The 49,146-nt window shown below is 67.9% G+C and carries 50 protein-coding genes and 1 pseudogene; 44 read left to right on the top strand and 7 right to left on the bottom strand.

The features are described from left to right. The 9 genes and pseudogenes from G341_RS0101585 to pdxS all read left to right on the top strand — a co-directional run. Positions 1-343 (top strand): IS5/IS1182 family transposase (locus G341_RS0101585; protein ID WP_026303119.1); only part of this gene is annotated, 343 nt, incomplete at its 5' end. Between the two features lie 54 nt (positions 344-397). Continuing rightward, complete coding sequence (locus G341_RS0101590) at positions 398-874, top strand: TIGR02611 family protein (protein WP_018177351.1); 477 nt, start codon at positions 398-400, stop codon at positions 872-874. A gap of 139 nt (positions 875-1,013) precedes the next feature. After that, positions 1,014-3,065, top strand: coding sequence for a threonine--tRNA ligase (gene thrS, locus G341_RS0101595; RefSeq protein WP_026303121.1), 2,052 nt, complete (start codon positions 1,014-1,016; stop codon positions 3,063-3,065). Beyond that, positions 3,062-3,655: an ATP adenylyltransferase gene (locus tag G341_RS0101600; RefSeq protein ID WP_018177353.1), complete on the top strand. Its 594-nt coding sequence runs from the start codon at positions 3,062-3,064 to the stop codon at positions 3,653-3,655. Before thrS ends, G341_RS0101600 begins: the two co-directional genes overlap by 4 nt. A 25-nt stretch (positions 3,656-3,680) precedes the next feature. Continuing rightward, a complete protein-coding gene (gene pgsA, locus G341_RS0101605) occupies positions 3,681-4,385 on the top strand; it encodes a phosphatidylinositol phosphate synthase (RefSeq protein WP_018177354.1) in 705 nt (234 codons plus the stop codon). Continuing rightward, positions 4,385-5,344 (top strand): phosphatidylinositol mannoside acyltransferase, encoded by a 960-nt coding sequence (locus G341_RS20675; protein WP_018177355.1) that lies wholly within the window; start codon positions 4,385-4,387, stop codon positions 5,342-5,344. The genes pgsA and G341_RS20675 overlap by 1 nt, the downstream gene beginning before the upstream one ends. Further along, positions 5,341-6,465, top strand: a complete 1,125-nt coding sequence (locus G341_RS0101615; RefSeq protein ID WP_026303122.1) for a glycosyltransferase family 4 protein — start codon at positions 5,341-5,343, stop codon at positions 6,463-6,465. The genes G341_RS20675 and G341_RS0101615 overlap by 4 nt, the downstream gene beginning before the upstream one ends. A 14-nt stretch (positions 6,466-6,479) precedes the next feature. Continuing rightward, positions 6,480-6,980, top strand: a pseudogene (locus G341_RS0101620) (LemA family protein); the annotation flags it as partial. A 135-nt stretch (positions 6,981-7,115) separates the two neighbouring features. Next, positions 7,116-8,048 carry a pyridoxal 5'-phosphate synthase lyase subunit PdxS gene (pdxS, locus tag G341_RS0101625; protein ID WP_018177358.1) on the top strand — a complete coding sequence of 311 codons (933 nt, stop codon included), beginning with the start codon at positions 7,116-7,118 and terminating at the stop codon, positions 8,046-8,048. A 25-nt stretch (positions 8,049-8,073) separates the two neighbouring features. Here pdxS and G341_RS0101630 read toward each other — a convergent pair whose 3' ends face one another. Both G341_RS0101630 and poxB read right to left on the bottom strand, forming a co-directional pair. Beyond that, positions 8,074-8,931: an SDR family NAD(P)-dependent oxidoreductase gene (locus tag G341_RS0101630; protein WP_018177359.1), complete on the bottom strand. Its 858-nt coding sequence runs from the start codon at positions 8,929-8,931 to the stop codon at positions 8,074-8,076. Between the two features lie 9 nt (positions 8,932-8,940). Further along, on the bottom strand, positions 8,941-10,419 hold the full coding sequence (poxB, locus tag G341_RS0101635; protein ID WP_018177360.1) for a ubiquinone-dependent pyruvate dehydrogenase: 1,479 nt from the start codon (positions 10,417-10,419) through the stop codon (positions 8,941-8,943). Positions 10,420-10,528: 109 nt separating this feature from the next. Here poxB and G341_RS22845 point away from each other — a divergent pair, with 109 nt between their 5' ends. The 17 genes from G341_RS22845 to G341_RS0101725 all read left to right on the top strand — a co-directional run bounded on the left by G341_RS22845 (position 10,529) and on the right by G341_RS0101725 (position 25,639). After that, a complete protein-coding gene (locus G341_RS22845; RefSeq protein WP_018177361.1) occupies positions 10,529-11,140 on the top strand; it encodes a TetR/AcrR family transcriptional regulator in 612 nt (203 codons plus the stop codon). A 282-nt stretch (positions 11,141-11,422) separates the two neighbouring features. Then, positions 11,423-11,551 carry a hypothetical protein gene (locus G341_RS24260; protein WP_281171087.1) on the top strand — a complete coding sequence of 43 codons (129 nt, stop codon included), beginning with the start codon at positions 11,423-11,425 and terminating at the stop codon, positions 11,549-11,551. A gap of 212 nt (positions 11,552-11,763) precedes the next feature. Continuing rightward, complete coding sequence (locus tag G341_RS20685) at positions 11,764-12,615, top strand: PP2C family protein-serine/threonine phosphatase (RefSeq protein ID WP_018177364.1); 852 nt, start codon at positions 11,764-11,766, stop codon at positions 12,613-12,615. Beyond that, positions 12,615-13,346 carry an FHA domain-containing protein gene (locus tag G341_RS0101660; RefSeq protein WP_018177365.1) on the top strand — a complete coding sequence of 244 codons (732 nt, stop codon included), beginning with the start codon at positions 12,615-12,617 and terminating at the stop codon, positions 13,344-13,346. Before G341_RS20685 ends, G341_RS0101660 begins: the two co-directional genes overlap by 1 nt. Before the next feature lie 158 nt (positions 13,347-13,504). Then, positions 13,505-13,999, top strand: a complete 495-nt coding sequence (locus tag G341_RS0101665; protein WP_018177366.1) for a helix-turn-helix transcriptional regulator — start codon at positions 13,505-13,507, stop codon at positions 13,997-13,999. Positions 14,000-14,067: 68 nt separating this feature from the next. Beyond that, positions 14,068-14,898 carry an acyl-CoA thioesterase gene (locus G341_RS0101670; protein ID WP_018177367.1) on the top strand — a complete coding sequence of 277 codons (831 nt, stop codon included), beginning with the start codon at positions 14,068-14,070 and terminating at the stop codon, positions 14,896-14,898. Continuing rightward, entirely contained in the window at positions 14,895-15,545 is a 651-nt protein-coding gene (gene pdxT / locus G341_RS20690) for a pyridoxal 5'-phosphate synthase glutaminase subunit PdxT (protein ID WP_018177368.1), read from the top strand. Before G341_RS0101670 ends, pdxT begins: the two co-directional genes overlap by 4 nt. Positions 15,546-15,586: 41 nt before the next feature. Then, positions 15,587-16,342 (top strand): YebC/PmpR family DNA-binding transcriptional regulator, encoded by a 756-nt coding sequence (locus tag G341_RS0101680; protein ID WP_018177369.1) that lies wholly within the window; start codon positions 15,587-15,589, stop codon positions 16,340-16,342. Positions 16,343-16,611: 269 nt separating this feature from the next. Continuing rightward, entirely contained in the window at positions 16,612-16,872 is a 261-nt protein-coding gene (locus G341_RS0101685) for a hypothetical protein (RefSeq protein ID WP_018177370.1), read from the top strand. A 77-nt stretch (positions 16,873-16,949) separates the two neighbouring features. After that, on the top strand, positions 16,950-17,552 hold the full coding sequence (gene ruvC, locus G341_RS0101690) for a crossover junction endodeoxyribonuclease RuvC (protein ID WP_026303125.1): 603 nt from the start codon (positions 16,950-16,952) through the stop codon (positions 17,550-17,552). Then, positions 17,549-18,142, top strand: a complete 594-nt coding sequence (gene ruvA / locus G341_RS0101695; RefSeq protein WP_018177372.1) for a Holliday junction branch migration protein RuvA — start codon at positions 17,549-17,551, stop codon at positions 18,140-18,142. The genes ruvC and ruvA overlap by 4 nt, the downstream gene beginning before the upstream one ends. Further along, positions 18,139-19,239 (top strand): Holliday junction branch migration DNA helicase RuvB, encoded by a 1,101-nt coding sequence (gene ruvB / locus G341_RS0101700; RefSeq protein ID WP_018177373.1) that lies wholly within the window; start codon positions 18,139-18,141, stop codon positions 19,237-19,239. Before ruvA ends, ruvB begins: the two co-directional genes overlap by 4 nt. Positions 19,240-19,327: 88 nt before the next feature. Then, complete coding sequence (gene yajC / locus G341_RS0101705; protein ID WP_018177374.1) at positions 19,328-19,744, top strand: preprotein translocase subunit YajC; 417 nt, start codon at positions 19,328-19,330, stop codon at positions 19,742-19,744. 5 nt (positions 19,745-19,749) lie between these two features. Continuing rightward, complete coding sequence (gene secD / locus G341_RS0101710; protein ID WP_018177375.1) at positions 19,750-21,426, top strand: protein translocase subunit SecD; 1,677 nt, start codon at positions 19,750-19,752, stop codon at positions 21,424-21,426. Next, the gene (secF, locus tag G341_RS0101715) at positions 21,426-22,586 is read left to right on the top strand and encodes a protein translocase subunit SecF (RefSeq protein WP_043450228.1); all 1,161 of its coding nucleotides are present in this window, start codon (positions 21,426-21,428) and stop codon (positions 22,584-22,586) included. The genes secD and secF overlap by 1 nt, the downstream gene beginning before the upstream one ends. After that, positions 22,583-23,143: an adenine phosphoribosyltransferase gene (locus tag G341_RS20695; protein ID WP_018177377.1), complete on the top strand. Its 561-nt coding sequence runs from the start codon at positions 22,583-22,585 to the stop codon at positions 23,141-23,143. The genes secF and G341_RS20695 overlap by 4 nt, the downstream gene beginning before the upstream one ends. A gap of 114 nt (positions 23,144-23,257) precedes the next feature. Then, positions 23,258-25,639 carry a RelA/SpoT family protein gene (locus tag G341_RS0101725; RefSeq protein WP_018177378.1) on the top strand — a complete coding sequence of 794 codons (2,382 nt, stop codon included), beginning with the start codon at positions 23,258-23,260 and terminating at the stop codon, positions 25,637-25,639. Positions 25,640-25,748: 109 nt separating this feature from the next. Here the strand turns inward: G341_RS0101725 and G341_RS0101730 are convergent, their stop codons facing one another. After that, entirely contained in the window at positions 25,749-26,765 is a 1,017-nt protein-coding gene (locus G341_RS0101730; RefSeq protein WP_018177379.1) for a peptidylprolyl isomerase, read from the bottom strand. Between the two features lie 147 nt (positions 26,766-26,912). Here G341_RS0101730 and G341_RS0101735 point away from each other — a divergent pair, with 147 nt between their 5' ends. From G341_RS0101735 to G341_RS0101750, 4 genes are read left to right on the top strand one after another with little or no spacing between them, the layout of a single operon-like run. Beyond that, positions 26,913-27,671 carry an MBL fold metallo-hydrolase gene (locus G341_RS0101735; RefSeq protein WP_018177380.1) on the top strand — a complete coding sequence of 253 codons (759 nt, stop codon included), beginning with the start codon at positions 26,913-26,915 and terminating at the stop codon, positions 27,669-27,671. Beyond that, positions 27,668-28,936, top strand: coding sequence for a histidine--tRNA ligase (gene hisS / locus G341_RS0101740; protein WP_018177381.1), 1,269 nt, complete (start codon positions 27,668-27,670; stop codon positions 28,934-28,936). The genes G341_RS0101735 and hisS overlap by 4 nt, the downstream gene beginning before the upstream one ends. A 3-nt stretch (positions 28,937-28,939) precedes the next feature. After that, positions 28,940-29,125, top strand: a complete 186-nt coding sequence (locus G341_RS0101745) for a hypothetical protein (protein WP_018177382.1) — start codon at positions 28,940-28,942, stop codon at positions 29,123-29,125. Continuing rightward, positions 29,125-29,595: a DinB family protein gene (locus G341_RS0101750; RefSeq protein ID WP_018177383.1), complete on the top strand. Its 471-nt coding sequence runs from the start codon at positions 29,125-29,127 to the stop codon at positions 29,593-29,595. Before G341_RS0101745 ends, G341_RS0101750 begins: the two co-directional genes overlap by 1 nt. Positions 29,596-29,640: 45 nt before the next feature. Here the strand turns inward: G341_RS0101750 and G341_RS0101755 are convergent, their stop codons facing one another. Next, positions 29,641-30,888, bottom strand: coding sequence for a sulfotransferase family protein (locus G341_RS0101755; RefSeq protein WP_018177384.1), 1,248 nt, complete (start codon positions 30,886-30,888; stop codon positions 29,641-29,643). A 27-nt stretch (positions 30,889-30,915) separates the two neighbouring features. Between G341_RS0101755 and G341_RS0101760 the strand changes: the two genes are divergently transcribed. Beyond that, on the top strand, positions 30,916-31,509 hold the full coding sequence (locus G341_RS0101760) for a TetR/AcrR family transcriptional regulator (protein ID WP_026303128.1): 594 nt from the start codon (positions 30,916-30,918) through the stop codon (positions 31,507-31,509). Continuing rightward, on the top strand, positions 31,506-32,621 hold the full coding sequence (locus G341_RS0101765; RefSeq protein WP_018177386.1) for a DUF1214 domain-containing protein: 1,116 nt from the start codon (positions 31,506-31,508) through the stop codon (positions 32,619-32,621). The genes G341_RS0101760 and G341_RS0101765 overlap by 4 nt, the downstream gene beginning before the upstream one ends. 3 nt (positions 32,622-32,624) lie before the next feature. On the opposite strand, the gene ypfJ is transcribed toward G341_RS0101765, so the two are convergent. After that, positions 32,625-33,509, bottom strand: a complete 885-nt coding sequence (gene ypfJ, locus G341_RS0101770; protein ID WP_018177387.1) for a KPN_02809 family neutral zinc metallopeptidase — start codon at positions 33,507-33,509, stop codon at positions 32,625-32,627. Between the two features lie 94 nt (positions 33,510-33,603). On the opposite strand from ypfJ, the gene aspS reads away from it, so the two are divergent. The 12 genes from aspS (at position 33,604) to aroB (ending at position 48,376) form a co-directional block, all read left to right on the top strand. Further along, the gene (gene aspS, locus G341_RS0101775; RefSeq protein ID WP_026303129.1) at positions 33,604-35,409 is read left to right on the top strand and encodes an aspartate--tRNA ligase; all 1,806 of its coding nucleotides are present in this window, start codon (positions 33,604-33,606) and stop codon (positions 35,407-35,409) included. 2 nt (positions 35,410-35,411) lie between these two features. Next, positions 35,412-36,422 (top strand): DUF389 domain-containing protein, encoded by a 1,011-nt coding sequence (locus G341_RS20700; RefSeq protein ID WP_018177389.1) that lies wholly within the window; start codon positions 35,412-35,414, stop codon positions 36,420-36,422. 2 nt (positions 36,423-36,424) lie between these two features. After that, complete coding sequence (locus G341_RS0101790) at positions 36,425-37,594, top strand: hypothetical protein (RefSeq protein WP_026303131.1); 1,170 nt, start codon at positions 36,425-36,427, stop codon at positions 37,592-37,594. 27 nt (positions 37,595-37,621) lie between these two features. Next, entirely contained in the window at positions 37,622-38,989 is a 1,368-nt protein-coding gene (locus G341_RS0101795; RefSeq protein WP_018177391.1) for a replication-associated recombination protein A, read from the top strand. Positions 38,990-39,056: 67 nt separating this feature from the next. Beyond that, positions 39,057-41,729, top strand: a complete 2,673-nt coding sequence (gene alaS / locus G341_RS0101800) for an alanine--tRNA ligase (RefSeq protein ID WP_026303132.1) — start codon at positions 39,057-39,059, stop codon at positions 41,727-41,729. After that, positions 41,726-42,163, top strand: coding sequence for a Holliday junction resolvase RuvX (ruvX, locus tag G341_RS0101805; protein WP_018177393.1), 438 nt, complete (start codon positions 41,726-41,728; stop codon positions 42,161-42,163). Before alaS ends, ruvX begins: the two co-directional genes overlap by 4 nt. Further along, complete coding sequence (locus G341_RS22850) at positions 42,160-44,112, top strand: endolytic transglycosylase MltG (RefSeq protein ID WP_018177394.1); 1,953 nt, start codon at positions 42,160-42,162, stop codon at positions 44,110-44,112. The genes ruvX and G341_RS22850 overlap by 4 nt, the downstream gene beginning before the upstream one ends. Beyond that, positions 44,109-44,930, top strand: a complete 822-nt coding sequence (locus tag G341_RS0101815) for a shikimate dehydrogenase (protein WP_018177395.1) — start codon at positions 44,109-44,111, stop codon at positions 44,928-44,930. The genes G341_RS22850 and G341_RS0101815 overlap by 4 nt, the downstream gene beginning before the upstream one ends. 120 nt (positions 44,931-45,050) lie before the next feature. Further along, positions 45,051-45,440 carry a prepilin peptidase gene (locus G341_RS0101820; protein ID WP_155826705.1) on the top strand — a complete coding sequence of 130 codons (390 nt, stop codon included), beginning with the start codon at positions 45,051-45,053 and terminating at the stop codon, positions 45,438-45,440. A 44-nt stretch (positions 45,441-45,484) separates the two neighbouring features. Continuing rightward, entirely contained in the window at positions 45,485-46,693 is a 1,209-nt protein-coding gene (gene aroC / locus G341_RS0101825) for a chorismate synthase (RefSeq protein WP_018177397.1), read from the top strand. Then, positions 46,690-47,226 (top strand): shikimate kinase, encoded by a 537-nt coding sequence (locus tag G341_RS0101830; RefSeq protein ID WP_018177398.1) that lies wholly within the window; start codon positions 46,690-46,692, stop codon positions 47,224-47,226. Before aroC ends, G341_RS0101830 begins: the two co-directional genes overlap by 4 nt. Before the next feature lie 43 nt (positions 47,227-47,269). After that, positions 47,270-48,376, top strand: coding sequence for a 3-dehydroquinate synthase (aroB, locus tag G341_RS0101835; RefSeq protein WP_018177399.1), 1,107 nt, complete (start codon positions 47,270-47,272; stop codon positions 48,374-48,376). A 46-nt stretch (positions 48,377-48,422) separates the two neighbouring features. On the opposite strand, the gene G341_RS22855 is transcribed toward aroB, so the two are convergent. Then, positions 48,423-48,917 (bottom strand): HNH endonuclease, encoded by a 495-nt coding sequence (locus tag G341_RS22855; protein WP_018177400.1) that lies wholly within the window; start codon positions 48,915-48,917, stop codon positions 48,423-48,425. 41 nt (positions 48,918-48,958) lie between these two features. Continuing rightward, on the bottom strand, positions 48,959-49,146 hold a 188-nt coding region (locus G341_RS23365; RefSeq protein WP_018177082.1), incomplete at its 5' end, for a transposase.

Here is a 49,146-nt window from a genome sequence, read left to right on the forward strand (position 1 = left end):
CCCTGGCCGTCCGCGTACCCGCCCGGACGCGGTGATCGCCGATCGGGCCTACACCAACGGGGTGAACCGGCGGATGCTCGCTGGCCGCGGCATCAAGACCGTTATCCCGCAGAAGAGCACCGAGACCGACGCCCGCAAACGCAAAGGCTCCACCGGTGGGCGGCCTCCTGCTTTCGATGCAGTCCTTTACAAGGGCCGCAACGTTATTGAGCGTTCCTTCAACGACACCAAGCAGTGGCGCGCCCTGGCCACCCGCTACGACAAACTCGCCATCACCTACCGAGCCGCCGTGGTCCTACAGGCATGCCTCCGCTGGACACGCCTATTAGGAGACACGCCCTAGCTGCAGGAAGGGCCGACACGAGCCGGATTGTCCGATTTTCTCTAGGCTGGTGGAGTGCCCGTCACCAAGTCCGTCACTGGCGCCTCGTCGAAACAATTGACGCGGCGCGGGCCGATCGCACGCCTGAAGGACCGGGTGGTCGGCGCCGCCGCGCACCGGCGCGAGCGGATTCGCGAACGACCGGTGCTCAACACCGCGTACCGGGTCTCGGTAGGTGTCGTGGGCACCGTCGTGCTCGCCGGCGGAATCGTCGCGATCCCGTATCCGGGTCCGGGCTGGTTGATCGTGTTCACCGGGCTGGCGATTCTCGCCAGTGAATTCGCATGGGCGCATCACGTGCTGCAGTTCGTCAAGAGCAAGTACGACCGGTTCATGGCGTGGATGTCCCGCGCCGGCCTGGTCATCCAGATCCTCTTCGGCCTGTTCACCTGCGCGGTCGTGCTGGCGACACTATGGCTGCTGGACGCGTTGAACCTGGTCGCCGGGTGGGTCGGCATCCATTGGGAATGGCTGGCGAGCCCACTGTTCTGACCGCGTCGCCGGCTCGATGCTGCATCGTCGGCAGATCGGGACGAAACTGGGTTCAGCCCGGTCGAGCAGGACCGATACCATCAGCGGTGGTCTGTCCACCCGCAGCCAGTCACACCGCAACCAGTCGAGGAGTTCCACTGTGCCTGACAATCCCGCCCCGCAACGCGCCGGTTCGATCCGGGTGCCGGCCGGGACGACCGCGGGTGCGGCGCTGCGCGAGCTGGACTACCCGAACAAGGGCGCCGAGGCCATCGTGGTCGTCCGTGACGCCAACGGCGACCTGAAAGATCTGTCGTGGGCGCCGGAGGTCGACGCGGACGTCGAGCCGGTGGCCGCGAATACCGAGGACGGACGGAGCGTGATCCGGCATTCGGCGGCGCACGTCCTCGCCCAGGCGGTGCAGGAGCTGAATCCGAAGGCTCGCTTGGGCATCGGCCCGCCGATCGCCGACGGCTTCTACTACGACTTCGACGTCGAGGATCCGTTCACCCCGGACGATCTCGCCGCGCTCGAGAAGCAGATGAAGAAGATCATCAAGTCAGGGCAGCGGTTTTCGCGTCGCGTGTACGAGTCCAAGGACGAGGCACGCGCCGAGCTGGCATCCGAGCCCTTCAAGCTCGAGCTGATCGACGACAAGGGCGCGGCCGACGACAGTGAGGTGATGGAGGTCGGCGGCGCCGAGCTCACTGCCTACGACAACCTGAATCCCCGGACCGGCGAACGGATCTGGGGCGATCTGTGCCGCGGCCCGCATGTGCCGACCACCAAGTACATCGCGGCCTTCAAGCTCACCCGCAGTTCCGCCGCCTATTGGCGCGGCAACCAGGACAATGCCGATCTGCAGCGCGTGTACGGCACGGCCTGGGAGACCCCGGAGGCGCAGGAGGAATACCTGACGCTGCTGGCCGAGGCCGAACGACGCGACCACCGCAAGCTGGGCGCGGAGCTGGATCTGTTCAGCTTCCCCGACGAATTGGGTTCGGGCCTACCGGTTTTCCATCCCAAGGGCGGCATCATCCGGACCGAGATGGAGCAGTACTCGCGGCAGCGGCACGTCGAGGCCGGCTACGAGTTCGTCAACACCCCGCACATCACCAAGGGCACGCTCTACGAGGTCTCCGGCCACCTGGACTGGTACCGGGACGGCATGTTCCCGGCGATGCATCTCGACGCGGAGTACGACGAGGACGGCACCCTGCGCAAGCCGGGGCAGGACTACTACGTCAAGCCGATGAACTGTCCGATGCACAACCTGATCTTCGGGGCGCGGGGCCGCAGCTATCGCGAACTCCCGTTGCGGCTCTTCGAGTTCGGCTCGGTGTATCGCTATGAGAAGTCCGGCGTGATCCACGGCCTGACCCGGGTCCGCGGCATGACGCAGGACGATGCGCACATCTACTGCACCAAGGAGCAGATGCGCGACGAGCTCACCAGCACTTTGGAATTCGTGCTGTCGCTGCTCAAGGACTACGGCCTCGACGACTTCTACCTCGAATTGTCGACCAAGGATCCGAAGAAGTACGTCGGGTCCGACGAGGTCTGGGAGGAGGCGACCGAGACGCTCCGCGAGGTGGCGCAGGCATCCGGGCTCGAGCTGGTCCCGGATCCGGGCGGCGCCGCGTTCTACGGGCCGAAGATCTCGGTGCAGGCCAAGGATGCGCTGGGCCGCACCTGGCAGATGTCGACGATCCAGCTCGACTTCAATCTGCCCGAGCGCTTCCAGCTCGAATACACCTCGTCGGACGGCACCAAGCAGCGCCCGGTGATGATCCACCGCGCCCTCTTCGGCTCCATCGAGCGGTTCTTCGGCGTGCTCACCGAGCACTACGCGGGCGCCTTCCCGGCCTGGCTGTCGCCGGTTCAGGTGGTGGGCATCCCGGTGGCCGACACCTTCGCCGATCATCTGGCGGGCGTTGTGGCGCAGCTGAAGTCGCGGGGTGTGCGTGCCGAGGTCGACTACTCCGACGACCGCATGCAGAAGAAGATCCGCAACCACACCACCGGCAAGGTGCCGTTCATGCTGCTGGCCGGTGAGCGCGACGTCGAGGCGGGCGCGGTCAGCTTCCGGTTCCGCGACGGCACCCAGGTCAACGGTGTTCCGGTGGATCGGGCGGTCGAGCTGACCGCGCAGTGGGTCGCGTCGCGCCGCAACGAGTCGCCGACCGCCGAGCTGATCGGGGTCGACGAATGAGCGACTCGGACGATGTGATCAACGACAGCGGCGTCGGAATCCCGGATCGCCTGCAGCGCATCTGGAATCCGCACCGCATGTCATACATCGCGTCGGAGATCACGGAGACAGCGGAGGTCACCGCGCAGGGTGCCGCGCCGGCGAAGGGCTCGTCGCATCCGTTCCTCGATATCCCCAAGATGTCCGATGAGGAAGGGCTGATCGTCGCCCGTGGCGAGCATGTCTACGCGGTCCTGAATCTGTACCCGTACAACCCCGGTCACGCGATGGTCGTGCCGTATCGGCAGGTCTCGGAGCTGGAGGAGCTGACCCCGGCCGAGAGCGCCGAACTGATGGCGTTCACCCAGCGCCTGATCCGCGCGATCAAGTCGGTGTCGAACCCGGATGCGTTCAACGTCGGGATCAATCTCGGTGCGGCCGCCGGCGGTTCGCTGGCCGACCACCTGCATCAGCACATCGTTCCGCGGTGGACCGGCGACGCCAACTACATCACCGTCATCGCCGGCACCAAGGTCGTCCCGCAACTGCTGCGGGATACTCGGCGGCTGCTGGCCGAGGCCTGGGACAAGGTCGGGGGAGCGCCGGCATGACGACCATCATGATTGGGGCAGGGCCATGCTGAGTGTGCTGGGCCGCGCATCGGTGTCCAAGGTGACGCTGCCGATGGGACGCGCGTTGCTCAAGACGGGGCTGACGCCGGACGGCATGACGCTGATCGGCACCGTCGCCTCGATCGCCGCGGCCGTCACGCTGTTCCCGATGGGCGAACTGTTCTGGGGAACCATGGTCATCTGGTTCTTCGTGATGTTCGACATGCTCGACGGCGCGATGGCCCGGGCACGCGGTGGCGGAACGAGATTCGGCGCCGTGCTCGACGCCACCTGCGACCGGATCGCCGACGGCGCGATCTTCGCCGGACTCGGCTGGTGGGCCATCGTCCACAAGCCGCACGAGATCCTGTTCGTCCTGCTGATGGTGTGTCTGGTGACCTCGCAGGTGATTTCGTACGCCAAGGCGCGCGCGGAGGCCAGCGGGCTCAACGGCGACGGCGGTCTGATCGAGCGGCCCGATCGGCTGATCATCATCCTGGTCGGCGCCGGCTTCACCGGACTCGGCCTGTGGTGGGCCATCCACGTCGCGGCGTGGATCCTCGCGGTCGGCAGCGTCATCACCGTCTTCCAGCGGATGTGGTCGATCTACCACAGCCCCGGCGCCACCGAACTGCTGCCGATCAAGGGAGCGGTGACTTCGGACGACGACGTGGCGACGGACGCCGCAGTGACGGACGAGGCCGACGACAAGCCGGCGGATCCCGCCTGATGTCGCTCGGCGAGCAGCTGACCGACTGGGGCTACGGCGCCGGTTGGGCCGCCGTTCGACATCTGCCGGACCCGGTGGCCCGCAAGGCATTCGACCTGGGCGGTACCGCGGCGGCCCGCGGCGGTGGTCCCGAGCAGCTGCGCAAGAACCTGGCTCGAGTGCTCGCGACGACGCCGGACGGCGTCCCGGACCAGCTCATCGGCGACGCGATGCGGTCGTACGCGCGCTACTGGTACGAGGCGTTCCGGTTGCCGTCGATGGACTTCGCCGAAGCGGCCGCGAATGTGCACATCACCGACGCTGAGATCGCGATGTTCGAAGCCGAGGTCCGCAAGGGCAAGGGGCTGATCTTCGCGTTGCCGCACAGCGGAAACTACGACATGGCCGGCGTGTGGCTGGTGCAGCACTGCGGCACCTTCGCGACCGTCGCCGAACGGCTGAAGCCGGAGTCACTGTTCCGCAAGTTCGTCGCCTACCGCGAGAGCCTCGGCTTCGAGATCTTCCCGCTGTCCGGCGGCGAGCAGCCGCCGTTCGCGGCGCTGGCCGAACGCCTGCGCGCCGGAAAGATCATCTGCCTCATGGGCGAACGCGATCTCAACGCTCGCGGCGTGCCGGTGACCATGTTCGGCGAACGCACTCGGATGCCGGCGGGCGCCGCCAAACTCGCGCTGGAGACCGGCGCATCGCTGATGCCCGTCCATCATTCGTTCGGCGACGGCGCCCGGTCGCGTCTGGAATGCTTTGAGCCCCTTGACCTCAGCGGCGGAATCGGGCCGACCACCCAGCGGTTGGCCGATGCGTTCGCGGCGAATATCGCCAAGCATCCTGCCGATTGGCACATGCTGCAGCCGTTCTGGGAGTCCGACTGGTCGCCCGAGCGGCGTGCCCGTCTCGCCGACGTGGATCGCCAGCCGGATTCCAGCAGCCACACGGATTCCAATAGGGAGCCGATGCGGTGAGGATCGGAATGATCTGCCCGTACTCCTTCGACGTGCCGGGCGGCGTACAGGCCCATGTCGTCGAGCTGGCGCAGGTGTTCATCGAACGCGGCCACGAGGTGAGCGTGCTCGCGCCGTCCGGGGACACGCTGGTGCTGCCGGACTATGTAGTGTCGGTCGGGCCGGCGCTGGCGATCCCGTACAACGGGTCGGTGTCCCGGGTGAACTTCGGGCCCCAGGCCTACCACCGGTTGCGGAAATGGTTGCGCGAGGGCGAGTTCGACGTACTGCATGTGCACGAGCCGAACGCGCCGAGCATCTCCATGCTCTCCCTGATGGTGGCCGACGGCCCGATCGTCACCACCTTCCACACCTCGACGACGAAGTCGATGTGGCTCAGTATCTTTCAGGGAGTTCTGCGGCCCTATCACGAGCGCATCGTCGGCAAGATCGCCGTGTCGGAGCTGGCTCGCCGATGGCAGATGGAGGCACTCGGCTCGGACGCGCTGGAGATTCCGAACGGTGTCAACGTCGGGGCATTCGAGAATGCGGAGCCGCTCGACGGATTCCCGTGGCCCGGGCGGTCGATCCTGTTCCTCGGGCGCTACGACGAGCCGCGCAAGGGTGTCGACGTGCTGCTGCGGGCGCTGCCGGAGGTCGTCGCGAAGTTCCCCGATCTCAAGGTGCTGATCGTCGGTGGCGGGCACGAAAAGGCGTTGCGGCGCAAGGCGGGTGACCTCGCGCAGCATCTGGTGTTCCTCGGCCAGGTCGACGACGCCACCAAGGCCCGGGCGCTGGCATCGGTCGATGTCTACTGCGCGCCGAACCTCGGCGGCGAGAGCTTCGGCATCGTTCTGGTGGAGGCGCTGGCCGCCGGCGCCGCAGTGGTGGCCAGCGAGCTCGACGCGTTCCGCCGGGTGCTCGATGACGGCCGGGCCGGCGTGCTCTGCGAGATCGGCAGCGGCCCCGCGTTGGCACGCGGCATCCTGTCGGTCCTCGAAGACGACGACCGGCGCGCCGAACTGGTCGCGGCCGGCCACATTCGGGCGGGCCGCTACGACTGGTCGGTCGTCGCGGATCAGATTCTGCGGGTGTATGAGACGGTGACGATCGGTGCCGACAAAGTGGGAGTGAGTAACTGAATGGGTTGGGTTCGATGACTGTTTCCGCGCTGACGGTCCTGGTGACCGCCATCGTCGTGCTGGTGGTCGTGGCGGCGCTCGGCTGGGCGTACAAGACGGCGAACCGGCTCGACCGGCTGCACGTGCGAGTCGACCTGGCCTGGCAGTCCCTCGACGCGGCGTTGGCCCGCCGGGCCGTGGTCACCCGCACCATCGCGTCGGGGCTGGGGCCGGAGGGCAAGACGCTGGCCGCCGCCGCCGACCGCGCCGAACGCGCCGAACGGATCGACCGGGAGGTCGCCGAGAACGCGCTGTCGGCCGCGCTGGCGCCGATCGATCCGCAGACCCTGCGACCGCAGCTGGTCGCCGAGCTCGCCGACGCCGACACCCGCGTATCCATCGCGCGGCGGTTCTACAACGACGCCGTCCGCGACACGCTGGCCCTGCGCACCCGGCGGCCGGTGCGGCTGCTGCGATTGGGCGGTACCGCACCGCGGCCGGCCTACTTCGAGATCGTCGAGCGCGCCCCGGCGGCCTGACCAGCGGTATTGATGCCGATAAAACCGGGATGATCGCCGTTTTCGTCAGATCGACCCGGACACCTAAAATGGGTGGTATTAGCCCCGGATGCGGGAAACCGCAACCATCAGCAACAAGGAGATCCACGTCCCGTGAGCAGTGAGCAGACTTCGCCCGAGACCACCACTGATCCGCAGGCGGGTGCTGTCACCGGCACCGGCCGGGTGAAGCGCGGAATGGCCGAGATGCTCAAGGGCGGCGTGATCATGGACGTCGTCACCCCCGATCAGGCAAAGATCGCCGAGGACGCCGGTGCCGTGGCCGTGATGGCGTTGGAGCGGGTTCCGGCCGACATCCGCGCCGAGGGCGGCGTCTCGCGCATGAGTGACCCGGACATGATCGACGGCATCATCAACGCCGTCTCGATCCCGGTGATGGCCAAGGCGCGCATCGGCCACTTCGTCGAGGCGCAGATCCTGCAGAGCCTCGGCGTCGATTACATCGACGAGTCCGAGGTGCTCACCCCGGCCGACTACACCAACCACATCGACAAGTGGAACTTCACCGTTCCGTTCGTCTGCGGCGCCACCAACCTCGGCGAGGCACTGCGCCGAATCACCGAGGGCGCGGCCATGATTCGCTCGAAGGGCGAGGCCGGCACCGGTGACGTGTCCAACGCCACCACCCACATGCGCAAGATCCGCCAGGAGATCGCCGCACTGGCCGCACTGCCCGCTGACGAGCTGTACGTCGCCGCCAAGGAACTGCAGGCGCCGTACGAGCTGGTCCGCGAGGTCGCCGAGGCCGGCAAGCTGCCGGTCGTGCTGTTCACCGCCGGCGGCATCGCCACCCCGGCCGACGCCGCGATGATGATGCAGCTCGGCGCCGAGGGCGTGTTCGTCGGCTCCGGCATCTTCAAGTCGGGCAACCCCGAGCAGCGTGCCGCCGCCATCGTGCAGGCCACCACTTTCCACGATGACCCGGACGTGCTGGCCAAGGTGTCGCGCGGGCTGGGCGAGGCGATGGTCGGCATCAACGTCGAGGAGATCCCGCAGCCGCACCGGCTCGCCGAGCGCGGCTGGTAACTGCTACTCCGTCACGGTCGTCCTCTCACGCCGTGATGTTGGCGCTGTCGCCGCCAGTGGCCGCGAAGCTGGTGCCGGTCACCATGCGTGCCCCCTCGGAAGCGAGGAACACGACCAACGGCGCGACGTCCTCCGGCTCGACCCAGGGCACGCCCAGGGGGAGCTTGGCGCGCTGGGCGTCGGCCGCGGTCTGCTCATCCTTCTCGACGTCGCCGGTGGGCTCGTGGCCGCCGGTGCGGATGATCTGGGCGTACCGATCCTCGTGCCGTGTCAGGGCGGTGTTGATGAGCCCGGGGATGACGGCGTTGACGGTGATGCCGTGTTCGCCGAGGTCCAGGGCAGCGGATTTCATCAGCCCGATCAGTCCCCACTTGGAGGCCGAGTAGCCGGCACCTTCGAGGGTGCCGTGCTGGCCCTGGGTGGAGGAGGTGACGATGATCCGTCCGCCGCCTCGCTCGATCAGCAGCGGGGCGGCGGTCCGCAGCACGTTCGCGGTGCCGGTGAGGTTGATGTCTATCTGGTCGTCCCAGAGCTCGTCACTCATCTGCGTCAAGGACGCGAAGCCCTGGACACCGGCATTGGCAAAGACGACGTCGATGCCCCCGAAGTGGTTCACGACCTCGTCGAATCCCGTTTTCACGGCCGCCCGGTCGCGCTGGTCGAAGACGACCGACAGCCAGGCTCCGCCGGCCCGTTCGACGAGCCGCCCGGTCTCGGCGAGGTCTGCCTCGGTGGCCGGCGCGTAGTCCATCGCCGCACTGGCCTGCGCCGCGATGTCGGCTCCTGCCACGTCGTAGCCGGCCTCGGCGAACGCGACCGCCGTGGCCCGTCCGATCCCGCGCGCGGCGCCGGTGATGACCACGACCTTGTTGTTCTCGTCCATCGTTTTCCTTCAGTCGAAGAGTCGGCGGAGCAGGTTCGTCTCGGCGAGGTCGACGATCTCGTCGCCGCGGCCGGATAGCACGGTGCGCAGGGCGTACAGGGTGAAACCCTTGGCCTGGGCCGCGGTGATGGTCGGGGGGATGGACAGCTCCTGTCGGGCGGTGACCACGTCGACCAGAGCCGGGCCGTCGTGGGCGAACGCGGTCCGCAGCGCGTCCTCGAGGTCGTCCGGCTGCTCGACGCGCTGGCCGTGGATGCCGATCGAGTTGGCCAGTGCGGCGAAGTCCGGATTGTCCAGCTCGGTGCCGTAGTTGACGAACCCGGCGGCCTTCATTTCCAGTTCGACGAAGTTGAGCGAGGAGTTGTTGAACACCACAAGCTTCACCGGGAGCTTCAGCTGCCGCACGGTGAGCAGCTCGCCGAGCAGCATCGCCAGCCCGCCGTCCCCGGCCAGGGCGACGACCTGACGGTCCGGGAACGCGCACTGCGCGCCGACCGCGTGGGGGAGCGCGTTGGCCATGGTGCCGTGGTTGAACGAACCGATCAGTCTCCGCTTGCCGTTCATCGTCAGGTATCGGGCTGCCCACACGGTGGGGGAACCGACATCGGGGATGAACACCGCGTCGTCGGTCGCGAGGTCACTGATGAGCCTGGCGACGTACTGGGGGTGGATGGGTGTGCGGTTCTTGTCGTTGGTGGCGAGCTCGTCCAGCTCTTTCCGGGCCCGTGCGTAGTGCTTGGTCGACGAGTCGAGGTGCTTGCTGTTGGTCTGTTCCTCCAGCAGCGGCAGGAGCGCGTCGATGGTGTCTGTCACGCTGCCGACCAGGCCCAGGTCGATAGGGGTGCGGCGGCCGAGGTTCTCGCCGCGGATATCGACCTGAATGATCGTCGCCTTCGACGGGTAGAACTGCCGGTAAGGGAAGTCGCTGCCAAGGATCAGCAGCACGTCGCAGCTCTCCATCGCTTTGTAGCCGGAGGAGAAGCCGAGCAGGCCGGTCATGCCGACGTCGTAGGGGTTGTCGTACTCGAGAAACTCCTTGCCGCGCAGGGCATGCACGATCGGTGCCCTCAGCTTCCGGGCGAGTTCGATCACTTGGCCGTGCGCGCCCTCGGTGCCCGCTCCGCCGAGGATGGTCACGCTCTTGGCGTCGTTGAGCAGGTCGGCGGCCTTGCTCAGCTCAGCGTGCGCCGGGCGGATCACCCGCGGCGAGTACGTGATCGGCGCGGACCCGCGCCCGGCCGGTGCCTCCTTGAGGAAGATCTCGCCGGGGATGACGATCACGGCGACGCCACGCTTCTCGACCGCCGTGCGCATCGCGGCCTGGAGCACATGCGGCAGCTGCTCCGAGTAGCTGACCAGTTCCGTGTATACGGAGGCCTCCCGGAACAGGTCCTGCGGATGAGTCTCCTGGAAGTAGGTGCTGCCGATCTCGACTCCCGGGATCTGGGCGGCGATCGCCAGGACCGGAACCCGGCTGCGGTTGCGCATGGGATTCCTTCCGATTGTGGCGATGGCCTCCCGCGACTCGGTGCACGCGCGTAAGCCCCTGCAGACCAATAATGGCAGTAACCAGCGCTAAAGATCTAGAGTTGGTCCCATGGCACGTCCCCGCCTGTCCTCGGAGAGTCTGCTGGAGATCTCCCTGCGCTGTGCGCAGGCGTTCCACGAGCACGACGGCGACGCGCCGACCCAGGTACTGGTTGCCGCGTCCGGACTCTCCGAGCGCACCTTTTTCCGGTATTTCCCGACGAAGGCTGAGAGCCTGCGGCCCCTGCTGGACGCCGGCAACCGCCGCTTCGCCGATGCCCTGTCGCGTCGCCTCGCCGGCGGCGCACCGGATCACATCGAGGCCGTCGTCGATGCGTTCGGCGAATCCTTCTGGGCTGGGAGCGTCGCCTGGGAGGACCACCTCATGCAGATCGTGCTCGCAGTTCCTGCGCTGCGCCGGGTGTGGCTGGAAGCGAACGAGGACCTGCCCGCCCTGCTCTGGCCCGCGTTCGCGCAGTCCCTGGGCCTGCCGCAGGACCACGACGACGTCCTCCTGGCCGGCGACGAGGCTGTGCTCCTGGCGGTGTGCGCCATCCGGGGCAGGGCGCGCGTGGGCGGTAGTCCCCACGAGGCGGCCGAGCGGGTCGCCGCCGCCTTCCGGCGCGACCCGTTGTCGCGCCGGGCACCAACCGCGGAGCAGGTTCGGTGGGGAGTCGACTAGGCATCCATGCCGTTGTGGCGGTACCCGTCATCGGCCTCTCGCAATCGCGGCACCGTCGTTTCATCGCGTCGACATCGAGCAGGCCCCGCAGCCGTACCGGCCCGCCGAATGTGTTTGGTAAACCCGGGATTCGGCGCAGCGCTTGTTCACGAGGTTTGTCCGCGAGCGATCTTTATTCGTGAGCGGTCCGAAATTTCGACCACGAGCGAGTCGGCGACTGGGTAACGTCTGCCCGAATAAGGTGATTAACCCGGTTCGAGCCGCACGGAGAGGTTGGGCGTCTTGTCAGTCGACATGATGGAGTGGATTCGCGACGGATACCTGAACGGCAATCCCATTGCCACGATGGCATTCATCGGTATGTACGCAGTCGGCGGGGTGTGGACGCTGATCACCGGCGGATCGTGGTGAAAGCCGGCTGAGCGGCCGGCTTTCGGTTCCGTCCCACGGTGCTACTCGTTCGCGCGCTGATCCGGCGCATGCCCTGGCCGGCCGTCCGACATCCGGACAGTCGACAATCCGATGTCATTGGCTGTGATCCAATTATTGTTTGTGGACGCGGTCATGTTGATGGTCGGCAGAACCTGGGTGAATTCGATAGGCGGGAATGTGAGCGAGAGTCGATGAACTCCTTGGTGCGCGATGAGGCGCGCGCGGGGACGATCGAGGTCGGCGAGTTGACACTGCGCTGGGCTGCAGTGAGCGACGTGGGACTGGTCCGCGAGACCAACGAGGACGCGGCGTTCGTGGGGGCCGGGTCGTTGTTGTTGGCTGACGGCATGGGCGGGCACGACTGCGGTGAGATCGCCAGTGCGGCAGCGCTGAATTCGCTCGCCGATGTCGACATCGACGACCTGGAGAAGACCCGTGCCAGCGTGGTCGAGCGGCTGCAGGCCGCGCAGAGCGACATCGAGGGCATCGACACCGACTCGGGCCGGCATGCCGGCACCACCGTCACCGGCGCGATCTTGGTCATCGAGAATGGCGAGCCCCAATGGCTGGTGCTGAACATTGGTGACTCGCGGACCTACCGGCTGCTCGGCGGGGTGCTGGAACAGGTCACGCAGGATCATTCGCAGGTGCAGGAGCTCGTCGACGCCGGATTCATCACGGCCGAACAGGCTCGAGTCGATCCGCGCCGCAACGTGATCACCCGGGCGCTGGGCGCGGGAATGGAACCGGATGCGGACTTCTTCGCGGTACCGGTGACGCCCGGCGAACGCCTGCTGATCTGCTCGGACGGATTGACCGGCGAGGTCGAGGACGAGCAGATCGGCGAGCTGCTGTCGGCGAACGAGGACCCGGCCGATGCGGCCGCGGCCCTGGTCGCCGCCGCGCTGGCCGGCGGCGGTCGTGACAACATCACGATCATCGTGGCGGACGTGCTCGGCGCAGAGGAGGAGACGGCGGCGACCGAGGCTGCCGATGACGACGAAGCCGCGGCCGCAACGGAATCGGCCGCCGAGGCCGAGTAGTGGCAGCCGAGGCCGCGGAGACGTTCGTCGAATACTGCGGTGAGCGTTTCGACGTCGATCCGCAGATGCCGTTCCACATCGGTCGCGAGGCCGATCTGGATGTCGACGACAACCCGTATCTGCATCGTCGATTCCTCAAGGTGCACAACGACGACGGGCTCTGGTGGTTGTCGAACGTGGGCTCGCGGCTGTCGGCCAGCGTGTCCGCCGGCGACGCCGGCTTCTCCGCGACATTGGCGCCCGGGGCCCGGATGCCGCTCGTGTTCGGTGTGACGATCGTCGTGTTCACCGCCGGACCGACCACCTACGAGGTCGAAATCCATTCCGGCTCTTCGGAGTTCGCGACGACGCAGCCGACGGCGGTCAGCACTGGGCAGGCCACGATCGGCGTGCCGACCCTGACCGACAGTCAGAAGGTCCTGATCGTCGTGCTCGCCGAGGAGATCCTGCGACGCGATGGCACCGGCGCCAGCGCGATCCCGTCGTCGTCCGCGGCGGCGAAGCGGCTCGGATGGTCGATCACCAAGTTCAACCGCAAGCTCGACAACGTCTGCGACAAGTTCGATCAGATGGGGGTGTCGGGCATGCGGGCCGGCGGCGGCCGTCTGGCCACCAATCGGCGCGCCAAGCTGGTCGAATACGCGGTGTCCTCGCGTCTGGTGACCCGTGCGGACCTGCCGATGATCGACGCCGAGGCGCAGCGCAACGCCGCCGATCCCGACGCCGGGTAGTCGGCGCGCAGTCCGCCGCAAAAGTGCCCTCTGAGCTGCGCAAACAGCATGGGTAGTTCTGCCCATCGACACTCCTGCGCGGCACTCATAATCTCATTCTCAGTTCAGCCGGAGACGGTGGCCACAGACCACCGCGACAGCATTTGAGGAGCGAGACGATGACGGTTCTGCACAGCGATTTCAGCTACAACACCACCCCGTCGCGGCGCCGGATGACCCGGGACGAGGCGCTGGCGGCGCTGCGTCAGCGCAGCATGCCGCTGCCCGGCATGGCGCCGCGTGGCGCGGCCGTCGCCGGCCGGCCGCTGCCGGGCCAGATGACTGTCGGCACCCAGCGCTCGCATCTGCGGTCAGTATCGGTGGCCGGCACCTGCATGCCCGCCCTGTCGGTCGCCGACTCGGCCGATGCCGACACCGTCGAGCGGCCGAAGCCACGGTTGTCGGATCGGGAGATCGAGGTGCTGCGCACCTGGCTCGATCTCGACTCGAAGTCGGAAGTGGCCAAGGCGCTGTACATTTCGCTCGGTACGGTCAACACCCACCTCGCGCGGATCCGGGTCAAGTACACCGACGTCGGGCGCCCGGCATCGACCAAAGCGGCCCTGGTGGCGCGGGCGATCCAGGACGGTCTGGTCTCCCTCGACGACCTGTGAATTGGCCACGATCCGGCGCAGATCGCCCAGTCGCCTGCGCCGTCGCCTGAGTCGGCAATAATGACCGCATGGCAGCTCCGATCGAAGAGATCCTCCAGCTAGAACAGGTCGAACGCGATATCTATCGCGGTCACCCGATCCCGAGCAAGCTGGTGCGGACGTTCGGCGGGCAGGTGGCCGGCCAGTCGCTGGTATCGGCAACGCGCACAGTCGATCCCGCGTACCAGGTGCACTCACTGCATGGATACTTCCTGCGCCCCGGAAAGTCCGACCAGCCGACGGTGTACCTGGTCGACCGGCTGCGCGACGGCCGGTCGTTCATCACCCGCCGAGTGAACGCGATCCAGAACGGAGAGACCATCTTCTCCATGTCGGCGTCGTTCCAGGTGCCGCAGGAGGGCCTGGAGCACCAGGACAAGATGCCGCCGGTGCCGATGCCCGATGAGTTACGGCTGCCCGATCCCGCGTCGGAGGATGGGCTGTGGGAAGCGGAGTTCGAGCATTTCGACGTGCGCATCGTGCCCAAGGACCAGGTTGTCACCAATCCGTACGCCGCCTCACAGCAACGGGTTTGGTTCAAATCCAAGATCGCGCTGCCCGATGATCCGGTGTTCCACGTCTGCACGCTCGCCTACATGAGCGACATGACGTTGCTCGGCTCGGCGCGTCCGGCGCATCCTGACGCAGAGGTGCAGACCGCGTCACTCGATCACGCGATGTGGTTCCTTCGCCCGTTCCGGGCCGACGAGTGGCTGCTGTATGACCAGACGTCGCCGTCGGGCGGCGGCGCGCGTGCGCTGACCCAGGGCCGGATCTTCACCGCGGACGGCCAGCTGATCGCAGCCGTGGTGCAGGAGGGCCTCTACCGTCCGCTCGACCCGCGGCTGGGCAAGGCATGACCCCAACGATCGGCGTGCTCGCCCTGCAGGGCGACGTACGCGAACATATCGCGGCCCTGAACAGTTGTGGCGCCGAGGCGATCCCGGTGCGCCGGGTAGCCGAACTGGACATCATCGACGGACTGGTGATCCCGGGCGGTGAGTCGACCACGATGAGCCGGCTGCTCACGGTCCTCGATCTGCTGCAGCCGCTGCGGGCCAAGCTGGCCGCCGGGCTGCCCGCCTATGGATCGTGCGCCGGGATGATCATGCTGGCCAGCGAAGTCCTCGATACCCGTCCCGACGCACAGCATCTGGACGCGCTCGACATCACCGTGCGCCGCAACGCGTTCGGGCGTCAGGTCGAATCCTTCGAGACCGACCTCGATATCGAGGGGATCGACGGGGGGCCGGTGCGAGCGGTGTTCATCCGGGCACCGTGGGTCGAGCGGGCCGGGGCGGACGTGAAGATCCTCGCGTCGGTGCCGACCGGCCCGGCGGCCGGACACATCGTCGCCGTGCGCAGCGGATCGGTGCTGGCGACGTCGTTCCATCCAGAGGTGACCGGCGATCACCGCATCCACCAGTACTTTGTCGATATGGTTCGCGCCGCGGCGGCCGAAAACCCGATTCGGCGCGCTGACCAGTCCGATCCGGCACGCGAGTAATATCGACCCTCGCACGTCACACGAAAGGGGTCTCGCGACTCATGAGCGGCCACTCCAAATGGGCTACCACCAAGCACAAGAAGGCGGTCATCGACGCCAAGCGCGGCAAGATGTTCGCGAAGCTGATCAAGAACATCGAGGTGGCGGCCCGGACCGGCGGTGGCGACCCTTCGGGCAACCCGACGCTCTACGACGCGATCCAGAAGGCCAAGAAGTCGTCGGTTCCCAACGACAACATCGAGCGCGCCCGCAAGCGCGGCGGCGGCGAAGAGGCCGGCGGCGCCGACTGGCAGACCATCATGTACGAGGGCTACGGCCCGAATGGTGTGGCCGTGCTCATCGAGTGCCTCACCGACAACCGCAACCGTGCCGCCAGCGAGGTCCGTACCGCGATGACCCGCAACGGCGGCAACATGGCCGACCCGGGTTCGGTTGCCTACCTGTTCACCCGTAAGGGCGTGGTGACCCTGGAGAAGGCCGGCCAGAGCGAAGACGACGTGCTGATGGCCGTGCTGGACGCCGGCGCCGAAGAAGTCACCGATCTCGGTGAGAGCTTCGAAATCGTCAGCGAGCCAACCGATCTGGTCGCCGTTCGCACCGCGCTGCAGGATGCCGGCATCGACTACGACTCGGCGGAGGCGAGCTTCCGGGCCTCGGTCGAGGTCGCGGTCGACGCCGATGGTGCCCGCAAGGTCTTCAAGCTGATCGACGCACTCGAGGATTCGGACGACGTGCAGAACGTCTACTCGAACGTCGACATCAGCGACGAGGTTCTCGCAGAACTCGAGAACGACTGACTGCACGCTGTGCACGACGTACGTGTGACCGGTCCGAGGGTCTGTCATCTCGGTGAATGATGTTGTCGCCATGTGCTTTCCGAACGGATAGCCTTCCTGGCGAACCGATTTCGGCGAGGAGGGCTCGATGGCGTCTGGGTACATGGCGGACGGTACCCGTTGGTCGGTCCGGCGCCGTTGGCTGCCGTGGCGCCGCCGGACCACCGCGAGGAACTGGCTTGACGGGGTCGGTGTGCCGGACATCGGGGGCGGTGCCGACGATTTGAATCGTGCTGCTGATTCTGGTGTGCATCGTCGTGATTCCGGCGCTGGTCCTGATGCTCGTCTTCGGGGCCGAGTTTCTCCTGCTCCTGTTGCTGCTCCCGTTCGTTCTGCTCGGCCGGATGCTGTTCGGGCTGCCGTGGATTGTCGTCGTGCGGGTCGGGGGCAAGGTGGTCGGCGAACATCCGGCAGTCGGCTGGGCGGGGTCGGCAGAACTGATCAGCCGAATCGCGGGACAGTTCGACTCCCGCGGCGTCTACCCCCGCTGACTGCCGTGTTGGTGCCGAGACTTGCCGCTATCGCGCGGTAGCATCTCGAACAGTTGTTCGTCTAGCGCGAGGTGATCATGCGGGTGATGGGAGTGGATCCCGGGCTGACCAGGTGCGGCATCGCGCTGGTCGAGTCGGGGTCGGGCCGGGCGGTGACCGCCCTGGACGTGGACGTGGTCCGCACTCCGTCCGACATGGATCTCGCGGAGCGCCTGCTCGCGGTGCACAAGGCCGCGGAGCACTGGCTGGACACGCATCGTCCCGACGTCGTCGCCATCGAGCGGGTGTTCGCGCAGAACCAGGTCAGCACGGCGATGGGCACCGCACAAGCCGGAGGCGTGATCGCTCTGGCCGCCGCCCAACGCGGCGTGCCGGTGCGGTTCCACACCCCATCCGAGGTCAAGGCCGCGGTCACGGGAAGTGGTCGAGCCGACAAGCAGCAGGTCACTTCGATGGTGACGCGCATCCTGGGCATGCAGACCAAGCCGAAACCCGCCGATGCCGCCGACGCGCTGGCGTTGGCGATCTGTCATTGCTGGCGCGGACCGATGCAGGAGCGGATGGCCGAGGTCGAGGCGCGGGCCAAGGAGCAGCGCGCGAAGTACGAGGAACGGGTCGCGAAGGCGCGGGCGGCCCAAACACGGCCGGCGCCGAATCAGGGCGGGGTGGTGAGTCGATGATCGCGTCGGTACGCGGTGAAGTTATCGATGTGGCCTTGGATCACGTCGTGATCGATTGCGCCGGTGTCGGTTACAAGGTGCTGGCGTCGCCGAGCACGATCGCCGGCGTCCGCCGTGGCGCGTCGGCGACCCTGCTGACGGCGATGATCGTCCGCGAAGACTCGATGACGCTGTACGGCTTCACGGAGCCGGATGCGCGCGACCTGTTCGGCCTGCTGCAGACCGTCACCGGGATCGGGCCGCGGCTCGCGATGGCGACCCTGGCTGTGCTGGAACCGGATTCGCTGCGTCGGGCACTGGCCGACGGTGACACCAAGACGCTCACCGCGGTCCCCGGAGTGGGCAAGCGGGTCGCCGACCGGCTGGTCGTCGAGCTGCGCGACAAGGTGACCCGACCGGAGCTCGCCGGGGCCGCCGCGCAGGTCGGTGGCCTGGCGCTGCGTGATCAGGTGGTGGAAGCGCTTGTGGGCCTCGGCTTCTCGGAGGCGCCCGCGGAGAAGACGGTGATCGCCGTGCTCGCCGACAATCCCGACGCCGACTCGTCGACCGCGCTGCGCGCGAGTCTGGCGATCCTGGGGAAGACGAAATGAGCGACCCGGAGACGCCCTCGGAGATGACGGCGAACAAACTCGCGTCCGACGGCGACCTGGACGCCAGCCTGCGGCCGAAGACGCTGGCTGACTTCATCGGACAGCCCCGCGTCTGCGAACAGCTCGAGCTGGTGCTGCACGGTGCGCGGGGTCGCGGCGGCACCCCCGACCACATCCTGCTGTCCGGACCGCCCGGCCTGGGCAAGACCAGCCTCGCGATGATCATCGCCGCCGAGATGGGGTCGGCGATCCGGGTGACGTCCGGCCCGGCGCTGGAGCGGGCGGGCGACCTGGCCGCCATGCTGTCGAATCTGGTCGAGGGCGACGTGCTGTTCATTGACGAGATCCACCGGATCGCCCGGCCGGCCGAGGAGATGCTGTACCTCGCCATGGAGGACTTCCGGGTGGATGTCGTCGTGGGCAAGGGGCCCGGCGCCACCTCGATCCCGCTCGACGTCGCGCCGTTCACGCTGGTCGGCGCGACGACCCGGTCGGGCTCGCTGACCGGTCCGCTTCGCGACCGGTTCGGCTTCACCGCGCACATGGAGTTCTACGAGACCGGCGAACTGCTGCGGGTGCTGCAGCGGTCGGCCGGGATCCTGGGCGTCTCGATGACCACCGACGCCGGCACCGAGATCGCCGGCCGGTCGCGCGGCACGCCACGGATCGCCAACCGGCTGCTGCGCCGGGTGCGGGACTACGCCGAGGTGCGCGCCGACGGGCACGTCACCGTCGAGGTCGCCCAGGCGGCCCTCGCGGTCTACGACGTGGACGAACTGGGCTTCGACCGTCTCGACCGCGCGGTGCTCGGCGCCCTGGTCCGCGGCTTCGGCGGCGGTCCGGTCGGCGTCTCGACGTTGGCGGTCGCGGTGGGCGAGGAGCCCACGACCGTCGAGGAAGTCTGCGAACCATTCTTGGTACGGGCGGGGATGATGGCCCGCACCCCGCGGGGTCGCGTCGCCACCGCCGCGGCCTGGCATCACCTGGGGCTGACCCCACCGGCCGGCGCCCTGTCCGCCGGTTTCGGCGTCCGCAATCGGGAGGACGGTGCGGCCGCTCCAGCCCTGTTTGACGAGCCGGCCGGATTCGACCAGTAGACTCGTACATCGACCGCGGGGACGCCGCGCGATGACGCGCGAGTCCACCCAAGTTTGTTGACGATGATCATTAAGGACTGAACCTCAGATGGAACTGATCTTCCCGATCGTGCTCGTGCTGCTCGTGGCATTCATGATCTTCTCGGTACGCCGGCAGAAGAAGGCCGTATCGGCAGTTCAGGACATGCAGGACAACCTGCAGCCGGGCGCTCGCGTGCAGACCACCTCGGGCCTCTTCGCGACCGTGGTGTTCGTCGCCGACGGCGTCGTCGATCTGGAGATCGCACCGGGTGTCGTGACCCGCTGGAACAAGCTCGCCGTCCGAGAGATCGTGCACCCCGAGGATGTCGACGGCAGCTACGTGGGCGCCGAGCCGGCGAAGGCGATCCCGGACACCCCGGCCTCGCTGATCGACGGTGACGACGACGTCGATCGGTCCGACGCCGACGACACGGACTCGTCCGATGGCCAGTCGGGCTCCAACGGCAACACGGACAAGAGCTAGCTCCGGTGGCCGACACACGGCGCCGCTCGACCACTCGAAGCAAGGCGACGACCGCCAACAAGGAATACGCCGGCCAGCTGCTGCTGGCCTTCGGCGTGATCGTGGTGGTGGTCTACCTGCTGATGTTCTTCACCGGTGGCGGCGGACTCAAGCCGAAGCTGGGCATCGACCTGCAGGGCGGCACCCGAGTGACGCTGACGCCGCAGACCCTGGACGGCAAGTCGCCGCCCAAGAGCGACCTCAACACCGCCAAGGACATCATCAACAACCGTGTCAACGGTCTGGGCGTGGCCGGCTCCGAGGTCCTGGTCAGCGGGAATGACATCGTCATCACCGTGCCCGGCAAGAACGGCTCGCAGGCCCGGTCGGTCGGCCAGACCGCGAAGCTCTACGTGCGTCCGGTCGTCACGGCCGTCGCCGCGAACCCGAAGGCGCCGCTGCCGCCAACGATCGCGCACGGCGACCAGACCGACGCGGCCACCATCAATGCGGCGCGCGACGCGCGGCAGGCGGCCAAGGACCCGGCGACGAGCAAGGGTGACGACGCGCAGCTGACGGCCGCCGACAACAAGCGGCTGACCGATGCGATGTCGCAGGTCAACTGCAACCCCGGCGTGAGCGATCCGCTGCAGGGCAATGACGATCCGGATCAGTTCCTGGTCGCCTGCGGACCTGCGCCGTCGAAGGATCAGCCGCAACAGATGGTCTATCTGCTGGCACCGAAGATCATCTCGGGCACCGACGTCTCCAAGGCGAACGCCACGCTGAACACCCAGCAGGGCGGCCAGTGGGTCGTCGAGGTCGACTACAAGGGCGACGGCGCCAAGACCTGGGAGCGCTACACGGCGAGCCACAACGAGCAGCGCGGGGCCGAGCGCACGCAGACCGCGGTCGTCCTGGATACCCGCGTGGTGTCGGCCGCCAGCATTCGTGAGGCCATCGCCGGAACCACCGAGATCAGCGGCAACTTCAACCAGTCGGATGCCAAGAACCTGGCCAACGATCTGAAGTACGGCTCGTTGCCGATCTCGTTCAAGCAGTCGAACGCCGAAACCGTGTCGGCCACGCTGGGCCTATCCGCGCTCCGGGCGGCGTTGCTCGCCGGTGCCATCGGCCTGGCGCTGGTGCTGGTCTACGCGCTGGCCTACTACCGCATGCTCGGCGTGCTGGTGCTGTGGTCGCTCGTCATGTCGGGTGTGCTGGTCTACGGCCTGATGGTGCTGCTGGGCCGCTACATCGGCTTCACGCTCGACCTCGCCGGCATGGCCGGTCTGATCATCGGTATCGGTATGACGGCCGACTCGTTCGTCGTCTACTTCGAACGCATCAAGGACGAGATGCGTGAGGGACGATCGTTCCGGTCGGCGGTGCCGCGCGGCTGGGCCCGTGCCCGGCGGACGATCTGGACCGGTAACGCGGTGACCCTGATCGCGTCGGCGGTGCTCTACTTCCTATCCATCGCGGACGTGAAGGGCTTCGCGTTCACGTTGGGCCTCACCACGGTGCTCGACCTCGTCGTCGTGTTCCTGGTGACGCATCCGCTCGTGTACTTCGCCTCGAAGAATGACTTCCTGTCGCGCCCGTCGGTGAACGGCCTGGGCGGGGTGTCGCAGATCGCGCAGGAACGGCGCCGTCGCGGCGACGCTCGACGCGCCGGTTCGACCGCTGGAACGGGGGAGTGATGGCTCGCACTGAAGCACCCATGTCCGATGCGGACTTCGTTGCGTCCGAAGGACACTCGCTGCTGTCGCGGCTCTACACCGGCACCGGCGCCTTCGCGATCGTGGCGAACCGTCGGCGGTGGTACGCGATCACGGCGGCGATCCTGGTCGTCTGTGCGCTCGGGATGGGCATCCGTGGCTTCAATCTCGGCATCGAGTTCGAGGGCGGCAGCCAGATCTCGTTGCCGGCCAACAGCGTCGGCAGCACGACGGACGTCAAGAACGCGTTCTCGGACGTGATGGGCGAGTCGGCCGAGTCGGTGCAGACCGTCGGTTCCGGCGACGCGAAGACCGTGCAGATCCGCACGTCCACGCTGTCGGCGGACGAGACCGTCAAGCTGAAGAACGGTCTCGTGCAGCACTTCTCGTCCGACGGTCTGACCTTGGAAAAGGTGAGCTCGTCGGATATCAGCTCCAGCTGGGGCGGTGAAGTCACCAAGAAGATGCTGATCGCCCTCGCCGTGTTCCTGGCGATCGTGCTGGTGTACATCACGATTCGCTTCGACCGCGAGATGGCGTTTGCCTCGCTGGCGTCGCTGATCTTCGACGTGGGCTGCACGGCGGGCGTCTATGCGCTGCTGGGGCTCGAGGTGACGCCGGCGACGGTGGTCGGCCTGCTGACGATTCTCGGCTTCTCGATCTACGACACCGTCGTGGTGTTCGACAAGGTCGAGGAGAACACCCGCGGCGTCCTGAACACCACCCGGCGCACCTACGCCGAACAGGCGAACCTGGGTATCAACCAGACCCTGATGCGCTCGATCAACACGACGGTCATCTCGGTGCTGCCCATCCTGTCGCTGATGGTCGTCGCGGTGTGGCTGCTGGGCATCGGCACGCTGAAGGACCTGGGCGTCATCCAGCTCGTCGGCGTCGTGGTCGGCGCGTACTCGTCGATCTTCTTGGCGGCCCCGCTGCTGGTGACGCTCAAGGAGCGGCGTCCGGAGATCAAGGCGCATACCGCGAAGGTGTTGGCGCGCCGGGCCCGGACAGCGGGCACCGATGACACCGATAGTGCCGGCGATACGGCCGTCGACACCGACTCGCTCACCGCCCTGCGGTCGACTGCGGCTCCCAAGCCGGGCGCTCGACCGGCGGGCAAGCGTCGGCGACGGCGGTGACCGACCAGGCGGCGACAGAGGCGGCGCGGGCCGCGCTGACCCGGCTGACCCGGGTCGTCGCGGACTTTCCGTCGCCAGGTGTGCAGTTCCAGGACATCACGCCGGTGCTGGCCGATCCCGCGGGTTTCGCGGCGGTCATCGACGGGCTGGCGGCGCCGCATCTGGACGCGGATATCGACCTGGTCGCCGGCATCGACGCGCGCGGGTTTCTGCTCGGCGGCGCGGTCGCGATGCGCCTCGGTATCGGAGTCCTCGCGATTCGCAAGGCCGGCAAGCTGCCGCCGCCGGTGCTGACCACCGAATACGAGCTCGAATACGGCCGAGCCGCGGTCGAGATCCCCGCATCCGGGCTCGACCTCCACGGCAAACGCGTCCTGGTCATCGATGATGTGCTCGCGACCGGCGGAACGGCCGGGGCGGCGATCGACCTGCTGATCGAGGCGGGTGCGACCGTGGTCTCGGTCGGGGTGGTGCTCGAACTCACCATGCTCGGTGGCCGGGACCGTATCGCCGCACGCCGACCTGCCGTGGCGGTGTCCACGCTGTCGGCGGAATAGCCGACATCACCGCCGCGTTGTCCGGCCGGTGATACTCGCCGTGTTGGCCGAACGTCAACCAGGTCGGATGACTAAACTCGGCTGATACGGATGAGGTCGGCAAGGAGGTGACGGATGTCGGACGACGCTGGAACGACTGGCAACGAGAGCACGTCGGTCGCCGCGCCGCCGGAACCGGGAGATTCCCCTGCGGTGAAGGGCGATCCGACGGTCGCGAACCCGTCCGCCTCGCGACGGGTGCGGGCGCGCCTGGCCCGGCGGATGACCGCAAACCGCAGCGGCGTTCGGCCCGTGCTCGAACCGCTGGTCGCGCTACATCGGGAGGGCTACCCCAAGGCCGACGTCTCGATCCTGCAGCGGGCGTACGACGTCGCCGACGAGCGGCACCGCGGACAGTTCCGCAAATCGGGCGATCCGTACATCACCCATCCGCTGGCCGTCGCCACGATCCTCGCAGAGCTCGGCATGGACACCACGACGCTGGTCGCCGCGCTGCTGCATGACACTGTCGAGGACACCGGCTACAGCCTGGAGCAGCTGTCGAGCGAATTCGGCCCGGAGGTGGCGCATCTCGTCGACGGCGTGACCAAGCTGGACAAGGTCGCGCTGGGTCACGCCGCGGAGGCCGAGACCATCCGCAAGATGATCATCGCGATGGCCCGCGATCCCCGCGTCCTGGTGATCAAGGTCGCCGACCGGCTGCACAACATGCGGACGATGCGGTTCCTGCCGCCGGAGAAGCAGGCGCGCAAGTCTCGCGAGACGCTGGAAGTGATTGCGCCACTGGCACATCGCCTCGGCATGGCGACCGTCAAGTGGGAGCTGGAGGACCTGGCCTTCGCCATCCTGCACCCCAAGCGCTACGAGGAGATCGTGCGACTGGTCGCCGATCGGGCGCCGTCGCGCGACACCTATCTGGCGATGGTGCGCGCAGAAATCATTCGGGCACTGGGTGGTTCACGCATCACCGCGGACGTCGAGGGCCGGCCGAAGCATTACTGGTCCATCTACCAGAAGATGATCGTCAAAGGCCGCGAGTTCGACGACATCCACGACCTGGTCGGCGTCCGCATCCTGTGCGACGACATCCGCGACTGCTATGCCGCAGTGGGCGTGGTGCATTCGCTGTGGCAGCCGATGGCCGGCCGCTTCAAGGACTACATCGCGCAGCCGCGATTCGGCGTCTACCAGTCGCTGCACACCACCGTGATCGGGCCGGAGGGCAAGCCGCTGGAGGTGCAGATCCGCACTCGCGACATGCACCGTACCGCGGAGTTCGGCATCGCCGCGCACTGGCGCTACAAGGAGCTGAAAGGCAAGAACGGCAAGGACGCTCGGCAGGGATCGGGGTCGTCCGACGTCGGCGAGGTCGACGAGATGGCCTGGATGCGACAGCTGCTGGACTGGCAGCGGGAGGCGGCGGACCCGGGCGAATTCCTGGAGTCGCTGCGCTACGACCTCGCGGTCAAGGAGATCTTCGTCTTCACCCCGAAGGGCGACGTGATCACTCTGCCGACCGGATCGACGCCGGTCGACTTCGCCTATGCGGTGCACACCGAGGTCGGGCACCGATGTATCGGCGCCCGGGTGAACGGCCGCCTGGTCGCCCTGGAGCGCAAGCTCGAGAACGGCGAAGTGGTGGAGGTCTTCACCTCCAAGGCGGACAACGCCGGCCCGTCCGCCGACTGGGCGCAATTCGTCGTGTCACCGCGCGCGAAGGCGAAGATCCGACAGTGGTTCGCCAAGGAGCGTCGCGAGGAGGCGCTGGAGGCCGGCAAGGACGCGCTCACCAAGGAGGTCCGCCGCGGCGGGCTCCCGTTGCAGCGCTTGATGACTGCCGAGAACGTCGGCGCCGTCGCGGCCGAGCTGCGCTACACGGACGTCTCGGCGCTGTATGCGGCGATCGGCGAAGGCCATGTGTCGGCGCATCACGTCGTCGGCCGGTTGGTCACGCAGCTGGGCGGTGTCGAGGAGGCCGAGGAGGAGCTGGCCGAGCGTTCGACGCCGTCGACCATCCCGCGGCAGCGCAGTCGCGCCAATTCCGACGCGGGCGTGGTGATTCCGGGCATCGACAACGTGCTCGCCAAGCTGGCCAAGTGCTGCACCCCGGTGCCCGGTGACGAGATCATGGGCTTCGTCACGCGCGGCGGTGGGGTCAGCGTGCACCGCACCGACTGCACCAACGCCACCTCTCTACGGGAGCAGTCCGAACGCCTCATCGACGTAGAGTGGGCGCCGTCGTCCTCGTCGGTGTTCCTGGTCGCTATTCAGGTCGAGGCGCTCGACCGCTCGCGACTGCTGTCCGACGTGACCAGGGTGCTGGCGGACGAGCGGGTCAACATTCTGTCGGCGTCGGTGACGACCGGACGCGATCGGGTGGCCATCTCGAAGTTCACCTTCGAAATGGGCGATCCGAAGCATCTGGGCCACGTGCTCAACGTCGTCCGCAACGTCGAGGGCGTCTACGACGTCTACCGCGTGACATCGGCCGCCTGACCCTCGCGACGGACCTACGCGGCCTGACGGCTCCGGTCGTGCAGCGATCCGGTCATCGTGCAGTCGATCGATCAACTGCACGATGACCAGTTCGCTGCATTAAGCGGGTCTACTTGGCGATCGTCGCCGTCTTGATGGTGACCGGGAGCTTCGGCTGACCGTCGGTGATCGGACCGGGTTGCGGCGCGGGGTTGGGCATGATGGGCGGATTGATTCCGCCGGCCTTGATCTTGTCCAGCACCGCGAGACTCGCAGGATCGACGCTGCCGATCACCGTGTAGTTCGCAGGGAGTTGGGTGTCGTCGATGACAAGGAAGAACTGCGACGAACCGGTGTGTTGCCCGGATGCGGGTTCACCGCTCATCGGGTTGGCGGCCTGGTAGCTGTTGGCGATCGCGATGGAGCCGCGCGGGTAGACAACCGCACCGTTGGCGCCGCCGTCGCCGGGGGCCGGCTTCAGGCTCGTCGGGAACTCATCGGGGCTGGTCCACCCAGGTGTGCCAGATCCCGTCCCGGTGGGGTCTCCGCACTGCAACGCGGTGAGCGCCTGCGACGCGACGAGCCGCTGGCAGCCCGATCCGTTGTAGAAGTTGTTCTCGACCAGGGATTTGACCGCATTGACGTTGCACGGGGCGTCCTTGGCCTTCAAGTTCAACGTGATGTCGCCCTGAGTGGTGTTCAGCACCACCGCAGGGCCGCCCTTCTTGCTGGGCCGTAGGTTGGTCGGCTGCGGTGCGGTCTTCACCATGTTGGCATGCTGCTTGAGGACGTTGATCTGGTCCACCTGAGCGTCCTTGTACTGCTGCGCCTGCTCTTGCGTCGCCTGTCCGGACTTGACGGCCTCGTCGGCCTGCTGGTTGTACTGCGGCAGTGCCGACTCCATCTTGGCGATGTCCGGGTAGCTCGGCGCAGCGTCGTAGGTGCAGCGGGCGTGATTCTTGTTGTACTGGCTGTCGTTGTAGGAGATGATTCCCCAGGTCCCGAACCCGATGATCGCGATGAGAACCACCGCGCCGAGCGACCCCCCGATGATCAGCTTGCGCTTGCGGGCCGCCTGTTCCTGGTCTGAGAGTCGCTGCTCCAGCTTGCGCTTGGCCTCAAGGCGGCGTTCCTCGTTGGTCGACACAGGCGTCGTCCTCCATACATTCGGGGCAGATGTCGGCGACAAGTCTGCCAGGGCAGCCTGTGAGCCGGGTCGCCAGGGCTCTGCCCTCGCTGCCGACGGACGGCCTCTGAACGCCGCACGGCACTCGCCACCTGTCAAGATGGACGGATGAAGATCAGAGGGTTTCCCGCCGGCGCCTTCCAGACCAACTGCTATGTGGTCGGAGACGCCGCCGGTGGTGATGTCGTGATCATCGATCCAGGACAGGACGCGGCGCCTGTGGTGCGCCGGATCCTCGCCGACGAAGGTCTGACTCCGGTCGCGGTGCTGCTCACCCACGGCCACCTCGATCACACCTGGAACGCGGCGCAGCTGTGCGACGAGTTCGGCATTCCCGCCTACATTCATCCGGATGACCGACCGATGCTGGCCGATCCCGCGGTCGGAATCGGGCCGGCCCTCGGCGCGATGATCGGCGACGAGAAGTTCGCCGAGCCCGACAAGGTGATCGACCTGGTCGACGGTGACGACATCGAGCTCGCCGGGCTGCGGTTCTCCTGCGATCTGGCGCCCGGCCATACCCGGGGCTCGATCGTGTTCGGGCTCGAGGCGGAGACGGACGACGGCCCGGTGCGGGTCAGCTTTGCCGGCGACGTACTGTTCGCCGGGTCGATCGGGCGTACCGATCTGCCGGGCGGCAGCCATCAGCAACTGCTCGACAGCATCGACAAGAAGTTGCTGCCGCTGCCCGACGACACGGTTGTGCTGCCCGGTCACGGCCCGCAGACCACCATCGGACGCGAGCGCGCCTCGAACCCGTTCCTCGCGGATCTTCCTGGTGCCGGTCCGGGGAGCTCGGGACCCGGCGGAACAGAGCATGACCCGTCGGCCGAACCATCGAACTCGAAAGGACGTCACGGACTGTGAGCTCCGGATTTCAGGCACCGCGCGGCATCCCGGATTACATCCCACCGCGATCGGCGCAGTTCCAGGCCGTGCGCGACACTCTGACCAGGGCCGCCCAGCTCGCGGGCTACCAGCACATCGAGCTGCCGATCTTCGAGGACACCGGGCTGTTCGCGCGCGGCGTGGGGGAGTCCACGGATGTCGTGTCGAAGGAGATGTACACCTTCGCCGACCGCGGCGAACGGTCGGTGACGCTGCGGCCCGAGGGCACCGCCGGCGTGATGCGCGCGATCATCCAGCACGGGCTCGATCGCGGCGCGCTGCCCGTCAAACTGACCTACGCCGGCCCGTTCTTCCGGTACGAGAAGCCGCAGGAGGGTCGGTACCGGCAGCTGCAGCAGGTCGGCGTCGAGGCGGTCGGCGTCGACGACCCCGCGCTGGACGCCGAGGTGATCGCCATCGCCGACGAGGCGTATCGCCGACTCGGGCTGACCGACTACCGACTGGAGCTCACCTCGCTCGGTGATGACACCTGCCGCCCGCAGTATCGAGAACTGTTGCAGGAGTTCCTTTTCGGGCTGGACTTGGACGAGGAGACGCGTCAGCGGGCGGAGATCAATCCGCTGCGGGTGCTCGATGACAAGCGGCCGCATATCAAGGACGCGACGGCGGACGCCCCGTTGATGCTCGATCACCTATCCGACTCGGCGCGTGGACATTTCGAGCAGGTGCGGGCACACCTGGATCGGCTCGGGGTGAAGTACGAGGTGAATCCGCGGATGGTGCGCGGTCTCGACTACTACACGAAGACGACGTTCGAATTCGTGCACGACGGCCTCGGCGCGCAGTCGGGGATCGGCGGCGGCGGCCGTTACGACGGGCTGCTGCAGCAGCTCGGCGGCAAGCAGGCGTTGTCCGGCATCGGATTCGGGCTCGGCGTCGACCGCACGCTGCTGGCTCTCGAAGCGGAAAACATTGCGGCCGCGCCGGATTCGCGGGTCGACGTCTTCGGCGTCCCGCTGGGCGAGCCGGCGATGGACAAGCTGGTGGAGGTCGCGGCCCAGCTGCGCGGCGAGGGCGTGCGCGTCGACCTGGCCTATGGCGGCAAGGGACTCAAGGGGGCGATGAAGTCGGCCGACCGGTCGGGTGCCGCGTTCGCGCTGGTACTCGGTGAGCGGGAGCTGGCCGAGGGGCGCATCGAGCTCAAGGATCTCAATACCGGCGATCAGCAATCGATCCCGCTGGACTCCGCCGCGGTGGTCGTGCGCGAACGGCTCGGACGCTAGCGCATGCGTCGGCCGGTGTCGGTGGCGGCGATGACGATCATGATCGTCGTCGCGGTCGCGCTCGCCGGTTGCGATCGGTCGGGCGGCGACCAGCATCATGGACCGACCTGGGGCGATCGGGCGGCCACGCCGACCGTCCAGACCCCCGACCATCCCGGAGTGGGTGGCGGACCGGACGGAGGTCAGTAGTGTCGGTCGAGCGGGAATCCCTGGAGCGATTCCTTGATATCCAACGGGATGCGCTCGTCGACGCGGTCAGTGGCCTGACCGACGAGCAGGCGCGCGCGAAGCTCGTCTCCTCGCTGACGACGCCGATCGCGCTCGTGAAGCATGCCGCGGCCGCCGAACGCAGCTGGTTCCAACGCACCATCAGCGGCTGGGGCCCGGAGCAGTTCACCGGCTACGCGCGCGGCGACGACGCGAGTTTCGAGGTGCCGACCGATCAGACACTCGCGCAGGTGATCGACGAATTCCGTCAGGCGAGCACCGTCAGCCGAGAACTCGCGGCGACCCACGACCTGGACGAGACATTCCCGCATTGGCGCCTCGGCGATGTCAGCATGCGGTTCATCTATCTGCACATGATCCGTGAGTTGGCGCGGCATGCGGGTCACGCCGACATCCTGGTCGAGCAGCTCACCCGACCGATCGAGCCGTAATCCGTTGCTTCACTGCCGGATCCGGACCGCCCCGGCGGGCAAGGCTCAGCGCAGGAAGCGCTCGGTGTAAGGCGCGAACCGTCGGCGGAGGTCGTCGGGGTCGAGTCCGAGCATCGCGCAGTCGGTCGCGACGCGGCCGAGCCGGCCGCGCTGATGCGCGTCCAGGTAGTCGACCATCGCGGCCCGTTCGGTCGTCGACATCGGCTCGCCCGCAACGTCGAATACCGCGTCGCAGACGCCCAGACCGTCGTTGATGATGGCGTCGAACGGGACATCGATGGAGCGGGCGTGCTCGATGATGTCCCGGTCCCGGACGACCGCGTTGAGCATGGTCTCGAGACGCTCGACCCAATAGTTCGCCAGGTACTCGACGGGCACCGGGCTCCGATGCATCCGGGCGGAGTAGGTGATCATCGCGATCATCGACAGCGCCACCGGCACCGGGTCACGGTGGGTGAACACGCACACCACCCCGGGCAGTGCGGCGTCGAGCACTGGCAACTGCTCCAGATGCTGCGGCGATTTCAGCAGCCAGCGCCGTCCGCCGCGCAAGAACTGCAATGCCTTGAGTTGGGTCACCATGTACGCGTAGTGCGGGGACTGGTCATGGGCCCGGTAGTAGTCGCGCCAGCCGGGGACGTCGGCGATGGTCTCGAAGTACATCGTCGAAAAGTCGTTGGCCAGCAACGCGATCTCTTCGTGCGCGTGCTCCGTGGTCATCTCGTGCATCAGCGGGAAGTGCGGCATCGTGGTGTTCATGACGTTGACCGCGACGTCCATCCGCTGCATGCGGGGATCGCGACCGGTGGCGCCCGCCTCGCTCGGCAACGGAAACGGTTCGATCGCTTCCCAATACGGCAGCGTCCGGAACGATCCGGAGGCCGACAGCAGATTGTGCAGATGCGTTGTGCCGCTGCGGGGCAGGCCGACGATCGATACCGGCGGCAGCAGTTCGATGTCGTTGATCTCGGGATGCCGGTCGAGCAGATCGGTGAGCAGCAGCCGATTCTTCAACAGCTGCAGCAGCTGACCGTAGAAGTTGATGATGCCGGCGCCGTCGAGTCCGTCGATGTCGCGTAGCGCCGCGAGGTAGACGTCGAGGCGCTCCCGATAGTCGGTCGGCCCGAAATCGGTCAGCCCGGTGTCGGCGCTGGCCTGGGCGTGCAGGGCGGCCGAGTCCAGGGGGCAGTCGGCCGCCATCGTCGCCATCATGTCGCGGAGTTGCTGTGCTTCGGGGCTGAAGCGCGGGATCGCGAGATCGTCGAGCTCCACCACATCTGTGATTCCAGTCACGAGATTTATGTTACTGTGAGTTTCGTAATGACGAAAGACCTTGGCCGGCCCAGAAATCTGAGTATCGACGGCGCGGTGCTGTCCGCGACGGTCGATCTGCTCAACGAGCGCGGATATGCGGAGCTGTCGGTCGACGCCATCGCCCGGGCGGCCGGTACCAGCAAGCCGGCCATCTATCGGCGGTGGCCGAGCAAGGCGCATCTGGTGCATGCCGCGGTGTTTCCGATCGGCGCGGCGACGACACTGCCGGACACCGGTTCACTCGCCACCGACGTGCGCGACATGCTGCGGCGGACGGTGCGCTTCCTGAGTACGCCGGCGGCGCGGGCCGCGCTGCCGGGCCTCGTCGGCGAGATGGCCTCGGATCCCACGCTGCACTCCGCATTGCTCGAGCGGTTCGGCGACGTGCTCACCTCCGGTCTTTCCGGCCTGCTCGCCGCCGCCGCCGAACGCGGCGAGGTTCGCCCCGACGTGACCGCCGGCGACCTGGCCGAGGTGGTTGCGGGCATGGCGCTGATGGGGGTGCTCGCCCGGGGCGGCGAACTCGATGCGACCTGGATCGACCGCAATACGACCCTGATCCTGAAGGGGATCGGGACTGGGAAAGGTAGTGGCACATGACCGGATCCGACGCCGCCGCGGCGTGGCGCGAACTGCTCGACACACTGGGCGGCCTGGACGCGTCGTTCACCTGCGGCGACCGCAAGGTCACCGACGACCGGCAGATCGCCGACGGCTATCGGATGCTGGCCATGGCGCTCGGCGTGGCACTGGACACCTACCTCTTCCCGGAACCCACGCGCCCGCAGTTCGTCGCGGTCAACAGCCCGTTCCGGCGTGATCGCCGGTGGGGCGGCGACAACACCGACGCGTACTACTTCGTCTGCCCGATCAGCGAGCAGCATCGCTACCGGATCACCGGCAACCGGGGCGACAGCGTCTATCTGTCGCTGACCGCTTACAACGAACCGGCGCCGGGTGCCTGGTCGGACCGGGTGATCGACATCGTCCGCGACGACGACATCGAGTTCGACGCCAACGGCGACTTCGCCTTCGAGATCGGTCCGCTGCCGGGAGCCGCGGTCCTGATGACTCGCGACTATCAGGGCGATCCGCTGACCGGACGCCCGGTCACGTGGAATATCGAGGCGCTCGATGACCTGGGGTCGATCCAGCACAGCACCGACGCGACGGCGGCGGCGCTGCGTGCCAGCTCGACCTGGATCCGAACGCTGTTCGCGATCTTGCCGATGCCGGTCGGCATCCGTGCCGAGGCCGATGCCGACGAGACAACGCTCGGACACCAAACGGCGCACGCCGCAAACGAATTCGCCGCGCCGTATCAGGTGCCGGACGCCAACTTCGGCTGGTCGGCCCGGGACGCCTGCTACTCGTACGGCAGCTTCGTGCTCAAGGAGGACGAGGCGCTGGTCATCAACCACCGACCGCCGGACTGCCGGTTCTGGAATCTGGTGGTGTGGAACCAGTTCATGTCGACGTTCAACGTCGACGACGCCCGCTGCTCGGTGAACAACCATGGCGCCGTTCCGAATTCGGACGGCACGGTCACGATCGTGCTGTCCCGCGGGATGACCGCGCACCCGAACTCGCTGACCACGGTGGACTATCCGGAGGGCAATCTCGCCTTCCGCTGGTTCCTCGCGGATGCCGTTCCGGAGGTGCCGCAGGTGGCGCTGATGCCGGCGAGCGAGGCGCCGACGCAGGTCACTTGACGATCAGAGGTCGTTGGTCCCAAACGTGTCGCACTGGTTCGGGTCACCGGACTGGTAGCCGGTGGTGAACCAGCGCACGCGCTCCTCGGACGAACCGTGCGTCCAGCCGTCGGAGTTCTTCATGCCCAGGGTGTCGTCACCGATGGCCTGGGCGGTCTGGATCACGCCCTCGATGTCCTGCTGGGTGAGCGGCTTGAGCATCGCGTTCGGGCCCTTGTCGGCGTGGTTGGCCCACACGCCGGCGTAGCAGTCGGCCTTCAGCTCGATGCGCACCGAGCCCGACGTCGGCCCCTTGGCGCCCATTCGCTGCCCCTTGGCGAGGTCGCCGGTCAGCTGCTCGACGTGGTGGCCGTACTCGTGCGCGACGACGTACTCCTGCGCCAGGGGTAAGTTGCTGCCGCCCAGCTGCCCGGACAGCTCGTCGTAGAACGACGGGTTGATGTAGACGGTCTGGTCGGCGGGGCAGTAGAACGGGCCCGCCGCCTTGCTGGCGACGCCGCAGCCCGACGCGACCTGGTTGTCGTTGAAGATCCGCAGCGCGGGCCGGGTGTAGCCGTTCATCAGCGTCGGCCACACCTTGTTGAGGCTGTTGGAGGTGGCGACCACGCGGCAGACGACGTCCGAGTTGGCCTTCGCGATCGTGCAGGAATTGATCTGCTCCTGCAGTTGCGGATCGGCGCCGTTGCCCTGCACCGAGGCGTTGTTGCCATTGCCGCCACCACCCATGATGTCGCCGGGGTTCACCCCGAAGAGCACCGCGACGATGATTCCGATGATGCCGACCGCGCCACCGCCGAGCTTGATGCCTCCGGGGAGACCGCCGCCTCCGCCGCCACCACCGCCGGAGACACCGCTGGTGTCGAGAGGCCCGTCGCCCTGAAAAGTCATGGGCCATAGGATATGCATTCGGACCCCGCCAAGGGCGGGTAGTTCGCATTCACGACACGTACAAGCAAGACACTGGGAAACAAAAGGGGCAGTAGTGCTGCGCACCGATATGGCCGGATCGCTCCGCGCCGCCAACACCGGCCAGACCGTCACCCTCGCGGGGTGGGTGGATCGGCGCCGCGACCACGGCGGCGTGATCTTCATCGATCTGCGCGACCGGTCCGGCGTCGCGCAGGTGGTCTTCCGCAATGAAGAGGTGGCCGAGGCCGCGCACCGGCTGCGGTCGGAGTACTGCATCCAGGTCGTCGGCGTGGTCGAGGCGCGTCCCGAGGGAAGCGAGAACCCGAACCTCGATTCGGGTGCGATCGAAGTCAGCGCGACGTCGCTGACCGTGCTCAATGAGTCGGCGCCGCTGCCGTTCCAGCTCGATGAGCAGGCCGGCGAAGAGGCCCGGCTCAAGCACCGCTATCTGGATCTGCGCCGACCCGGTCCGGCCAAGGCGCTGCGGCTGCGCTCGGCCGCCAATGCCGCCGCCCGCGAGGTGCTCGCGCAGCACGACTTCGTCGAGATCGAGACGCCGACGCTGACCCGGTCGACCCCCGAGGGCGCCCGCGACTTCCTGGTGCCCGCACGCCTGCAGCCGGGCAGCTTCTACGCGCTGCCGCAGAGCCCGCAGCTGTTCAAGCAGCTGCTGATGGTGGCCGGCATGGAGCGCTACTACCAGCTGGCGCGGGCCTACCGGGACGAGGATTTCCGCGCCGACCGGCAGCCCGAGTTCACCCAGCTCGACATCGAGATGAGCTTCGTCGACGAGGACGATGTGATCGCCCTGGCCGAGGAGATCCTGGTCTCGGTGTGGAAGCTGATCGGCTACGACATCCCGACGCCGCTGCCGCGGATCACCTACGCCGACGCCATGCGCCGGTTCGGCAGCGACAAGCCGGACCTGCGGTTCGACCTGGAGCTGGTCGAGTGCACCGACTACTTCAAGGGCACCCCGTTCCGGGTGTTCCAGGCGCCGTATGTCGGTGCCGTGGTGATGCCGGGCGGCGCCGGCCAGCCGCGCCGGCAGCTCGACGCCTGGCAGGAATGGGCCAAGCAGCGCGGCGCCAAGGGCCTCGCGTATGTGCTTGTGCAGGAGGACGGTTCGCTCGGCGGACCGGTCGCCAAGAACCTGTCCGACGCCGAACGCGATGGCCTCGTCGCCCATGTGGGCGCGCAGCCGGGCGACTGCGTCTTCTTCGCCGCCGGACCGGCGAAGGCGCAGCGGGCGCTGCTCGGCGCCGCACGCGGCGAGATCGCGCAGCGCCTGGGTCTCATCAAGGAGGGCGACTGGGCGTTCACGTGGGTCGTCGACGCGCCGCTGTTCGAGCCGGCCGACGAGGCCACGGCATCGGGCGACGTCGCCGTGGGCGACGGCGCCTGGACCGCGGTGCACCACGCCTTCACCTCGCCGAAGCCCGAGTCGCTGGACAAGCTCGAATCCGATCCGGGGGCCGCGCTGGCCTACGCCTACGACATCGTCTGCAACGGCAACGAGATCGGCGGCGGAAGCATCCGCATCCATCGCCGGGACGTGCAGGAACGCGTCTTCGAGATCATGGGCATCGGGCATGACGAGGCGCAGGAGAAGTTCGGATTCCTGTTGGACGCCTTCGCGTTCGGCGCGCCGCCGCACGGCGGCATCGCGTTCGGCTGGGACCGCATGGTGATGCTGCTGGCCGGTGAGAGCTCGATCCGCGAGGTCATCGCGTTCCCGAAGTCGGGCGGCGGCGTCGACCCGCTGACGGATGCGCCCGCGCCGATCACGGCGCAGCAGCGCCGCGAGTCGGGCATCGACGCCAAGCCGAAGGCGAAGCCGCAGCAGGCACCTGCCGAGCCGAAGCCCGCCGCGGACTAGCGGTGCTGCACCTGCGGATCATCGCGCCGGCGGACCTGTCCGACGCGGTGCTGACCTTCGTGTCCGATGCCGCGGGAGTCACCCACATCACGGCTCGGCGGGGCGACGCGATCGAGCCGCCGGGCGACCTGATCGAGTGCGATGTCACCCGCGAGGCCGCGAACGACGTTCTGTCGCAGCTGAAATCGCTGGACATCGAGAAGCGCGGTGCCATCACGATGGAGCCGCTGGACACCGTGCTGTCGGCCGCGGCGATCAAGGCGGAGAAGGCTGTACCGGGCGACCCCGCCGACGCGGTGGTGTGGGAGGAGCTCACCAACCGCAGCCGCGAAGAGTCGACGCTCTCCGGTGCGTTTGTGTGTTTCCTGACGATCGCCTGCATGCTCGCGGCGGTTGGCGTCATCACCAACTCGCCGATCACCGTGGTCGGCGCGATGGTGGTCGGCCCGGAGTTCGGTCCGCTCGCCGCGATCGCGGTGGCCATCACCCTGCGGCGCCCGCGGCTGGCGCTCCGGTCGCTGCTGGCGATCGTCATCGGGTTTCCCGTCGCCATGGCCGTCACCGGGGTGTTCGCCTGGGTCGGCCAGGGCGTGGGCTGGTTCAGCATCAACGATGTGCTGGACGCCCACGAGGTCGACTTCATCTATCAGGTCGGGCCGTTCTCGGTCGTGGTGGCGCTGCTGGCGGGTGCGGCCGGCATGCTCTCGATGATCTCCGCCAAGTCGGCCGCGCTGGTGGGTGTCTTCATCTCGGTGACGACCGTCCCGGCGGCCGGCTACGCCGTGGTCGCCGCGATCCTCGGACAGTGGGGACGGGCCGGTCAGTCGTTGGGGCAGCTGGTCGTCAACCTGGTCAGCATCGTGGTCGCCGGCGTCGCGCTGCTGACGGTCTACCGGTTGTGGCAGCGTCGCCATCCGCAGCCCGACCGTCGCCGTGTGTATCGATCAGGAGAATTTTCCGCGCCTGTCCGAATCGGGCGTGAGCGCGGTCACTGGGATTGGGTACGTTGGTAGCGATGACTGTTGTAGCCCCCGGCGGCCGAGCCGCTGGACTTGATAGTGCCGACCGCTTTGCTGGCCCGGTGCACGCCGCCGAGGCATTGCTGACGGCGCGAGCCGGGGCCCCGGTGCGGCTCACCGATATCGAGGAGCTCGGCGGGAGCGGGCGGACCACCGTGGTGCGGGCCCGCGTCAGTGAGAGCGGTTTCTCGCTGCCGCGGTCGCTGGTGATCAAGACGCTCGGCCCGGACGAGCCCGCCGAACCGTTCCGGCGCGAGCTCGCGTCGTACAAGTTCGCCAATACGCTCAGCAGCCAGACCCGGCCGGGTCCGCAGCTCATCGCCTCGGACGCGGACAGCCGCGTCCTGGTGCTCAGCGACCTGGGCGTCGGCCGCTCGATGCTGTCGGTCCTCGCCGAGGGCGACCTGGCCCTCACCACCCAGAGCATCAGCGCCTGGGGTCAGGCGTTGGGCCGGATGCATGCGGCCACCGTCGGTGGCGAATCCGACTATGGCGTGCTGGCCCGTCAGGGCGGGCAGAGCGGCCCGACCTGCTGGCAGATCCTGCTGTCGGTGGCCGACGCGGAGTCGGTGCTGGCGGAGGGGCTCGAGGTCCAGGTACCGGATGCGGTCGCGGAGATGCTGGCGGCCGGTCGGGCGTTGTTCGACGAGGGCGACCACCGCGCGTTCACGCCGGCCGACGTCGGCCCGGAGAACATCCTTCTCAACGCCGAAGGCGTGCAGTTCCTCGACTACGAGTGGGGCGGTTTCCGCGACGCTGCCCTCGATATCGCCTACGCCGTCGTCACCTTCCCTCGCCACCTCGGCGGCGAGCCGGCCGCCGATGCCCAGACCGTGGCCCGCTGGGAGACCGCAATGGTCGACGCCTGGCGGTCCGAGGTCGAGGCGATCTGGCCGGTGCTCGGCCACGACCGCGACCTGAATCGCAAGGTGACCACGGCACGACTGCTGTGGGTGTGGATGTCGACCGTCTGGCTGCTCGACGAGGCGTCCGGCTCGGCCGAACGTGCGGCCAGCCACACCATGGACCTCTACTCGACGGATCCGCGCGTCATCGTGGCCCGTTGGCGATCGCTTGCCGCGGCCGCCGCGCGGGCAGGCCTGGACGAGGTCGGCGATTTCGCCGAACTCGTTGCCGGGCATCTCGATTCGTCGTGGCTGCGCTAGCCGTCCACGGGGGCGGGTGTTCGACGCATGGCTGAGCCGGGGCTGTTCGACACCGATGACTCCGACGGTTCGGGGCCGCCGGCCGCCCATGGGGGCGCCCCGCTCGCGGTCCGGATGCGGCCGCAGAGCCTCGACGAGATCGTCGGACAACAGCACCTGCTGACCTCGGGTTCGCCGCTGCGGCGGCTGATCGACGGGTCCGGCGCGGCGTCGGTCCTGCTCTACGGCCCGCCGGGGACCGGCAAGACCACGATGGCGTCGTTGATCTCGTCCGCGACCGGCCGACGCTTCGAGGCGCTGTCAGCGCTGTCGTCGGGGGTCAAAGAGGTGCGCGGGGTGATCGACATGGCGCGTCGACGGCTGACGCAGGGCCGCCAGACGGTGCTGTTCATCGACGAGGTGCACCGCTTCTCCAAGACGCAGCAGGATGCCTTGCTCGACGCGGTCGAGAACCGGATCGTGCTGCTGGTCGCCGCCACCACCGAGAACCCGTCGTTCTCCGTCGTCGCCCCGCTGCTGTCGCGTTCGCTGGTGCTGCAGCTGAAATCGTTGGACGACAACGACATTCGTCAGGTGTTGACGCGGGCGACGACCGATCCGCGCGGGTTGGCCGGGGCGGTGTCGATCGCCGACGATGCGCTGGACCACCTGGTCGCGCTCGGCGGCGGCGATGCTCGACGCGCCCTGACCGCCCTCGAGGCGGCCGCCGATGCCGCGACCGCGGACGAGCGCGACGTGGTCGAACTGTCCGATGTCGAGCGCGCGGTGGATCGGGCGGCGGTGCGCTACGACCGCAACGGCGACCAGCATTACGACGTCATCAGCGCGTTCATCAAGTCGATCCGCGGCAGCGACGTCGATGCCGCGCTGCACTATCTGGCCCGGATGATCGTCGCCGGCGAGGATCCGCGGTTCATCGCTCGGCGACTGGTCGTGCACGCCAGCGAGGACATCGGCATGGCCGACCCGACGGCGCTGCAGACCGCGACGGCCGCCGCGCAGGCGGTGCAACTGATCGGTATGCCGGAGGCGAAGCTGGCGCTCGCGCAGGCGACGATTCATCTGGCGACGGCGCCGAAGTCGTCCGGCGTGGTCGCGGCGATCGGAGCCGCGATCGCGGACGTGCACGCCGGCAAGGCCACTGCGGTGCCCCCGCATCTGCGCGACGGGCATTACACGCCCGCCGAACAGATAGGAGTCAGTGACAGCCGGGTCGCAAGCCCCCCGGGGCAGGGCTATCGATACCCGCACGACGACCCAGGCGGCGTGCTGCCGCAGCAGTATCCGCCCGACGAGCTCATCGGCGTCGACTACTACGAACCCACCGACCACGGTTTCGAGCGCGAGATCGGGCCTCGAGTGGCCCGGCTACGCGACATCGTGCGACGCAGATAACAAGCTGACGGGCACGTCGAAATAGTGCTGCGTTGCCATGCAGCCGCAGCCGGTAGGCTGTTGGCCCGTGCAGACACATGAGATTCGCAAGCGCTTCCTTGATCACTTCATCAAGGCCGGCCATGTCGAGGTGCCCAGCGCATCGCTGGTGCTCGATGATGCGAATCAGCTGTTCGTGATCGCCGGCATGGTGCCGTTCCGTCCGTACTTCCTTGGCGAGCTCGAGCCGCCGGCCCCGCGGGTCACCAGCATCCAGAAGTGCGTCCGCACCCTCGACATCGAGGAAGTGGGCATCACCACCCGGCACAACACCTTCTTCCAGATGGCCGGCAACTTCAGCTTCGGCGACTACTTCAAGCGCGAGGCGATCACCTTCGCCTGGACGCTGCTGACCAACTCGATCGAGGACGGCGGCTACGGCATCGACGCGAATCGGTTGTGGCCGACCGTCTATGACGATGACGACGAGGCCGAGCGGATCTGGCGCGAGGAGATCGGCGTTCCGGCCGAACGCATCCAGCGGCGGGGGATGAAGGACAACTACTGGTCGATGGGCGTACCCGGACCGTGTGGTCCGTGTTCGGAGATCTTCTACGACCGCGGCCCGGCCTATGGCCGCGAGGGCGGACCGGAGGCCGACGAGGATCGCTACATCGAGATCTGGAACCTCGTCTTCATGCAGAACATCCGCGGCGAGGGCGTGGGCAAGGAGAACTTCCAGATCCTCGGTCCGCTGCCGAAGAAGAACATCGACACCGGCATGGGTATCGAGCGGGTCGCCTGCATCCTGCAGAACGTCGACAACGTCTACGAGACCGACCTGATGCGCCCGGTGATCGATCTGGCGCAGGAGCTGACCGGTCGTGAGTACGGCCAGAACGACTCCGATGATGTGCGGTTCCGGGTCATCGCCGACCATGCCCGCACCGCGGCGATGCTGATCGCCGATGGCGTCACGCCGTCGAACGAGGGCCGCGGCTATGTGCTGCGCCGCCTGCTGCGCCGGATCATCCGCGCGCTGCGGCTGCTGGGTGCCACCGATCCAGTGATCGGCACGATCATCGATCGGGTGATCGTGACGATGACGCCGTCGTATCCGAACCTCGCGACCGAGGCCGAGCGCATTCGCGACACCGCGGTGGCGGAGGAGACGGCGTTCCTCAAGACGCTCGCGGCCGGCACCAAGCTGTTCGCCGATGCCGCGACGCAGACCAAGGAGCAGGGCCGCGGGCAGATCTCCGGATCCGATGCGTTCACCCTGCACGACACCTACGGGTTCCCGATCGACCTGACCCTGGAGATGGCCGCCGAGGCCGGATTGTCGGTCGACGAAAAGGGTTTCGCGACGCTGATGACGCAGCAGCGCGAGCGGGCCAAGGCCGATGCCAACGCGCGCAAGGTCGGTCACGCCGATCTGTCGGTCTATGCCGACTTCCTCGAGGGCGCGGCGACGGAGTTCACCGGCTTCGACGAATTGACCTCGGAGGCACGGGTTCTCGGCCTGGTGTCGGCGGGGCAGCGGGTGCGCTCGGCCGGCGCGGGATCCGAGCTCGAGGTCATCCTGGACCGCAGCCCGCTCTATGCCGAGTCCGGCGGCCAGGTCGGCGACATCGGTTCGCTGTCGTCGAGCGACGGTCTGCGCGTCGAGGTGACCGACGTGCAGAAGGTCGGAAAGAAGCTGTGGCTGCACAAGGTTCGCGTGCTCGACGGCGAGCTGGTCGAGGGCGACGAGGTGCTGGCGCAGGTCGATCAGGCCTGGCGACACGGCGCCACGCAGGGCCACTCGGGCACCCACCTGGTGCACGCCGCGCTGCGTCAGGTGCTCGGCCCCGACGCGCATCAGGCCGGTTCGCTGAACCGTCCGGGCTATCTGCGGTTCGACTTCAACGCCCGTGGCCCGGTGACCGAGGCGCAGCGCGCCGAGATCGAAGAGATCGCCAACGCGGCGGTCGAGGCCAACTACCCGGTCAACACCTTCCAGACCGGACTGGCCGAGGCGAAGGCGATGGGCGCGATGGCGCTCTTCGGCGAGAACTACGGCGACGTGGTGCGGGTCGTCGAGATCGGCGGACCGTTCTCGATGGAGCTCTGCGGCGGTACCCATGTGGCGAACTCCGCGCAGGTCGGGCCGGTCACGCTGGTCGGTGAATCGTCGGTCGGCTCCGGCATCCGCCGCGTCGAGGCATATGTCGGCATGGACTCGTTCCGCTACCTGTCGAAGGAGCGGGCGCTGCTGGCCGGGCTGGCGTCGTCGCTGAAGGTGCCGAGTGATCAGGTGCCGGGCCGCGTCGAACTGTTGGTCACGAAGCTGCGCGACGCCGAGAAGCAGTTGGAGCGGATGCGCGCGGACGCCGCGAAGGCATCGGCCGCCGCGCTGATCGACTCGGCGCGCCAGGTCGGCGATGTGAAGGTCGTCGCCGCACGGCTGGCCGACGGACTCGGCGGCGGCGATCTGCGATCGCTGGTGACGGATCTGCGGGGCCGGATGTCGGCGGATGCCGCGGTGATCGCGCTCTTCTCGACCGCGGACGGCAAGGTGCCGTTCACGGTCGGTGTCACGGCGCTCGGGATCGAAAAGGGGCTGCGCGCCGGCGACTTCGTGAGCCGGATCGCGCCATTGGTCGGCGGCCGTGGCGGCGGCAAGCAGGATCTGGCCCAGGGGTCGGGTACCGATGCGTCCGGAATCGATGCCGCGCTCAAGCAGATCGCGACAATCGCCGGCGGTGACGCACGCGGATGAGCGATCGGGTGCGGGGGCGCAGGCTGGCGATCGACGTCGGCAGCGTGCGGATCGGGGTCGCCTCCAGCGACCCTGATGGAATTCTGGCGACACCGGTCGAAACCGTTGCTCGCACAGTCGATTCCGACACGGATATTCGGCGGATCACCGATCTCGTCGCGGAGTATGAGGCCATCGAGGTCGTCGTCGGCATGCCCCGCACATTGCGTGGCGAGAAGGGTGCTGCGGCGCAGGCGGCCGAGGAATTCGGCGGGCGGCTGGCCGAGGCGATCAAGCCGGTGCCGGTGGTCTACTCCGACGAGCGGCTCACGACCGTGACGGCCACCCGCGCACTTCGCGATAGCGGTCGAAACGCCAAATCCAGCCGAAATGTCATCGATCAGGCCGCGGCGGTGCAAATCCTGCAGGGCTATCTGGATATGGTTGCGCGGTGACCGAGACCAATGACGGCCTTGATCCCGAGCAGTCGTCGGGACGCGCCGGGCGCAGGCATCGGCTCGTCGAGGGAACCGACCGCGATGAGTACTGGCAGAGGTTCTTCGCGGATCTGCCCAAGACCAGCGCTCGGTCGCGACACTACACAGCCGGCACAGAGGACGAGTCGGACGTTGCGGAACATCCGGATGAACTTCCGGCGACGATGCCCGACGTTCCCGAGGCTCCTGTCCGTGAGACCCCGGTTCGTGACGAGCCGCCGGTAGATGGGCACCGGTTCGGCGCTGCCGGCCATTTGCTACCCCCGGCGCCGTCGTGGCGCTCCCGGCAGGCCGATGTGCCGCCACCCCCGTCCACGTCGGTCCCGCGCATGCCGGCACCGCCATCAATGCCGGCATCGCCGTCGGGGAACCGCGGCTTCGCACCGCGCGTCGAGCAGTCCGCGCCGGTGGTCGACCGTGCTCCTGCGCCGCCGGCCGAACGAGCGCCGGTGTCGGCGCCGGAGCCCGAGCCGGAGCCCGAGTGGCACCCGGAACCCGAGCCCGAGTGGCATTCGGAACCGGAGCAGGCATGGGAACCGGAGACGGAGCCGGCCAACGTCGAGCTCGATGAGTGGGCCCGTCCGGATTCGCGCGCGATGCCGCAGGTCGTCATCCCGTCCACGCCGTTTCCGGCGATCGATCGCGACGCCGTCGACGATTATCCGGCCGAGGACACCCCGCCGCCGCAGCCGTTGCTGTCCGGCGGGCATCGTCACGCGGCGGGGAGCGGCAGCCAGCAGGCGCGCCGACGTCGGCGCCGCATCGTCATCTCCGCAGCTGTCGTCGTGATGCTCGTGCTGATCGGTGGTGTCGGTTACGTCGGCCTGAAGATGGCGGGCGTATTCGAAAGCAGCGCCGACTATTCCGGCATCTCGGGGAATTCCGATGTGCTGGTCCGTATTCCGGACGGCGTGTCCGTCCGCGAGGCCGGATCGATCCTGAAGGACAACGGGGTCGTGGCCAGCAGCAAGGCGTTCTCGAACGCCGTCGATGGCGGCACCATCACCCCCGGCTACTACAAACTGCGCACCCATATCTCCGCCGGACAGGCGTACAAGCTTCTCGGGCAACAGGGTTCGCAGGTCGGCGACCTGGCGGTCGCGCCGGGGCTGCAGCTGACCGATACCAAGGACTCGCGCGGTCAACCCGTGTCCGGAATCTTCTCCAAGATCCAGGCGGCCACCGCGGTCACCATCAACGGCAAGCAGCTGGGCGTCAGCGCCACCGATCTGGCGAACGTGGCCGCCAACGATTCGGCCGCCGATCTGGGCGTGCCGCAGTGGGCGGTGTCGGCGGTCGACTCCCGCAAGGGTGACCCGCGGCGCATCGAAGGTCTGATCGTCGCCCCGCAACAGGACTACTCGGTCGATCCGACACAGAATGCGCAGCAGATCCTCAAGGGGTTGATCACCGACAGCGCCGCCAAGCTGGACGCGTGGGGGATCACCAACTACGGCAACTCCGGCCTGCCCAGCCCTTACGCGGTGCTGGTGTCGGCGTCGATCGCCGAAAAGGAAGTCTCCGTTCAGAATCCGGAGCAGGCACAGGAATACCGCGCCCAGGTGACCCGGGTGATCCTGAATCGTCTCGACAAGCCGCAGCGCCTCGAGATGGACTCGACGATCAACTACACCCGGGCCGTGCGCGACCTGAGTCTGTCCAATGCCGACTCGGTGGTGAACACGCCGTGGAACACGTACATGATCGAGGGCCTGCCGCCGACGCCGATCGGCGCGGTCGGCCAGCCGGAGCTCGGTGCGGCGCTCAATCCGACGCCGGGCAACTGGCTCTACTTCGTCACGGTCGACCATGACGGCACCACTCTGTTCACCGCTGACTACAACGTCCAGCTCGCCAATCAGCGGACCGCCTGCCACAACGGCCTGATCCGCTGTCCGTCGCCGTGACCGGGCCGCGTCGGGCGGCGGTGCTCGGATCGCCGGTGTCGCATTCGCGTTCGCCCGACCTGCATCTGGCCGCCTACCGCGCGCTCGGGCTGACCGACTGGACGTACGAGCGCATCGAGTGCACGGCCGAACAGCTGCCCGGGCTGGTGTCGGCGCTCGACGAGAGCTACATCGGGCTGTCGGTGACAATGCCGGGCAAGCATGCGGCGCTGGAGTTCGCCGATGTGGTGACGGAGCGGGCGCGGCTCGCGGGCTCGGCCAACACGTTGGTCCGTACCGATCGCGGCTGGCGTGCTGACTGCACCGATATCGACGGCGTCCTGGGGGCGCTGGGGGAGGTCGGCGCGACGGATCTGCGTGGGGCGTCGGCCGTGGTCGTGGGCGCCGGGGGCACCGCGGCACCGGCGATCGTGGGACTCGCAGAGGCCGGCGTCAGCCGCGTGACGATTGCCGTCCGCAACCCGGATCGGGCGGCGGGTGCGGTCGCGGTGGCCGAATCCGCCGGCCTCGATGCGACCGTCATCGACTTCGGCGATCGTGACCGACTGCGCCGGGTGTGCGCCGACAGCGCGGCGTTGATCAGCACGATTCCGGCCGACGGCGCCGCGCCCGTGGCCGCCGAGCTCGCCGCGGCGCGGCGCGTGGTCGACGTGATCTATCACCCGTGGCCGACGCCGCTGGCCGAGGCGGTCAGCGCGGCCGGGGGTGCGGTCGTCGGGGGCTTGGTGATGCTGCTGAACCAGGCGTATGGGCAGGTCGAGCAGTTCACCGGGCAGCCGGCGCCGAAGGCGGCCATGGCGGCCGCGCTGAACGACTGACCGCACAATTCGCGGGTAGGACGCCGGTTTCGGCGGGGTACGACAGCCCGCGATGCGGAGTTGTCCACAGCCCGCCGGATGCGGCCGTCGTGAGGGCCGCAATGCTGCCACCCTGTGTCGGTGGAGATCGTGCACGTGGTCGTGCTCATGTGGTTGATCGCATTGGCGCGCAACGATATCCGGGAGCGTCGTCTGCCGAATCGGCTGACGGTCCCGGCCGCGTCGGCCGCCGTGTTGTCTGCGGTGTTCGATCCGAGCCTGATCGGCGGGATGGCGCTGGCGACGGGTCTGTACCTGGTCGTCGGGCTGGTCGGTGGCGTCGGTGGCGGTGACGTGAAGCTGGTCTGCGCGCTGTCGGGGATGGCGGCGGGGGTCGGCGCGACGCTGGCGATGGTGGCGCTCGCGCAGCTGGCGACGGTGTTCGTCGCGGTCGTGACCCGCCGACGGCGAGTGGCGCATGGGCCGCCGCTCGCGATGGCGGCGGCCGCCGTCTGTGGTCTCTGGGCCTGATAGGACGACGCCGGGACCGGCGGTTTCGGCGCAACCGCACCGACATGGAAGAATTGATTACCGTGCTGCGCTGGACAACCGCTGGAGAATCACACGGACCCGCCCTCGTCGCCCTGCTGGAGGGAATGGTGGCCGGGGTTTCCGTGACCTCGTCCGACATCGCCGACCAACTCGCGCGTCGCCGACTCGGGTATGGCCGAGGGGCTCGGATGAAGTTCGAGGCCGACAAGGTGACCGTCATCGGCGGCGTCCGTCATGGGCTGACGATGGGTGGCCCGATCGCGATCGAGATCGGCAACACCGAGTGGCCCAAGTGGGAGACCGTCATGTCGGCCGACCCGGTCGACCCGGCCGAACTGGAGGGCGTTGCGCGCAACGAGGCGCTGACGCGGCCCCGTCCCGGTCATGCCGACTTCTCCGGAATGGTGAAGTACGGCTTCGACGATGCGCGTCCGGTGCTGGAGCGCGCCAGCGCCCGCGAGACCGCCGCCCGTGTCGCGCTCGGTGCCGTCGCCAAGCAGTTCCTGCGGCAGGTGCTGGGCATCGAGGTGCTGTCGCATGTCGTGTCGATCGGTGCGTCGACGCCGTATGACGGTGTGCCGCCGCAGATCTCCGACCTGGCCGCGATCGACGAGAGCCCGGTGCGCGCCTTCGACAAGACCGCGGAAGCGGAGATGATCGCCGAGATCGAGGCGGCCAAGAAAGACGGCGACACCCTCGGCGGCGTCGTCGAGGTCGTCGCGACCGGTGTTCCGATCGGCCTGGGGTCGCATGTCAGCGGCGAACGTCGTCTCGACTCGCGGATCGCGGGCGCGCTCATGGGAATTCAGGCGATGAAGGGCGTCGAGATCGGCGACGGTTTCCAGACGGCCCGCCGCCGCGGCAGCCAGGCGCACGACGAGATGGTGCCCGGCCCGGACGGCGTGCTGCGGTCGACCAACCGTGCCGGCGGTCTGGAGGGTGGCATGACCAACGGCGAGGTGCTGCGCGCCCGCGTGGCCATGAAGCCGATCTCCACCGTGCCGCGGGCCCTGGCGACCATCGATATGAGCACCGGTGAGGAAGCCGCCGCGATCCACCAGCGCAGCGACGTCTGCGCCGTGCCCGCGGCCGGTGTCGTCGCCGAAGCGATGGTGGCGCTGGTGCTGGCGCAGGCCGCGGTCGAGAAGTTCGGCGGCGACTCGCTGACCGAGATCGCCGACAACGTTCGCGCCTACGCCGAGCGGGTGGACGCGCGCGTCCCGAAGCAGTGAGCACGGCCGAACCGGCCCGGCACACCGGTCCACTCGCCGTGCTGGTCGGCCCGATGGGCGCCGGCAAGTCGACCGTCGGTCGGCGACTGGCAAGCCTGCTGTCGGCCGAGTTGGTCGACAGCGATGCGGAGATCGAACGCCGCACCGGTCGGCGCATCCCGGAGATCTTCGTCGACGGCGAATCGGCTTTCCGGAAGATCGAAGAAGACGTGGTGGCGCAGCTGCTTTCGCAGTCTGGCTGCGTGTTGTCGCTGGGCGGGGGAGCCGTGCTGTCTGCGGCGACCAGGGCCCGCCTCGCGGGACATCCGGTCGTCTATCTGACGGTGACCCCCGAACGCGGATTCGCGCGCGTCGCCGGTTCAGATCGGCCGCTGCTGCGCGCCGACGACCCGGCCGCGCGCTATGCGGAGCTGCTCGCGTCGCGCGATGCGACGTACCGGGGGGTCGCGACGCTGGTTGTCGATACCGAGAACCACAGTCCCGCCGAGCTCGCCGCTCGGGTGGCCGAATTGCTGGAGAACCCGAGCCGTTGAATAACCGCATGTTGAACGTGAGTGGGCGACCGAAGGAGACCCGATGACCGAGCCGGTGCGAGTGCGCGTCGAAAGCGAATCGCCGTACGACGTGGTGATCGGCCGCGGCCTGCTGAACGATGTGGTCGCTGCCGCGCAGGGTGCCGAATCCGTCGCGATCCTGTATCAGCCGCCGCTGCAGCAGACCGCCGAACAGATCCGGGAGGCGTTGGTGGACAAGGGGTTCGACGCTCATCGCGTCGAGATCCCGGATGCCGAGGCGGGCAAGGACCTATCGGTCGCCGGCTTCTGCTGGGACGTCTTCGGCCGGATCGGCCTGCGCCGCACCGACGTCGTGATCAGTCTCGGCGGCGGCGCGGCCACGGATCTCGCGGGATTCGTGGCGGCGACCTGGATGCGCGGCGTGGACGTGATCCACGTGCCGACCACACTCCTGGCGATGGTGGACGCCGCGGTCGGCGGCAAGACCGGCATCAACACCGACGCCGGCAAGAATCTGGTCGGTGCGTTCCACGAGCCGCGGACCGTGCTGATCGACATCGCGACGCTGGAGACGGTGCCGCCCAACGAGATCGTCGCCGGCATGGCGGAGATCATCAAGACCGGCTTCATCGCCGACCCGGTGATCCTGGAGCTCATCGAGGCCGACCCGCAGGCCGCTCTCGACCCGAAGGGGTCGGTGCTGCCGGAACTCATCGAGCGTTCGGTGCGGGTGAAGGCGAATGTCGTCGCGGCCGATCTCCGCGAGTCGTCGCTGCGCGAGATCCTCAACTACGGACACACCCTGGGCCACGCGATCGAGCGTCGCGAGAAGTATCGCTGGCGTCATGGCGCCGCCGTGGCGGTCGGCCTGGTGTACGCGGCGGAGCTCGGCCGGCTGGCCGGACGGCTCGACGACGCGACCGCGGACCGGCACAAGAGCATCCTGCAGGCGGTCGGGCTGCCAGTGACCTACGACGCCGACGCGTTCAACCAGCTGCTGGAAACGATGGGCTTGGACAAGAAGAACCGCGCCGGCATGCTGCGGTTCGTCGTGCTCGACGGGCTCGCGCAGCCGGGACGGCTCGAGGCCCCGGATCCGAGCCTGTTGGTCGCCGCCTACTCGGCGGTCGCCAGCGACAAGCCCACCTCGGGATCGGTGCTGCTCTAGCGGAGTCGGGCCGGTTCGGTCCGCGTAAGAATGCGGGCACGACGATTCACGCGGCCAGCTCTCGGTACGTGATCCAGTCCGGCGGTTCGGGGTCGGGCAGGCGGTCGAACTCGCGCGCCCAGCGCCGGCCTTCGGCCCACCAGTCCGGATGCTCCCGCTGTAGTTGTTCATCGACCATCTGGTCGTGCAATCGTTGCCGGAACCAGTCGACATACTGCCGCGGTTTATGAACGGTGTTGCCACGTAATGGTTCCCCCGAGCCGCGTTGGGTCCAACCGATCCGCGCCGACCGGCCGTCTGGCAGTCGCCCGGTGTTGGTGACGGACGTGATGAGTTCGGTGATCCAGCCGCCGGGGCCGTCGTGCACGTGGGCGTGGTCGCCGCCGCACGCCAAGGTCATGACGGTGATGTCGGTACGGCCACCGTTGACCCATTCATCGATGTGGTGCACCTCGGTGCGGGAAGGTGGCTGGTCGCAGCCGGGCCGGGTGCAGCCCTGATCGGCGGCGATCAACGCGATCCGCTGATCCGCCGACGCCAACCGACGCTGCCTACCGAGATGCAGCGGCCGATCGCGGCTATCTAGGGCGTGTCTCCTAATAGGCGTGTCCAGCGGAGGCATGCCTGTAGGACCACGGCGGCTCGGTAGGTGATGGCGAGTTTGTCGTAGCGGGTGGCCAGGGCGCGCCACTGCTTGGTGTCGTTGAAGGAACGCTCAATAACGTTGCGGCCCTTGTAAAGGACTGCATCGAAAGCAGGAGGCCGCCCAC

It is taken from the genome of Jongsikchunia kroppenstedtii DSM 45133 (genome assembly GCF_000380485.1).
GTDB classification, from domain to species: Bacteria; Actinomycetota; Actinomycetes; order Mycobacteriales; family Mycobacteriaceae; genus Jongsikchunia; species Jongsikchunia kroppenstedtii.

Bases quoted from the DNA above. Each gene is read 5' to 3' on its own strand.
- G341_RS0101790 (WP_026303131.1), top strand. From the start codon at position 36,425: ATGACTGTTGTAGCCCCCGGCGGCCGAGCCGCTGGACTTGATAGTGCC.
- yajC (WP_018177374.1), top strand. From the start codon at position 19,328: ATGGAACTGATCTTCCCGATCGTGCTCGTGCTGCTCGTGGCATTCATG.
- G341_RS0101670 (WP_018177367.1), top strand. From the start codon at position 14,068: ATGGCAGCTCCGATCGAAGAGATCCTCCAGCTAGAACAGGTCGAACGC.
- G341_RS0101600 (WP_018177353.1), top strand. From the start codon at position 3,062: ATGAGCGACTCGGACGATGTGATCAACGACAGCGGCGTCGGAATCCCG.
- ruvX (WP_018177393.1), top strand. From the start codon at position 41,726: ATGAGCGATCGGGTGCGGGGGCGCAGGCTGGCGATCGACGTCGGCAGC.
- G341_RS22845 (WP_018177361.1), top strand. From the start codon at position 10,529: ATGGCACGTCCCCGCCTGTCCTCGGAGAGTCTGCTGGAGATCTCCCTG.
- G341_RS0101665 (WP_018177366.1), top strand. From the start codon at position 13,505: ATGACGGTTCTGCACAGCGATTTCAGCTACAACACCACCCCGTCGCGG.
- aroC (WP_018177397.1), top strand. From the start codon at position 45,485: ATGGAAGAATTGATTACCGTGCTGCGCTGGACAACCGCTGGAGAATCA.
- G341_RS0101765 (WP_018177386.1), top strand. From the start codon at position 31,506: ATGACCGGATCCGACGCCGCCGCGGCGTGGCGCGAACTGCTCGACACA.
- G341_RS0101735 (WP_018177380.1), top strand. From the start codon at position 26,913: ATGAAGATCAGAGGGTTTCCCGCCGGCGCCTTCCAGACCAACTGCTAT.
- aroB (WP_018177399.1), top strand. From the start codon at position 47,270: ATGACCGAGCCGGTGCGAGTGCGCGTCGAAAGCGAATCGCCGTACGAC.
- G341_RS0101745 (WP_018177382.1), top strand. From the start codon at position 28,940: ATGCGTCGGCCGGTGTCGGTGGCGGCGATGACGATCATGATCGTCGTC.
- ruvA (WP_018177372.1), top strand. From the start codon at position 17,549: ATGATCGCGTCGGTACGCGGTGAAGTTATCGATGTGGCCTTGGATCAC.
- G341_RS0101725 (WP_018177378.1), top strand. From the start codon at position 23,258: ATGTCGGACGACGCTGGAACGACTGGCAACGAGAGCACGTCGGTCGCC.
- ypfJ (WP_018177387.1), bottom strand. From the start codon at position 33,509: ATGACTTTTCAGGGCGACGGGCCTCTCGACACCAGCGGTGTCTCCGGC.
- G341_RS0101795 (WP_018177391.1), top strand. From the start codon at position 37,622: ATGGCTGAGCCGGGGCTGTTCGACACCGATGACTCCGACGGTTCGGGG.
- ruvB (WP_018177373.1), top strand. From the start codon at position 18,139: ATGAGCGACCCGGAGACGCCCTCGGAGATGACGGCGAACAAACTCGCG.
- secF (WP_043450228.1), top strand. From the start codon at position 21,426: ATGGCTCGCACTGAAGCACCCATGTCCGATGCGGACTTCGTTGCGTCC.
- G341_RS0101680 (WP_018177369.1), top strand. From the start codon at position 15,587: ATGAGCGGCCACTCCAAATGGGCTACCACCAAGCACAAGAAGGCGGTC.
- pgsA (WP_018177354.1), top strand. From the start codon at position 3,681: ATGCTGAGTGTGCTGGGCCGCGCATCGGTGTCCAAGGTGACGCTGCCG.
- G341_RS0101760 (WP_026303128.1), top strand. From the start codon at position 30,916: ATGACGAAAGACCTTGGCCGGCCCAGAAATCTGAGTATCGACGGCGCG.
- G341_RS0101630 (WP_018177359.1), bottom strand. From the start codon at position 8,931: ATGGACGAGAACAACAAGGTCGTGGTCATCACCGGCGCCGCGCGCGGG.
- pdxT (WP_018177368.1), top strand. From the start codon at position 14,895: ATGACCCCAACGATCGGCGTGCTCGCCCTGCAGGGCGACGTACGCGAA.
- G341_RS20675 (WP_018177355.1), top strand. From the start codon at position 4,385: ATGTCGCTCGGCGAGCAGCTGACCGACTGGGGCTACGGCGCCGGTTGG.
- G341_RS20685 (WP_018177364.1), top strand. From the start codon at position 11,764: ATGAACTCCTTGGTGCGCGATGAGGCGCGCGCGGGGACGATCGAGGTC.
- poxB (WP_018177360.1), bottom strand. From the start codon at position 10,419: ATGCGCAACCGCAGCCGGGTTCCGGTCCTGGCGATCGCCGCCCAGATC.
- ruvC (WP_026303125.1), top strand. From the start codon at position 16,950: ATGCGGGTGATGGGAGTGGATCCCGGGCTGACCAGGTGCGGCATCGCG.